The 56,928-nt window shown below is 68.6% G+C and carries 49 protein-coding genes and 9 pseudogenes (2 of these 58 running past the window's edge); 32 read left to right on the top strand and 26 right to left on the bottom strand.

Features of this window, described 5'->3' with window-relative positions:
• Window positions 1–410, bottom strand: the 5' portion of a protein-coding gene (locus tag Q3Y56_RS00435; protein ID WP_304460016.1) for a hypothetical protein. 181 nt of this gene lie to the left of the window's left edge; 410 of the gene's 591 nt are visible here — the first part of the coding sequence; the start codon lies at window positions 408–410; the stop codon falls past the left edge of the window.
• Between the two features lie 277 nt (window positions 411–687).
• On the opposite strand from Q3Y56_RS00435, the gene Q3Y56_RS00430 reads away from it, so the two are divergent.
• Both Q3Y56_RS00430 and Q3Y56_RS00425 read left to right on the top strand, forming a co-directional pair.
• On the top strand, window positions 688–1,023 hold the full coding sequence (locus Q3Y56_RS00430) for a helix-turn-helix transcriptional regulator (protein WP_304460015.1): 336 nt from the start codon (window positions 688–690) through the stop codon (window positions 1,021–1,023).
• Window positions 1,023–1,739 carry a cation transporter gene (locus Q3Y56_RS00425; RefSeq protein ID WP_304460014.1) on the top strand — a complete coding sequence of 239 codons (717 nt, stop codon included), beginning with the start codon at window positions 1,023–1,025 and terminating at the stop codon, window positions 1,737–1,739. The genes Q3Y56_RS00430 and Q3Y56_RS00425 overlap by 1 nt, the downstream gene beginning before the upstream one ends.
• A gap of 51 nt (window positions 1,740–1,790) precedes the next feature.
• On the opposite strand, the gene Q3Y56_RS00420 is transcribed toward Q3Y56_RS00425, so the two are convergent.
• Complete coding sequence (locus Q3Y56_RS00420; RefSeq protein ID WP_304460013.1) at window positions 1,791–2,162, bottom strand: putative quinol monooxygenase; 372 nt, start codon at window positions 2,160–2,162, stop codon at window positions 1,791–1,793.
• Window positions 2,163–2,262: 100 nt separating this feature from the next.
• On the opposite strand from Q3Y56_RS00420, the gene Q3Y56_RS00415 reads away from it, so the two are divergent.
• The gene (locus Q3Y56_RS00415; protein ID WP_304460012.1) at window positions 2,263–2,580 is read left to right on the top strand and encodes a helix-turn-helix transcriptional regulator; all 318 of its coding nucleotides are present in this window, start codon (window positions 2,263–2,265) and stop codon (window positions 2,578–2,580) included.
• A gap of 62 nt (window positions 2,581–2,642) precedes the next feature.
• Here Q3Y56_RS00415 and Q3Y56_RS00410 read toward each other — a convergent pair whose 3' ends face one another.
• Window positions 2,643–3,518, bottom strand: coding sequence for an aminoglycoside phosphotransferase family protein (locus Q3Y56_RS00410; RefSeq protein ID WP_304465420.1), 876 nt, complete (start codon window positions 3,516–3,518; stop codon window positions 2,643–2,645).
• A gap of 238 nt (window positions 3,519–3,756) precedes the next feature.
• Here Q3Y56_RS00410 and Q3Y56_RS00405 point away from each other — a divergent pair.
• Both Q3Y56_RS00405 and Q3Y56_RS00400 read left to right on the top strand, forming a co-directional pair.
• Window positions 3,757–3,956, top strand: a pseudogene (locus tag Q3Y56_RS00405) (RacP protein); the annotation flags it as partial.
• Window positions 3,957–4,018: 62 nt separating this feature from the next.
• Entirely contained in the window at window positions 4,019–4,855 is an 837-nt protein-coding gene (locus Q3Y56_RS00400) for an IS5 family transposase (RefSeq protein ID WP_369696692.1), read from the top strand.
• Here Q3Y56_RS00400 and Q3Y56_RS00395 read toward each other — a convergent pair.
• From Q3Y56_RS00395 to Q3Y56_RS00385, 3 genes are all read right to left on the bottom strand, one after another.
• Window positions 4,834–5,697, bottom strand: coding sequence for a hypothetical protein (locus tag Q3Y56_RS00395; RefSeq protein WP_304460011.1), 864 nt, complete (start codon window positions 5,695–5,697; stop codon window positions 4,834–4,836). The genes Q3Y56_RS00400 and Q3Y56_RS00395 overlap by 22 nt on opposite strands.
• A gap of 159 nt (window positions 5,698–5,856) precedes the next feature.
• Entirely contained in the window at window positions 5,857–5,985 is a 129-nt protein-coding gene (locus Q3Y56_RS00390; RefSeq protein ID WP_304460010.1) for a hypothetical protein, read from the bottom strand.
• A 134-nt stretch (window positions 5,986–6,119) separates the two neighbouring features.
• Complete coding sequence (locus Q3Y56_RS00385; RefSeq protein ID WP_304460009.1) at window positions 6,120–7,091, bottom strand: GlxA family transcriptional regulator; 972 nt, start codon at window positions 7,089–7,091, stop codon at window positions 6,120–6,122.
• Window positions 7,092–7,191: 100 nt separating this feature from the next.
• On the opposite strand from Q3Y56_RS00385, the gene Q3Y56_RS00380 reads away from it, so the two are divergent.
• The 5 genes and pseudogenes from Q3Y56_RS00380 (at window position 7,192) to Q3Y56_RS00360 (ending at window position 12,779) form a co-directional block, all read left to right on the top strand.
• On the top strand, window positions 7,192–8,016 hold the full coding sequence (locus tag Q3Y56_RS00380) for a dienelactone hydrolase family protein (protein WP_304460008.1): 825 nt from the start codon (window positions 7,192–7,194) through the stop codon (window positions 8,014–8,016).
• A gap of 265 nt (window positions 8,017–8,281) precedes the next feature.
• Window positions 8,282–9,091 carry a transposase family protein gene (locus Q3Y56_RS00375; protein ID WP_304460007.1) on the top strand — a complete coding sequence of 270 codons (810 nt, stop codon included), beginning with the start codon at window positions 8,282–8,284 and terminating at the stop codon, window positions 9,089–9,091.
• Window positions 9,092–9,196: 105 nt separating this feature from the next.
• Window positions 9,197–9,964 (top strand): annotated as a pseudogene (locus Q3Y56_RS00370) (transposase).
• Between the two features lie 486 nt (window positions 9,965–10,450).
• On the top strand, window positions 10,451–11,977 hold the full coding sequence (locus Q3Y56_RS00365; protein WP_304460006.1) for an alpha/beta hydrolase: 1,527 nt from the start codon (window positions 10,451–10,453) through the stop codon (window positions 11,975–11,977).
• A 412-nt stretch (window positions 11,978–12,389) separates the two neighbouring features.
• Complete coding sequence (locus Q3Y56_RS00360) at window positions 12,390–12,779, top strand: hypothetical protein (RefSeq protein ID WP_304460005.1); 390 nt, start codon at window positions 12,390–12,392, stop codon at window positions 12,777–12,779.
• A 64-nt stretch (window positions 12,780–12,843) separates the two neighbouring features.
• On the opposite strand, the pseudogene Q3Y56_RS00355 reads toward Q3Y56_RS00360, so the two are convergent.
• A pseudogene (locus tag Q3Y56_RS00355) lies at window positions 12,844–12,998 on the bottom strand (IS5/IS1182 family transposase); the annotation flags it as partial.
• 251 nt (window positions 12,999–13,249) lie between these two features.
• Between Q3Y56_RS00355 and Q3Y56_RS00350 the strand changes: the two are divergent.
• Window positions 13,250–13,879, top strand: a complete 630-nt coding sequence (locus Q3Y56_RS00350; protein WP_304460004.1) for a hypothetical protein — start codon at window positions 13,250–13,252, stop codon at window positions 13,877–13,879.
• Between the two features lie 573 nt (window positions 13,880–14,452).
• Here Q3Y56_RS00350 and Q3Y56_RS00345 read toward each other — a convergent pair.
• Window positions 14,453–15,126, bottom strand: a pseudogene (locus Q3Y56_RS00345) (transposase); the annotation flags it as partial.
• 20 nt (window positions 15,127–15,146) lie between these two features.
• Here Q3Y56_RS00345 and Q3Y56_RS00340 point away from each other — a divergent pair.
• Window positions 15,147–15,596 (top strand): annotated as a pseudogene (locus Q3Y56_RS00340) (condensation domain-containing protein); the annotation flags it as partial.
• Between the two features lie 87 nt (window positions 15,597–15,683).
• On the opposite strand, the gene Q3Y56_RS00335 reads toward Q3Y56_RS00340, so the two are convergent.
• The 6 genes and pseudogenes from Q3Y56_RS00335 to Q3Y56_RS00310 all read right to left on the bottom strand — a co-directional run bounded on the left by Q3Y56_RS00335 (window position 15,684) and on the right by Q3Y56_RS00310 (window position 21,269).
• Entirely contained in the window at window positions 15,684–17,030 is a 1,347-nt protein-coding gene (locus Q3Y56_RS00335; RefSeq protein WP_304460003.1) for an MATE family efflux transporter, read from the bottom strand.
• 1,005 nt (window positions 17,031–18,035) lie between these two features.
• A pseudogene (locus Q3Y56_RS00330) lies at window positions 18,036–18,422 on the bottom strand (LLM class flavin-dependent oxidoreductase); the annotation flags it as partial.
• A gap of 60 nt (window positions 18,423–18,482) precedes the next feature.
• On the bottom strand, window positions 18,483–18,605 hold the full coding sequence (locus tag Q3Y56_RS00325) for a hypothetical protein (RefSeq protein WP_304460002.1): 123 nt from the start codon (window positions 18,603–18,605) through the stop codon (window positions 18,483–18,485).
• Window positions 18,602–19,966, bottom strand: a complete 1,365-nt coding sequence (locus Q3Y56_RS00320; RefSeq protein WP_304465418.1) for a condensation domain-containing protein — start codon at window positions 19,964–19,966, stop codon at window positions 18,602–18,604. Before Q3Y56_RS00320 ends, Q3Y56_RS00325 begins: the two co-directional genes overlap by 4 nt.
• Window positions 19,967–20,014: 48 nt before the next feature.
• A pseudogene (locus Q3Y56_RS00315) lies at window positions 20,015–20,371 on the bottom strand (ATP cone domain-containing protein); the annotation flags it as partial.
• A gap of 364 nt (window positions 20,372–20,735) precedes the next feature.
• A complete protein-coding gene (locus Q3Y56_RS00310) occupies window positions 20,736–21,269 on the bottom strand; it encodes a hypothetical protein (protein ID WP_304460001.1) in 534 nt (177 codons plus the stop codon).
• Window positions 21,270–21,700: 431 nt separating this feature from the next.
• Between Q3Y56_RS00310 and Q3Y56_RS00305 the strand changes: the two genes are divergently transcribed.
• The 3 genes from Q3Y56_RS00305 to Q3Y56_RS00295 are packed head-to-tail and all read left to right on the top strand — an operon-like array spanning window position 21,701 to window position 26,440.
• A complete protein-coding gene (locus Q3Y56_RS00305) occupies window positions 21,701–22,456 on the top strand; it encodes a hypothetical protein (protein WP_304460000.1) in 756 nt (251 codons plus the stop codon).
• A gap of 46 nt (window positions 22,457–22,502) precedes the next feature.
• Window positions 22,503–23,642, top strand: a complete 1,140-nt coding sequence (locus Q3Y56_RS00300) for a hypothetical protein (protein ID WP_304459999.1) — start codon at window positions 22,503–22,505, stop codon at window positions 23,640–23,642.
• Window positions 23,639–26,440 carry an AAA family ATPase gene (locus tag Q3Y56_RS00295; RefSeq protein WP_304459998.1) on the top strand — a complete coding sequence of 934 codons (2,802 nt, stop codon included), beginning with the start codon at window positions 23,639–23,641 and terminating at the stop codon, window positions 26,438–26,440. The genes Q3Y56_RS00300 and Q3Y56_RS00295 overlap by 4 nt, the downstream gene beginning before the upstream one ends.
• Window positions 26,441–26,563: 123 nt before the next feature.
• On the opposite strand, the pseudogene Q3Y56_RS00290 reads toward Q3Y56_RS00295, so the two are convergent.
• Window positions 26,564–26,769: pseudogene (locus Q3Y56_RS00290) on the bottom strand (sensor histidine kinase); the annotation flags it as partial.
• Between the two features lie 127 nt (window positions 26,770–26,896).
• On the opposite strand from Q3Y56_RS00290, the gene Q3Y56_RS00285 reads away from it, so the two are divergent.
• On the top strand, window positions 26,897–27,709 hold the full coding sequence (locus Q3Y56_RS00285) for a hypothetical protein (RefSeq protein ID WP_304459997.1): 813 nt from the start codon (window positions 26,897–26,899) through the stop codon (window positions 27,707–27,709).
• 151 nt (window positions 27,710–27,860) lie between these two features.
• Here the strand turns inward: Q3Y56_RS00285 and Q3Y56_RS00280 are convergent, their stop codons facing one another.
• A complete protein-coding gene (locus Q3Y56_RS00280) occupies window positions 27,861–28,400 on the bottom strand; it encodes a hypothetical protein (RefSeq protein ID WP_304459996.1) in 540 nt (179 codons plus the stop codon).
• Window positions 28,401–28,582: 182 nt separating this feature from the next.
• Between Q3Y56_RS00280 and Q3Y56_RS00275 the strand changes: the two genes are divergently transcribed.
• The 5 genes and pseudogenes from Q3Y56_RS00275 to Q3Y56_RS00260 all read left to right on the top strand — a co-directional run bounded on the left by Q3Y56_RS00275 (window position 28,583) and on the right by Q3Y56_RS00260 (window position 34,021).
• Window positions 28,583–28,846 (top strand): helix-turn-helix transcriptional regulator, encoded by a 264-nt coding sequence (locus Q3Y56_RS00275; protein WP_304459995.1) that lies wholly within the window; start codon window positions 28,583–28,585, stop codon window positions 28,844–28,846.
• 177 nt (window positions 28,847–29,023) lie between these two features.
• Window positions 29,024–29,899, top strand: coding sequence for a DUF6083 domain-containing protein (locus Q3Y56_RS00270; RefSeq protein WP_304459994.1), 876 nt, complete (start codon window positions 29,024–29,026; stop codon window positions 29,897–29,899).
• Entirely contained in the window at window positions 29,896–30,555 is a 660-nt protein-coding gene (locus Q3Y56_RS33260) for an SLOG family protein (RefSeq protein WP_369696691.1), read from the top strand. The genes Q3Y56_RS00270 and Q3Y56_RS33260 overlap by 4 nt, the downstream gene beginning before the upstream one ends.
• Window positions 30,552–32,867, top strand: a complete 2,316-nt coding sequence (locus Q3Y56_RS00265) for an ATP-dependent RecD-like DNA helicase (RefSeq protein ID WP_304459993.1) — start codon at window positions 30,552–30,554, stop codon at window positions 32,865–32,867. Before Q3Y56_RS33260 ends, Q3Y56_RS00265 begins: the two co-directional genes overlap by 4 nt.
• Window positions 32,868–33,206: 339 nt before the next feature.
• Window positions 33,207–34,021: pseudogene (locus tag Q3Y56_RS00260) on the top strand (SDR family NAD(P)-dependent oxidoreductase).
• On the opposite strand, the gene Q3Y56_RS33255 reads toward Q3Y56_RS00260, so the two are convergent.
• The 4 genes from Q3Y56_RS33255 to Q3Y56_RS00245 form a co-directional block, all read right to left on the bottom strand.
• Window positions 33,969–34,610, bottom strand: coding sequence for an IS3 family transposase (locus Q3Y56_RS33255; protein ID WP_369696690.1), 642 nt, complete (start codon window positions 34,608–34,610; stop codon window positions 33,969–33,971). The pseudogene Q3Y56_RS00260 and the gene Q3Y56_RS33255 sit on opposite strands and share 53 nt — an antisense overlap.
• 408 nt (window positions 34,611–35,018) lie before the next feature.
• Window positions 35,019–36,191: an MAB_1171c family putative transporter gene (locus Q3Y56_RS00255; RefSeq protein WP_369696838.1), complete on the bottom strand. Its 1,173-nt coding sequence runs from the start codon at window positions 36,189–36,191 to the stop codon at window positions 35,019–35,021.
• Window positions 36,181–37,302, bottom strand: a complete 1,122-nt coding sequence (locus Q3Y56_RS00250; RefSeq protein WP_304459990.1) for a hypothetical protein — start codon at window positions 37,300–37,302, stop codon at window positions 36,181–36,183. Before Q3Y56_RS00250 ends, Q3Y56_RS00255 begins: the two co-directional genes overlap by 11 nt.
• 105 nt (window positions 37,303–37,407) lie before the next feature.
• Window positions 37,408–38,760 (bottom strand): MFS transporter, encoded by a 1,353-nt coding sequence (locus Q3Y56_RS00245; protein ID WP_304459989.1) that lies wholly within the window; start codon window positions 38,758–38,760, stop codon window positions 37,408–37,410.
• Between the two features lie 107 nt (window positions 38,761–38,867).
• On the opposite strand from Q3Y56_RS00245, the gene Q3Y56_RS00240 reads away from it, so the two are divergent.
• The 3 genes from Q3Y56_RS00240 to Q3Y56_RS00230 all read left to right on the top strand — a co-directional run bounded on the left by Q3Y56_RS00240 (window position 38,868) and on the right by Q3Y56_RS00230 (window position 41,559).
• Complete coding sequence (locus Q3Y56_RS00240; RefSeq protein ID WP_304459988.1) at window positions 38,868–39,170, top strand: transposase; 303 nt, start codon at window positions 38,868–38,870, stop codon at window positions 39,168–39,170.
• Window positions 39,171–39,290: 120 nt separating this feature from the next.
• Window positions 39,291–39,953: an IS3 family transposase gene (locus Q3Y56_RS00235; RefSeq protein WP_304459987.1), complete on the top strand. Its 663-nt coding sequence runs from the start codon at window positions 39,291–39,293 to the stop codon at window positions 39,951–39,953.
• An 808-nt stretch (window positions 39,954–40,761) separates the two neighbouring features.
• On the top strand, window positions 40,762–41,559 hold the full coding sequence (locus Q3Y56_RS00230) for a hypothetical protein (RefSeq protein ID WP_369696689.1): 798 nt from the start codon (window positions 40,762–40,764) through the stop codon (window positions 41,557–41,559).
• Between the two features lie 75 nt (window positions 41,560–41,634).
• Here Q3Y56_RS00230 and Q3Y56_RS00225 read toward each other — a convergent pair whose 3' ends face one another.
• Genes Q3Y56_RS00225 through vanY-N form a run of 5 tightly spaced genes read right to left on the bottom strand, consistent with a single transcriptional unit; the run spans window position 41,635 to window position 43,294 of the window.
• Entirely contained in the window at window positions 41,635–41,820 is a 186-nt protein-coding gene (locus Q3Y56_RS00225; protein WP_304459985.1) for a hypothetical protein, read from the bottom strand.
• A complete protein-coding gene (locus Q3Y56_RS33250; protein ID WP_369696688.1) occupies window positions 41,793–42,053 on the bottom strand; it encodes a glutamate ligase domain-containing protein in 261 nt (86 codons plus the stop codon). The genes Q3Y56_RS00225 and Q3Y56_RS33250 overlap by 28 nt, the downstream gene beginning before the upstream one ends.
• The gene (locus Q3Y56_RS00220; RefSeq protein WP_304459984.1) at window positions 42,037–42,294 is read right to left on the bottom strand and encodes a hypothetical protein; all 258 of its coding nucleotides are present in this window, start codon (window positions 42,292–42,294) and stop codon (window positions 42,037–42,039) included. The genes Q3Y56_RS33250 and Q3Y56_RS00220 overlap by 17 nt, the downstream gene beginning before the upstream one ends.
• 9 nt (window positions 42,295–42,303) lie before the next feature.
• A complete protein-coding gene (locus Q3Y56_RS00215; protein WP_304459983.1) occupies window positions 42,304–42,762 on the bottom strand; it encodes an AAA family ATPase in 459 nt (152 codons plus the stop codon).
• A complete protein-coding gene (gene vanY-N, locus Q3Y56_RS00210; RefSeq protein ID WP_304459982.1) occupies window positions 42,743–43,294 on the bottom strand; it encodes a D,D-peptidase/D,D-carboxypeptidase VanY-N in 552 nt (183 codons plus the stop codon). Before vanY-N ends, Q3Y56_RS00215 begins: the two co-directional genes overlap by 20 nt.
• 86 nt (window positions 43,295–43,380) lie before the next feature.
• On the opposite strand from vanY-N, the gene Q3Y56_RS00205 reads away from it, so the two are divergent.
• Complete coding sequence (locus Q3Y56_RS00205; RefSeq protein WP_304459981.1) at window positions 43,381–44,076, top strand: response regulator transcription factor; 696 nt, start codon at window positions 43,381–43,383, stop codon at window positions 44,074–44,076.
• Window positions 44,069–45,190, top strand: a complete 1,122-nt coding sequence (locus Q3Y56_RS00200; RefSeq protein WP_304459980.1) for a HAMP domain-containing sensor histidine kinase — start codon at window positions 44,069–44,071, stop codon at window positions 45,188–45,190. Before Q3Y56_RS00205 ends, Q3Y56_RS00200 begins: the two co-directional genes overlap by 8 nt.
• Before the next feature lie 175 nt (window positions 45,191–45,365).
• Here the strand turns inward: Q3Y56_RS00200 and murF are convergent, their stop codons facing one another.
• A complete protein-coding gene (gene murF / locus Q3Y56_RS00195) occupies window positions 45,366–46,721 on the bottom strand; it encodes a UDP-N-acetylmuramoyl-tripeptide--D-alanyl-D-alanine ligase (protein WP_304459979.1) in 1,356 nt (451 codons plus the stop codon).
• Window positions 46,722–47,229: 508 nt separating this feature from the next.
• On the opposite strand from murF, the gene vanH reads away from it, so the two are divergent.
• The 6 genes from vanH to Q3Y56_RS00165 form a co-directional block, all read left to right on the top strand.
• Window positions 47,230–48,210, top strand: coding sequence for a D-lactate dehydrogenase VanH (gene vanH, locus Q3Y56_RS00190; protein WP_304465417.1), 981 nt, complete (start codon window positions 47,230–47,232; stop codon window positions 48,208–48,210).
• Window positions 48,207–49,247, top strand: a complete 1,041-nt coding sequence (vanA, locus tag Q3Y56_RS00185; protein ID WP_304459978.1) for a D-alanine--(R)-lactate ligase — start codon at window positions 48,207–48,209, stop codon at window positions 49,245–49,247. Before vanH ends, vanA begins: the two co-directional genes overlap by 4 nt.
• Complete coding sequence (vanX, locus tag Q3Y56_RS00180; RefSeq protein WP_304459977.1) at window positions 49,244–49,852, top strand: D-Ala-D-Ala dipeptidase VanX; 609 nt, start codon at window positions 49,244–49,246, stop codon at window positions 49,850–49,852. Before vanA ends, vanX begins: the two co-directional genes overlap by 4 nt.
• A complete protein-coding gene (locus Q3Y56_RS00175; protein WP_304459976.1) occupies window positions 49,818–50,495 on the top strand; it encodes a hypothetical protein in 678 nt (225 codons plus the stop codon). Before vanX ends, Q3Y56_RS00175 begins: the two co-directional genes overlap by 35 nt.
• 789 nt (window positions 50,496–51,284) lie before the next feature.
• Window positions 51,285–53,222: an ABC transporter ATP-binding protein gene (locus Q3Y56_RS00170; RefSeq protein ID WP_304459975.1), complete on the top strand. Its 1,938-nt coding sequence runs from the start codon at window positions 51,285–51,287 to the stop codon at window positions 53,220–53,222.
• Window positions 53,219–56,928, top strand: the 5' end (the start) of a protein-coding gene (locus tag Q3Y56_RS00165; protein WP_304459974.1) for a non-ribosomal peptide synthetase. Its footprint extends 4,738 nt past the window's final position; the window shows 3,710 of its 8,448 coding nt (coding positions 1–3,710); it begins with the start codon at window positions 53,219–53,221; the stop codon falls past the right edge of the window. Before Q3Y56_RS00170 ends, Q3Y56_RS00165 begins: the two co-directional genes overlap by 4 nt.

The following is a 56,928-nucleotide window of genomic DNA, read 5'->3' as shown; positions in this document are numbered from 1 at the left end:
CCGCCTTCGGACCTGAGGTCGCGCTCTGGGGGACCGAGTCGCTGAGTGAATCCGGCGATAGCGGCGTCGATCTGCGCGTCGAACACCTCCCGTCCGGCGTTCTCGTGGCTGGACCAGCCGGGCAACGTGCCCCAGAAGTCCTCAGCCCAGTCCTCGCCGCCCACCCAGTAGAAGTGGGCGAACGACAGGGCGAGGTGGCTCCCGAGGTAGGCGAGATGGCCTTCGGCGGTGACGAGAGTGTCTTCCAACGGCAAGTCGTCGCCCTCACACCAGCCCAGGCGCTGCATTGCCGCCTCGGGGACCGCCCGGTCTTCCCACGGCAGTTCCGCCAGGCCGACGATCTGTTCCACCAAGAGGGGTGTGACGGGGCAGGTGGCGACGTGATCGGCGATCGGGTCCTCGTCTGTCATGGCAGAACGGTATCCAGGCCCTGTGACGACATCGACGCCCCCCTCGCGACCTCCAGCCGGTCCGAAGTGTCATCCCAACCGATGACTCAGCGTGCCCGCACCACAGAAGTTGAGCCAGAACCGCGGAGAAGCGATCGACGCCACCCATGGAGCTTATGGGCGTTCTGCAGCCAGTACGCGGCGATGCTGACTGCGCTGGTGCCCAGCCCGTAGCAGACCCCTCGCAGTCGATGATCCACAGATTTGTGAATTCAGGATTCCGTGTACTGTCGTGGGTGTGCTGACTCTCGCCTCCGACATCGACGTGCTGGCCCGGTTCGGCCGGGCGCTCGCCGACCCGATCCGCTGCCGGCTCCTCCTCGCCCTGCGCGAGGCGCCGGCCTACCCCTCCGACCTCGCCGACGCGCTCGGGATCTCCCGCACCCGGCTGTCGAACCACCTCGCCTGCCTGCGCGACTGCGGCCTGGTCGTCACCGCCCCAGACGGACGCCGCACCCGCTACGAGCTCGCCGACCCTCGCCTCGGTCACGCGCTCGACGACCTGCGCACCGCCGTCGTCGCCGTCGAGACCGACCGCAACTGCCCGGACGCCGAGGAGAAGGGCTGCTGCTGATGGGCGGGATACCGATAGGCATAGGCCCCGCCCCGGCCCGCCGGGACGCGCTTTCCCGCCGCATTCGGCTGCTGGTCGCGGCCACCATCTCCTACAACGTCATCGAGGCGATCGTCGCGATCACCGCCGGGACGCTCGCCTCCTCCACCGCCCTGATCGGCTTCGGCCTCGACTCCATCATCGAGGTCTCCTCCTCCGCCGCGGTCGCCTGGCAGTTCTCCGCCCACGACCACGCCGTCCGCGAGGCCCGAGAGCAACGCACCCTGCGGATCATCGCCGTCTCCTTCTTCGCGCTTGCCGCATACGTCGCGGTCGACGCCGCCCGGGCCCTGGCCGGCACGGGCGAAGCGGAGCGATCGATCCCCGGAATCGTCCTGGCCGCCCTGTCGCTGCTGGTGATGCCTTTCCTGTCCGCCGCCCAGCGCAAGGCCGGACGGGAACTCGGCTCCGCATCCGCAGTCGCCGACTCCAAGCAGACCCTGCTGTGCACCTACCTGTCCGCCGTGCTCCTGGCCGGCCTGGTCCTCAACGCCACCCTCGGCTGGTCCTGGGCCGACCCCATCGCCGCCCTCGTCATCGCCGCCATCGCCATCAAGGAAGGCCGCGACGCGTGGCAGGGCAAGGGCTGCTGCGCGACACCCGCCGCCGCGATCCCCGCCCAGCGACAGGAGACGGACGCCTGCGGCTGCCGCCCCGGATGCGACTGTTGCGGCTGAAACAAGCCCCGAACGTCACACTCGGCTACTTGTCACTTGGGGCGCCGTTCGTTAACGGCGCCCCAACGTTGAGCTGTCCCGTCGCATCCCAGTTGGCGGATTCTCGCGGGGTCCGGCCGACTTGTAGGGGCTGTGCATGGCGAGAAAGCGGACGTCGAGGTCAGTCTCCAGGTAGTCCATGCGCCGCTCCCAGAAGGCTTGCATGTGGGGGAGGGCGAGGTGGGCGTCGAGATCGGCCTGGGAGCGCCAGACCTCGTAGAAGACGAAGACGCCGGGGTCATTGCGATCTTCGTGGAAGTGGTATTCCAGGCAGCCGGACTCCTGCCGGGTCGGCTCGACGAACGAGAGCAGAAGCTGCTTCAACTCCTCGGCGCGTTCGGGTTTGGGGCAAGCGGTGCCGACGAGTGCGAATGGCTGAGTCATGCAGGGTTCTCCCCTGATAGGTACAATCAATCTCGTACCTGCCGGACGCTACCGAACTCGTAGGTACGATGCAATCCATACCTGAAGGGAGGTGTCCCGAATGCCCGACGGTGAAGGCCACCCGAGCGTCGAGGAGATCGAGCTCGGCCCGGTACTCTCCGCGCTGGCAGATCCGCTGCGCCGCCGAGTGGTGCGTGAGCTGGCAGCCGAACCCGACGGCGCGGCGCGGACGTGCAGCTCCTTCGGGCTTCCGGTCTCCAAGGCGACGGTCACGCACCACTTCCGTGCACTGCGCGAGGCCGGGTTGATCCGGCAGGTCGACCGGGGCAACAGCCGGATGGCCAGCCTGCGCCGGGCCGACATCGAGCAGCGGTTTCCTGGACTGCTGGGCATCGTGGCAGCCGAGCCGGCGGAGTGAGCTCAGGAGCGGGACAGTCCCCTTCATACCAGGGCCCTGACGATCGGGAGTACCGGGTGTGCTCACCGGGTCAACGCGAGCAGTTCATCGATCACCGGTTTCTCACCACCGTCACTGAGGTGGGCGATGGCCGCGAACGGCGCGATCACCCGGCTCCAGGCGTGGAGCCGGTCGCCATCGAGCCCGCACGCCGCCGCCACGCGCCCGCAGCGGGTCTCGACGCCCTCCAACCCGGCGCCGGCTACGACGTAGTCCACAGCGTCGAAGCACGGATCACCAATACAGGCTTTCGGATCGATGGCCATGAGACCGCGCTCCGCGCCGCCGTCGAGCACGTTGCCCAGGTGCAGGTCACCGTGGAGCAACACGGTTGTCGCTTCCGTGTCCAGCAGCCGCTCGCACCGCCGGATGGCCCTGTCCCACGCGGTGACGTCCATCCGTGCACTGATCGCAGGCTCGGACAGCCGCCTGCCGACCCGGGCGAAGGCCTCCTCGCACCGCCCACGCAGCACACGCGTCGGCAGCGGAGGCGGAGCGACCCCGTGCAAGGCGGCGAGCAGATCCGACCACTGTCCCGGAAGCGAAGCAGCAGGCATGTCCTCCGCTGGCGTTCCCGGCACGATCTCCTCCAACACCATTGCGCCCGCCTCCTCGTCGACGGCCAGCACAGAGGGCACCCGGCCCGAGGCAGCGAACCACCCCAGCATTCCGACCTGCTCGGCCAGAAGGGCCCGCTCCGGACTGATTTTCAGCACCGCAGGCGTGCCGTCGGGCCAACGGCACCGCAACGCGACCGACGAAGCACCGTCCGGGAGGGACTCACCGAGCGAAAGTCCCCACTGGGACGTCAGCCGCGCGATGAGATTCGGCGTGTCAGCGCACCATTCGGCAACCCGGGGACCGAATCGACGTACCAACCGCGTAGTGACGCTCTCCACATCCACCAGCAGTCGTTTCACACGGGTCAGTCTGACGCTCGCGCGATCTTTGTCCACCGCTTTTCCACCGCTCGCCGTGAACGCGAGCCGACGAGCGAATCGGACCAGATCATGTGAGACGGGGGCTGCTGTCGGTCTTCGTCGTCGGAGTCCTCTGCGGCGTCAGGGTCCCGGAGCGGACGTAGGCCCTGGCCGGGGCCGCTGGCCTTGATGTTGAACAGGTAGCGGCCCAGGAAGCTACCAGCTCGGAGCCCAGCGGGCCGCGTTGGAGGCATATGAGCGGGCGGTGGTCAGCGAGAAGCTCACCGAGTTTCGCCGCTTCATCACCGGCACGGTCGCCCCGCACGCCGCCGCCCGCCCGGGCGACAAGTGGGTACGCCACATCGTCGCCAGCTCAACTCCGTCGAATCCACCCTCGACCTCATCACCAGTCACTGACCAGCCGCGGGGGTCGCCAGCTGGCCGAGCGACCCCCGCGGCCACTGCCCGAAGGCACCGTCATGCGTCGTCGCCGCTACCCCTCGGACACCACCAACGCCGAGTGGTCCCTGATCGAACCCCTGCTGCCGACGCCGGCCTGCGAGAACCGCGCCGGCGGCCGGCCGGAGAAACACCCCCGGCGCGAGATCGTGGATGCGATCCGCTATGTCGTGGACACCGGCTGCAAGTGGCGTGCTCTGCCTGCCGACTTCCCGCCCTGGCGGACGGTTTGGGGCTTCATGGCCCGCTGGGCCGCCGCCGGAGTGGTCGGCCAGATTCGCGACCAGCTCAGCAGCCGGATCCGCCGCGAGATGGGGAAAGGCCCCAAAGCGGTGGCCACCGTGATCGACTCCCAGAGCGTGAAGGCCGCCGAGACGGTCGGCAAGGACTCCCGCGGCTACGACCCGGGCAAGAAGATCAACGGCCGCAAGCGGCATCTCGTGGTCGACACCCGCGGCCTGCCGCTGCTGGTCATAGTCACCCCCGCCTCGCTCAGCGACCGCGACGCGGCCAAGGAGGTCCTCTTCCGCCTCCGCCTGATGCACCCCGAGATCACCATCGTCTGGGCCGACTCCGCCTACGCCGGAAAGCTCGTCACCTGGGCGAAACGGCATCTGGACCTCACCATCAAGACCGTCAGCCGGCCCAAGGACACCTCCGGATTCATCGTGCTGCCCCGCAGGTGGGTCGTCGAGCGGAGTCTGGCCTGGATCATGCACGCCCGCCGACACGCGCGAGACTACGAACGGCTCGTCCAGCACTCCGAAACCCTGATCACTTGGGCGGCGATCACCCTGATGACCCGCCGTCTCGCCCGGGGCAGGAGGGGCCGTGCCTATCTGCCCGTCACCCCGTAGCCAGCGCCTGCCGTGTCCCTCTCACCCCTCGCTAGCAGGTGCCTTCGTCCAGCTACCGCTGAACGTCCAATCGTCAGTCCCGCCAGTTCGAAATCCGTAGACAACGAGCTTCTTTCCCGATGTGTCCTCGGTGATGCTCTTGTTCTCAGGCACTTATATGGAGTGACTGAGAGCAGGCCGGGTGTTTGCGTCTTACTCAGAGAGATCGCCTCTTTGAAAGGCACCCCTTCAGGTGTTTCGTATTCAGGAACATCCGGGGCTCGTTTCCAAGTCATCGCGGGAACCACAGAATTATCTGGATTGATCTCGAAGAATACTTCTTCCCAGGACTCGGTGCCTCCTGTCGCTACCGAAATCCGGGTCTTTACCTTGGGGTCCCAGCAGTCCGTGGCCTTGGCGCTGACCTCGGTGATGAGCACGTTCTGCTCGCGCTCACTGGTCAGCTGCAAGTCGTAGGTAGCGGCATACCCGCGCACGCGTCGGCCGCCCAGACGCTGGACGAACTTCCAGATGGCGGACTTGTCCTCCCCGTCAATGGAGCGAAGTTCGAGCTCCTCTGCTGACGTCAGCTTCCTGTCGATCTCCCATGACTCCCACGGTTCACTGGTGGGCAAATCCGGATTCATCCTCCAGGCGAACGGGTCTTTTGCTGCTTCGATAGCGTCACCTGCCTTGTCTTCTGCCTGTGCTCTCCCGAAGGCCGTGAGAAGCTCAAAGCGGTACCCCAAATAGGTGCCTACCGAGCCAACGATGACGAGTCCTGCGACTGAAATTCCGATCCTCTTCAGTCCCCACTTCCTGCCACGGCCCGGCTCGGTGGACTCCGGTACCGCGGTGCTCACCAGGTCGTCCAGGAAGGTCTGTCTGGGCTGAGGAGCGCTGCCAGCAGCAGGTGTTTGAGAGGGATCAGGCGTGGAGGGAATGGCTTGATTCCCTCCACTAAGGATTGTCCCGCAATGATCTCCAGATGAGTGGGAGTCGGTCGCTGTGTGACGGTTGGCCTATCTGGAGAGGTTGAGGTTGTGCAGGCGGGCGACGCCGAGCAGGGCGGCGTACACCTCCTTGGCCTTCGCCAGATCGGCGACGGGGTGCAGCACGGTCTTGATTCCCTGGGTGGACGATCTGGTCATGGTCACTCCTGAGGTCGTGAACGTCGAGGGTGTCGGGGGCATCGGGGTCGTCGTGCCCCTGAAAATCAGGCTAGGCACGGACCCGGCGGCCGCCGCTTCTCGATTCCTGACGGGTCGCTCCTGACCGGTCGCCGTCACCCGGCGCCGCGCCGGAAGGCGGCCCGGTAGTGACTCGGGCGGCGCCCGGTGTGCCGGGCGAAGAGCGCGGCGAAGGTCGCCGGGTCCCGGTAGCCGACCGCGGCAGAGACGCCGGCGACGGTCCGGTCCGTGGACTCCAGGAGGTGGCGGGCGCGACGGACGCGCGAGGACTGCAGGTACTCGAGCGGACTGAGGCCGGTCTCGTCCGCGAAGCGCCGCAGCAGCGTGCGGGTGCTGACATGGAAGGTGTCCGACAGCGCGGCGAGGTCGTAGCGGGCGGTGAGGTGCTGATCGAGGTGGCGCATCACCCGGTGGGAGAACTCGTGTCCGGGCCGCGGCAGCAGCCTCGCGTCGACGTACGGAGTCTGCGACGTGCGCGCGTCGTCGACGAGCGCCACCCGCGCGGTGGTCCGCGCCACGCCGGCACCGCTGTGCCGGCGGATCAGCTCCAGAGCGAAGTCGTACATCGCGCTGAAGGCCGCCGTCGTCGTCACCCCCTGATCGGTGACGACCAGCCGCTCGGGCCGCACTTCGGCGTCCGGACAGCGCCGGGCCAGTTCGTCCGCGAACAGCCAGGACGTGGTGGCCCGGCGACCGTCGAGCAGCCCGGCCTCTGCGAGCAGGAACGCGCCGACGCACAGGGAGACCACGGCCCGGCCCTCGGCGGCGTGCGCGCGGATCGCCGCGATCTCCGCGGCGAGCTGCGCGAGCCTCGCGTCCAGGTCCAGGCCCGGCAGCAGCTCGAAGCCCGGCACCACCAGGACGTCGGCCTCGCGCAGCGGCGAGACGGCCAGTGCCGCGCCGCCCGATGCGGCGACACGACGCCGGGGCGAGACCACCGTCACCTCGTAGCCGGCCCGGTCCGGCCCCGCCACGTGCGTGGCCATCGTCAGCAGATCGGGCACGCCGAACACCTCGGACGCGAAGCAGCCCGGATAGGCGAGGACCGCGATCCGCAGCGCGCTCACATCCGCCTCCTCAAGCCCGGTCGACTGATGGCGAGATTACCTTCACCCATGGCGATACGGCCTCTGCCCCGGCGTGCGGGCGGCAGTCCACGCTGTCTCCATGACTGCAGCCGACGGACGTCTCGACGACGCGCTCACGGACTTCTCCCGCCGACTCGTGGAGGTGGACGGGGTGGTGAAGACGGTGTACGTCGCGGGCTCCGGCCCCGCCGTCGTGCTGATGCCGGAGATGCCCGGCATCAGCCCCGACGTACTGCGCCTCGCACGGTGGATACGGGACGCGGGCTTCACCGTCCACGTCCCCTCGCTGTTCGGGACCGACGGCGCGTACCCCACGGCCGAGCGCGGCAGGGAAGTGGTCCGCCGCGCCTGCGTCAGCGCCGAGTTCCGTGCCTTCGCCGGCGGCGGCACCAGCCCCGTCACGGCCTGGCTGCGCGGTCTGGCCCGCCAGGCCCATGCCGCCTGCGGCGGTCCGGGAGTCGGCACGATCGGCCTGTGCTTCACCGGCAACTTCGCCCTCACCATGGCGATCGAACCGTCCGTCGTCGCACCCGTGGTCAACCACCCGTCGCTGCCGCTGGACGACCCCGCCGGACTCGAGCTCGGCGACGAGGACGCCCGCGCCGTACGGGACCGCGTCACGCGCGACGGTCTGAAGGTCCTCGCCTACCGCTTCGAGGGCGACCGCTGGTGCACCGGCCAACGCTTCGCCGCCTACCGGGCGCTCCTCGGCGACGCCTTCGACGGCCGTGTCCTGTCGGACAGTTCGGCCCGCACCGACCCGCCGCCCTTCTTCCGCGACATGGTCGAGACGCCCCACAGTGTGGTCACCGCCCACCTGGTCGACGAGGCCGGGCATCCCACGGTCGAGGCCAGGGACGACATCCTGGCGTTCCTCGGGGAGCGCTTGAAGCCAAATGATTGACCCCTGGTTCTGTCATGTATGACCGATTTGGTACTGCGGTCCGCATCCCCGAAGATGCAAGGGTGCGTACATGCCAAGCCACTTAGTTCGCCGACTGTCGGGGGTGGCGCACTGACGTTTTCTCAGTGAAGTGACCAACGGACCTGTGGAAAACATGAGTTGGGCGGGCGGGGTCGGGGAAGCCCCGGCTGCAGACAGGCGTTGGACCCCTGGTAGGACGGTTCTCCCCACAAGATCGTCCGCTGCGAAAAGCCAGAGGCCCACGTTGGTCACCTATGTTGCTACGCTCGACGTCCCCCGCTACGTCGTGGAATACCTCGCCCGTCTGCTGGCCGCCCATCGCCGCCGGATCGGGACTCCGAGGAACTCACGCGCCTTGGGCCCGTACCGCCAAGCAGTGCTGGTCCTGCGCTGGTTCCGCGAACGCAGCTGCGTGCACTGCCTCGCCCGCGACGCTGGCATCTCCCAGGCAACCGGCTACCGCTACCTCCACGAAGGCATCGACGTCCTCGCTGGCCAGGCGCCGGACCTGCACGAGGTTCTCGGCCGCTGCCGAGGCGAGGGCATGACCCACGTGATCCTCGATGGCACGCTGATCGTCTCCGACCGCGTCGCCGGTCTCCGCGAGAACGGCAATGACCTCTGGTTCAGCCAGAAGCACAAGGCGTTCGGCGGCAACGTACAGTTCCTGGCCGCCCCTGACGGCACCCCGCTGTGGGTCTCCGACGCCGAACCCGGCTCCACCCCCGACATCACCGCCGCCCGCCTCCACGCATTCCCCGCCCTCTACAAGGCGGCGGCCGACGGTCTGCCCACCCTCGCAGACAAGGGCTACATCGGCGCCGGCATCGGCATCCTCGTCCCAATCCGTCGTCCGAAAGGCCAGTCGGAACAAGCCCTGCACGCCGACACACGAACCACGAACAACCTGATCAGAGGCATCCGAGCACTCGGAGAACGCGCAGCCGCCGAACTCAAACAGCGCTGGCGAGCCCTGCAGCGCGTCACCATCAGACCCAGCCGTAACGGCGAGAGACCCCGCCCCGCTCTGGACCTCAACGCAATCTGGAAGTGATCACCATTGAGAAAACCTCACTGACCTCTGGTGGCACCGTCGTCTTGCCGGATGGCGTGAGCCTGGATGAAAGAAGCGGCGACGCGCTGGTGAAATGATCTCGGCGTGACTTGTGTGATCACGGCGTCCGAGCCGTCCTGGATAGGCCCGTTCACTGGGCTGAGCCCGCGCTGCTTCGGCAAGTTGGTCACCGCGGTCCGGCGTGAGAGTGCCATGACGTTGCGGCGGGGGCGGCCATGGGGGCTTCCGTTGGAAGATCGCGTCCTACTGGTCGTGGCGTACTGGCGCACGAACTTGACAATGCGCCAGCTGGCCCCGCTGTTCGGAATCTCCAAGTCGGCTGCGGATCGCATCATTGACCGCCTCGGGCCCCTGCTCGCGTTTCAGCCGAGGAGGCGGTTCCGCAAGGACGCCGTGCTCATCGTGGACGGGACTCTCGTGCCCACCCGCGACCACACGATTGCCGAGCAATCGAAGAACTACCGCTATTCAACGGCCCATCAGGTGGTCATCGACGCCGACACCCGCCTGGTCGTGGTGGTCGGCCGGCCCCTGCCAGGCAACCGGCACGACTCCCGTGGCTGGGAGGAGTCCGGCGCCAAGGCCGCCGTCGGCAAGACAATGACCATCGCCGATGGCGGCTATCAGGGCACCGGACTGGCCATTCCACACCGCCGCCGCAAGGGCTAAGAACTCCCGCTCTGGAAGGAAGAGCACAACCGGTCGCACAAGCAGGTCCGCGCCCGCGTTGAGCACACGTTCGCCCGCATGAAGGGCTGGAAGATCCTGCGCGACTGCCGTCTCAAGGGCGATGGCGTCCATCACGCGATGCTTGGCATCGCCCGACTGCACAACCTCGCCCTCGCCGGATAGGCCAACGGGCGGCACCGCAGCCGACCTTGCCATCACCAGGTCCAAGATCAGTTACGGGACAAGCCTTAGTCTGCGGTGGCACCGAGTTCGTGGGTGGGGCCCCCGGTGCCGATGGACTAGTCGCAGATAGTCCAGCCGCTGGAGGGCGAACTGGGCCTGTACCTGGAGACTCTGACACTCTGCACTCCCGTGCACTAGCTGCCAGTACGTGGTCGCCGTAACGTACAGCGCGCTGTGGTCGTCGCTGAACCGGTGTCCCCGTTGGCTGGCGGACTTCGGCGACATCAAGTCACATCGCGCACTGCCCGCGCCTCAGCAAGGCTGCCGATTTGCCCAGAGCCAGTTCAGAAGCAGGTACGTAGGTGCGGTACAGAGAGTGCCGCAACTACTTACACCCGTGTGGGCTGAGTTTTTGGGGGACAACCCCACCCGGTTTCGGGGATTTCCCGGAGTTGCGGGGGTGTCCGCCGACCCTAGCGTGCAGGCATGCCAACTTCCCGACACATCAAGGCCCTTGCTGCGTGCGTGGCGGTGTTCGCCGCCACTGCGACGACCGCCTCCGCCTCCGCCGACCCGGACCCGTTCGCCCGCTTCCACGGCCAGCGCGTCGACTGGCACGCCTGCACCCTCGGCGCCGGCGACGAGCTCGGCAAGGAACTGGATGCCGCCGGCGCCGACTGCGCCGACATCACCGTGCCGCTCGACTACGCCGACCCCGGCGGTCGCACCATCACCGTCGCCATCTCCCGCCTGAAGGCCACCGACACTGCCCACCGCGTCGGCCCACTCCTGCTCAACGACGGGGGACCGGCCGGCCCCAGCCTCCGCATGCCAGTGACCAAGTCAAAGGTGATGGGAGACGCCGCCGACCGCTACGACCTGATCGGCATGGACCCGCGCTTCGTCGGCCGGAGCACCCCGCTGGACTGCGGCTGGGACCTCGGCTCCGCCCCCCTCCGCTCCGCGGGCGCCGAACCGGCGGCGTACCGCGAGGAGGTCGCCGTCGCGCGCGAGCTGGCCGGGCGGTGCAAGCGCGCCCACGGTGACGTGCTGCTGTACGTCACCACCCGCAACACCGCCCGCGACATGGACGTCATCCGCGTCGCCCTCGGCGAGGACACCCTCTCCTACCTCGGCTACTCCTACGGCAGTTACCTCGGCGAGGTCTACACCCAGCTCTTCCCCGGCCGCACCGACCGCATGGTGCTCGACGGCGTCAGTCTCCCGGAGCGCTACAGCCACACCATGCTGCGCGGCGCCGAGGCGGCCAACGAGGCGGCCCTGCGCGCGTGGGCGTCGTGGGCCGCCGCACGGCACGGCACCTACGGTCTCGGCGCCACGCGCGGCGAGGTCCTGGCGACGGTGCAGCACATCCTCGGCGCCGCTGCGGACGAGCCGCTGCGGATCGGGGAGGCGTACCTGCTGGACGAGCACGTGCTCCCCTTCGTCTTCATCGGCGGCCTCGGCAGCGACCTCGACGAACGGCGCGCCGCGCTGGCCAAGACCGTACGTCTCCTGGCGCGCGCCGCGGACCGGAAGCCGGTCGAGCCGTCCGAAGAGCTCGCCGGGCAACTGGAATTCCTGCTGACCAAGGCGGGCTCGGCCCCCGCCAGCCAGATGACCGCGATCATCTGCGGCGACGTGGCCGAGCGGCGCGGCGTCGGCAGCTACTGGCGCGCGGTCGAGGAGTCCCGCGAGCGGTTCCCCCTCGCCGGGCCGCTGGCCAACAACATCACCCCCTGCGAGTTCTGGGACCGGCCCGCCGAGGCGCCGACCGTGCTCGACAACGACATCCCGGCCCTGCTCGTCAACGCCACCGGCGACCCCCGCACCCTCTACGCCGGCGCCGAGGCCATGCGCGAGCAGTGGCCAAGCTCCCGGCTGCTCACCGTGGAGGGCGCCCGCCAGCACGGCCTGTACGGCGAGTACGGCAACGCCTGCGTCGACGAGCGCGTCAACGCCTACCTGCGCACGGGACGGCTCCCCGCGCACGACCTGACCTGCGAGGCGTAGCCCTGGCAGCGGTACCCGGCGTCGCGGGCGGTGCTGGCGTCGCCGGGGCGCACACACCGAGACCGGCCTTGGGGAACATCGGTACAGCGGTACCGGCGAGAACGATCAACTTGCCGTCGAACTTCGGGTCGACCGGCCTGGACGGCGGATGAATCCAGGGTCAGGGCACACACCGCTCCGTGTTGTCCGAGACCACCGCCCCGGACAGAGCACACGAGCTCCGAGTTCAGGAACAGGTACTGAGAACAAGGACTTCGCGGTATGGGCATGGGCACCGTCCGGAGACCGGGGAGCTGTTCTCACGGCAGCGGGGGATATCGAGGTCTGGTCGCTGGGCGACAGCGAGCCACGACGACTGCACAAGCTCGCCGCCCCGGCCGGTACACAAGGCGTGCTGTGGGGCGCTGACGACGTGATCGTCGCGGTAGGCGAGAAGGTGCTGCGGTTCCTGCGGGCCGACAACGGCGAAACCGTGGGCGACTATACGTTTCTTCGGGATGCGGACGCTGAGTTGCCGCTCCACGGGGACTATGTCTACGACCACTTCGATGGCAGAATCCTCGCACTCGACGATCACACCTGGTGTCTACCCGTCGAACCGGACATGGCGATCGCACCACCCGAGCGCCGTGCCGACGTCGAAGCGCACTTGGCCTGGATCGTCGACCGGCGCTTCGCCTGGCCGCTCCACTGGGGCCGGTTCGACATCTGGCCGGACGCACAGACAGCGGTCGCCAACCTCCGGACGACGTCACCGGACACCGGGGAACTGCGGCAGGCCGTCAGGGAGACAGCCGGATAAGCGACTGTCGCCCGGTCAATCAGGCGGACACAACGGCCAAGCACCGGCACATCACCAGCTGTTGCAGGAGCTGCAGGAGCTTGTCGAGCATGATCCGAACGTTGGTACGCGGGCGGTGGCAGCGCAGGGGCGGTCTGGGTGGTAGACCGGCTGCACGGGCAGCAGTGCCGAGAATTGGTCCCACAGTGATTCGGTCAGCCATATCAACAGGGCAGGCACAGGTCTCCCCGGGGATCACAGAGCGTCGCGACTTTATGATCATCAAGACCTGAGCCTGCGCTGCTCGCGAGCGCCCCTCCCCGTACCTATCTGCGCGGCCTCTAAGTTGTCAGTTCCCAGATTCTTGCGATCTTCCGGAGCGGGTCGTACTCGGGCTTCCTACGCAGGTCGGTATGACATGGGGATAGTCGCTCGCACGTGGGTCGGACCGCTCGCAGGCTGGGAATGAAAGCGCACGGGACGCTTGGGCGGTGGGGGAGGTGGCGGTGAGCGGGAGACCGCGGTTGCGGGTGGCCGGTGCGCTGGTGGGGGTCACCGCTTCGGTGCTGACGTGGGGGCTGGCCGTGGTGACGGTGGTGCTCGTTCCCGCGTGGTGGCCTCACCCAGCGGTGGTCGTTGTTGCGGGGCTGCTGCTTCTCGGTGTGGGGTTCGCGCTGATCGCTGTGTGCTTCATCCGTCTTGGTCCTTGGCACTTCGGGGTGGCGGCAATCGTGGAGTGTCTGCTGGCCGTGGGGTTGCTGATGTTTCTCGACCAGGCCGTGCTCGACGTGTGGGGCGAGCGGCTGGAGACCGTTGTCACCAAGGCCGTTCGGCATGAGAGGACCGCGCCGACGGGGAAGGTCACCGGAGTCTGGTGGGAGTGTTCGCTGGAGCGGCTCGACGGTACGGAACTCGAACGGAACCTCAGGGAGTCGGACTTCGTCCCGCTGGGGAGGCGTGCCCCGCCGGCGCGGAGGCAGGAGACCGGCTCGTGGTGTACGCGGTGCCCGGAGGGTTCGCCGCGCCGCAGACGAACGCCCCTGTCGGGGGTGTCTGGCTGGTTGTCGCGTTCACCGCTACCGCAACAGCAGCGGCGGCGACGTTCACGGCTGTCGGAATGACGCGCGCGGGTGCGCCGAAAGCGGGGTGGATCCTGCGTCTCATACGGGGCCGGGCAGAAGAATCGCCGCCGGCCCGCACCTGACGCAGGCGGCGTGCAGCAGCCGCATCGCAGGACAGGGTGTGCGATGTCGACCGCGGCTCGTGCATCCCCCAGGAAGCCCGCCGTGCTGTCCACGCGGCTGTCGGCTCGGGCGCTCGAAGGGCTTCCTGGCGGCACGGCCGGTCAGTCCCCGTCGTCGACCCACCTCTCGCCGCATCGTCGGCACCTGCCGCCCCACCATGGGGTATCCCAGTCCTGCTCGGTGACGACGTCGCTGACCGCCTCGCCGCACCGCCGACAGATCTGTGCGTAGTCGCAGGGCGTGGCCGTTCGGTTCGGGGTGACATAGTCCGGCCGCTGCGCCACCGGGAGGCAGCCCACTGCGACGAGGCGGTTCACGTGCCGGACCCACCCGAATTGGTGTCCGCACCGGACGCAGGCCACAACCCTCCGGCACGGATGAACCGTCAGCTTCTCGCGCCCGTACTCGTGCAGCACACCGGAACGCCGGAGCCGATCGCAGATGGGCCGGGGTCCAGGCCGAGGCCGGAACCCTTAGGACGGCCTGGTGGATCTGCTCGGTGATGGTCATGCCGACTGAGTACGACAGCCACCTCCCGCGCCGGGCGAGCCAGGCCACGAACTCGTGCGTCCCACCACCGGAATCGGTACGGATGAGTGTCTGGCGTCCGCGCCGGTGGTTCTTCGCCAGCTGAGCCAGAGCGAGTTGGGCGGTTTCGATGTGGTCGGCTGCGGTGTTGCTGCCCGCGTTGCCCGGTCGCAGCAGGGCTGCGACCGGCTCCCCGCTCCCGCCGCTGCCGTGGTCGACGAACGCCATCAGTGGGTGATGGCCATAGGTCTTCTTCCAAGTCGCGGCGGCGTCCTGCTTGTCGGAGTGGGCCAGGACCAGCACGCCATCCAGATCCACGATCACCTGACCGTCCGTACCCGGCGCCGCCGAACCGGCCATTTTCCCGACCTGTTCCCGGACTTCGGCGCGCGGACCGGACTGCCGTCAGGGCCTCGGCCCGGCCGCCGCGAGAGCATCGATCAGGCTGAGACGGTCGGATCGGAGGCCACCGGCCCGAACACGGCCGGCTCCGCCCGCAGCGTCCCGACATCGGCCAGGCAGTCCCCGCCCAGCGCGACCGCAAGAGCCACATCCAGAAGGATCTTCCCCGGATCATGCGCCGCCCGTTGCTTCCGCCGGCAACCCGTCGACGGCCGAGCTGCTGGCGCGGGTCCGGGAGGCGGATCTGGAGTTCCTTGCTCGCCAGGAAACGCGGTTCGACCAGGTGGTGGAGGTCGTGACGCCGCCCAGGTCCAGGGCCTACCACCCGCTCTTCCAGGTCCTGCTCGCGTTCCAGGTCGAGCCACCGCGGCTTCCCGAGGCGCCGGGTCTGACCGTACGCCATCGCGAACTGGCAACGGACACCGTCAAGTTCGACCTGACGTTCACCTTGACTGAACACCCGGAGAGCGGCAGTGGCGGCCCGGGCGGGATCACGGGCGGGATCGAGTACGCGGCCGACCTCTTTGGGGAGACGACGGCCCGTTGGCTGTTGGACGGCCTGGTCGCTCTGTTGCGGGCCGCGGTGGAGCAGCCGGACAGGCCCGTCGGGGCGGTGGAGCTCGCCGACCGGCCCGCCCCTGACCGGTCGGCGCCCGCGCACTGAACGGGCGCACCCCACCGCGCGCAAGGCCGTCCGCCCCCGGACCGGCCCCCACTGGCGGGGCGGCCCGAGGGCGGACGGGCCGACGGGTCAGACCGGCACCGGGGCCGCGACCGCCAGGGCGCTGTAACGACGGAAGCACCAGCCCTGGGCCGCGATCAGGACCAGGTTGACCACCGCCAGCGTGCCCCACAGTGCGGTGAGGCCGCCGCCGGCCGCCGCCGGTCCGGCCAAGACGGCCAACACGCCGTAGCAGGCCGCGAAGCAGAGCATGCTCGGCAGGGTCCGCCGGACACCGATCAGCCCGAAGCCGAACAGGGCCTGGAAGGCGTCCGCCAGGGTCGCCGCCAGCACGAGCGGCAGCAGGTCCACCAAGCCGTCCCGCACTCCGGGGTCCGTGCTGAACACCGCCAGCACGGGCCCGCGCGCCACCGTGAGCAGTCCGCCGAGCAACAGCACCGCCCCGGCGGCGACGACCAGCCCTGACACCGCCCCGGCCCGCACACCCGCCAGGTCATGCTCCTTCAGCCGCTCCGCCACCACCGGCACGAGGGCCTGCCCGACCGCCACGGCCGCGGTGAACATCAGGTTCACCAGCGACACCGCGACGCTGTGCACGGCGGCTGCCTCCGTGTTGATTCGGGTGGCTGAGAAGGCCAGCGCGCCCAGGACCGCGAACTTGATCAGTACGGTGGCGGCCAGCGGAATGCCGACCCGGGCCAGCCCGATCACCTGTGCTGGCTGCGGGCGCCCCAACCTCAGGGAGTGACCTGCCAGTTGTGGTGACCGTCGGAGCGCGACCTGCGCGACCACGGCGCTGATCGCACTGGAGGCCAGCATCGCGATCCCGGCGCCCGCCAGACCGAGGGAGGGCAGCGGACCGGGGCCGCCGACCAGGAGCAGCGACAGCACCACGGCCGACCCCGTGCCGGCCAGTCCGGCGCGCATCACCAGGTGGCCCCGGCCCAGCCCGATCAGGGCGGAGCCCGCCGTGGTCGACACCGCGGTCAACAAGGTGGCCGCCGCCAGCAGGACCGGGAACAGGCCGAGCTGATCGAGGGTGGCGTCCGGCACGCCCCCGACCCGGCCGATCCACGGCACCGCCGCGACCGCGACGGCGCCCAGACCACCGGTGGCCACGGCCAGCCACATCCCGTTGCGCAGGACCGAGACGAGCTGCGCCGGTTCGTCCTGGTGCTCCGTCACGAAGGGCATCACACCGCGTTGCGCGCCGGCGATCGCCGCGGTGGCCGGGCCGAAGACGGCCATGGTCACGGCGAGACCCGCCAATGCCGCGGTCTTGTGGTGGCCCAGGACGGCGGTGTCCACCACAGCGCCCGCCGAGGCCGAGATCATCGACAAGTAGAGCGGCAGCGCGGCCGCGGCGATCTGCCTGATCAGTGCCGCGGTCACTGGCCGCCCGTTGTTCGTTGTCACTGAAAGTGCTCCTGTCCGATCTTCGTGGATGTCCAACCCGGGTGCGTGGGCAGGGCCTTGGGCAGCGGGCCCGGCTGCGTGGCCCATCACGCCGCCGGTCGGGCGGTCCCACCGCTGGCGAGCGGCGCACCGGCTCCGGTCCGCGCGGCCGGAGCCGGTCGAGCTCAGCGTCGATGCGATCCGCCACCTCCTCGACCCGGTCGACGAGGGAGAGATGGCCGCCCGCGAAGGCGTGGCCGGTCATCGGCTGCCGGAACGCCCCGCACCAGCCGTCCGGCGAGGCCACCGGGTCGGCCAGGCTGCGGAAGACCGCGCCGCGGGTCCGGCGCAGCTGCGCGCCCGCGGTGGCCCGGTGGCCGTCGGCCACGGCGAAGTCGGCCCGCAGGACCCCGAGCAGGTAGTCGCGCAGCGACAGCCTCCCGACCGCGGCCGCCGCCGAACGCATGGACGAGCCGCTGATACGGCCCTGCCGAGCCGCCTGCGTGGTGCAGGACCAGCAGCTGCCGCGGTCCCCTCGGTGCCGACCCGGATCCGGGGGCGCTGACAGCTCGGCGCATCGGCGGTTCAACTCGGCCAGGGTCTCAAGGCCGTGCAGGACCTCGTCGGTGCCGATGCCGAAGTCGATGAGACAGCCGATCTCGTCGCCCCCGATCTCGGCCAGCGCCTCGATCAGCGGTAGTGCGTCCGCCGGCGAGCCAAGCAGGCAGCGATCGCGGGAGAAGTCCTGGTAGGCGAGTTCCAGCAGCTCCTCAAGTGCCTTGTCGCCGGTACTGTCGTCGGCCGGAGCGGCAGACTTGAGGCCGAACAGGCTGAGTGAGGAGCGCATGTAGGCCATGAGCGGGCCCCTGGCGAGGTTTAGGGCCCGCTGGCGGTCGGGCCCGAGATGGGTGTGCACCATGACGCAGACGCGTTCCCGCTCCATGCCGTGGCTGTGCGTGGTCAGGGCGTCGGTGTATCCGGCCAGGTTCTCCTCCAGTTCGTCCAGTGACTGACCGAGCAGATGGGTCAGCACCCCGGCACCCAGCTCCCCGGCCAGTGCATAGGTCTGTGGCGAGCCCGCCGCCGTGATCCACAGCGGCAACCCGCCGTGCCGAGGCGTTGGGTAGGTCCGGACGGGATAGCGGCGCCCCCCCCGGGGCCGGTGCGCTCGACGGCGGCACCGGACCAGAGCCGGAGCACCTCGCCGATCCCCCGGCGCATCTCTTCCTTGGCCTCGGCGAAGCGCTGTGGTGCGAGGGCGAAGTCCTGCGGATTCCACCCGGAGGCGAACGCCACCTCGGCCCGGCCGCCGGAGAGGCGGTCCACCACGGCCCATTCCTCGGCGACCCGCAGCGGATCGTGCAGCGGCAGCACCACGCTGCCGGCCCGCACCGCGACCCGGCGGGTGACCGCGGCGACCGCCGCCCCCGTGACCGCCGGGTTGGGGAAGGGCGCGCCGAACGGATGGAAGTGTCACTCCGGTGTCCAGACGGCCGAGAAGCCCTCGGCGTCGGCGAACCTGGACGCCTCGATGAGCAGCCGATACTGCTCGTCGGGGTCGTCCCCGTTGGCGAAGAAGAACAGGCTGAACCTCATACGTCCTCACTCGTGCCGTCGGTGTCCGGGCAGCCGTCGGCCCGCGCCTGCGGATCGAACACCAGCGCGTAGAGAGCGGTCCGGTACGCCGAGAGCAGCACCGCCGCGCCGGGGCCGTCGGCCCGGGACCGGGCGTGCACCCGGAACCCGTCAGCGCCGTCCACGACCGAGAAGTGCACGCGCACACCCGGCTGGAGCGGCTCGGGCCCCACCCAACGCGCCCCCTTCCCGCCGAAGGTGACGTCCTCGCCGTTGTCCCAGGCATAGCCGAACACCACGTCCGGTTCACAGGCGAGAGATGGATCCGCGGCCGCCACGTCCGCGTACGGCACGGGGCGGACGCTCCCGATCCGGTCGAGGGTGGCGAGCACGGCCGACAGGACGGCGCCGACCGGCTGCCCGGGACGGATCGCGACGGGCAGCGGCACGATGTCGGCGAACGCGCCGACGGACGTCTCCAGTCCGGCTGCGGCCCGGCCGTCCCACGGCAGGGCGATCCGCAGCTCGCCCCCCTCGGCCACGGCCGCGGCGATGGCGAAGGCGGTGAGCTGGACGGCGTACGGCGCGATCCCGTCCCGGGCGCAGGCCGACCGGATCGCGGCGTGCAGCTCCGGCCTCGGGGCCCATGGGGACTCGGTGTCCCTGCCGATGACCTCGCCCCCGGCTTCGGCCGACGCCCCGCTCGAATCCGCGAAGCCGGCCGGGGACCGGTCCCGGCCGCCCAGCAGGCCGCGCCACACCTCGGCGGCGTGCTTCGCCGGCACGCTGCCGGGCAGCTCGTGACGCCAGGTCGGCTGCCCTAGGAATCCCCGGTCCTCCGGGCCCAGGGGGCCCGGGTCCTGATAGGCGGTGGACAGATCGTGGCACAGGCTCAGCAGTCCGAGGCCGTCCAGTGCCAGCGGGTGCACGGTCAGGGCCAGGAGCGTGGGCCCGTCCTGCGGCGCGGAGAGCATCAGCCGCAGCAGCGGATCCCTGCGAGGGTCGGGCACGCGGGCCTGCGCCGAGCGGTGCAGCCAGGCCGGGCGGTTCGCGGGCTCGACGGACCGCCCGGGCGTCACTTCTGCGAGAAAGAGGTCGAGATCGTCGAGTGGGCGCACCCGCAGTGCGCTGCCGTCGGGTTCGGCGCACAGGCGAAGGGCCGGGTGGCGCCGCAGGACCGCCTCCAGCGCGAGGCGCAGCCGCCGGGGCTCCGGCGGGGTGGCGAGTTCCAGGACGAAGGTCTTGCTCCCCGCTGCCGCCCCCGGGTGGGCGAGGCGGCGCTCCGGGCGGCAGGACGGGCGGCGGTCCGTCGGCCGGCAGCTCCTGGAGCCGTCCGCCGTCGTGGGGACCGCCGAAGTCGCGTCCGCGAGCAGCCGGGCCACCTCCCCGGCGGTGCGGCAGCGGTAGAACTCCGCGACGGTGAGCTGCACCGCGAAGCGCAGGTAGGCGACGAGGTCGAGGTCCTTGAGCGGGCCGAGTATGGCGAGCCCCATGTCATGGGTGGACAGCTCGGCGCTGCCGGTGGCGCGCACGGCCTCCTCGACCCGCTGACCGAGCTGCGCCAGTGCGTCCTCGGTGACCGGGCGGCCCTGGCACGCCTTGCGCACGCCGGAGATGACCTTGTTGCGACTGAAGGGCTCGGTGACCCCGTTCCGCTTGATCACCATCAGTGACGCGGTCTCGGCGGTTGTGAACCGCCGGGAGCAGTCCGGGCACTGGCGGCGTCTTCGGATCGAGCAGCCGTCATCAGTGGTCCGGCTGTCGACGACGCGCGACCGGCGGCCCATCGCTGATCAGCGTCTGAGTGAACCGCTGCGCATGTCAGTCAGGGGGCACGGTGAGGTGTGGGCCGCGCGTGCCGGGCGGCGAGAACGCGGTCCACGCCGAGGTCGCCGCCCTTGCGAGCTGCACGCCGACCGTCTCCACCGGGGATACAACAAGGTGCTCATCCCGCCCGGACGCGCTGGCGTCATGCTGCGCTGGGCGACGCCCCGGCCGGTCTCCGAGGCGATGTTGCTGCACCACGTGGTCGATGTTCCGAAGGCTGTCGTCCGGGCACTGCCCGGGGACCCACGGAGACGAGACAGTGCTCGCCCCGGCGTGCCCAGCCGGTGGTCATCGGCCCAACGCGCCCGTTAGGCGTTATAACTCTCATTCTCCAGAAATGGACTCAGAGAAGGCTTCGCGTAGATACTGCAAGAACCCCCACAAGTTCCGCGCCACGACTTCGAGGCCAGAATCTTCCACCTCGTAGACGGAGCCGATCAGAGTGCCACCGGTTAGGCGATAGATCAGACCTTCTGAAGCACCGAGCGCGAACAGGGATCCCCCGCCGTCTGAGCCGAAAACGATGATCGGCTCATCAGCGGAGCCCGCTACCCTGGTTGGCTGATCTCCGTTCATGCCGTCGATTACCGACTCGGCTGCGTGAACGAAGAATCCGGAGCCCACATCAGGAAGTGACACCTCCGCTACTCGCGAATAGAAGGCGACCAGGTCCCCGACCTCCGCTTCCTTCAACACTGCAAGGTGCGATTTAGTATCGCTATCACCGGTAGCCTCGACAACCCTGTTCTCGCCCGGCGGGTAGCCGTATTTGCCTTCGAAAGTCCGAGTGAAACTCGCGGACAGCTGCGACATCGCCGCGATCCAGCTATCGAGGCTCTCTCCAGTAATAGTCACCATATCCCCTGTCTATTTGCTCGGCAAAGTCTTCTATTTCCGCGCGCGTAGCATTTGGGTTCGTATCCCGGAACCACTTCCATTGATTGGTTATTTCCTGGTGAACGTTGGCGCCACGCGACTTCATCCTACTGCCAGGAACCCCACGCATGTTGGATGGGGCATCGAAGTCGAAGTTAATGAACCCCGGGTGGTTCCGGTACTCCTGCGGGATGGCGTGATGGGCGTCCCAGTCGTCCGGCAATCGCTTCATGCCGTTACGGTGCAAAGACGCTTGGAACCTTCCCCTGTAGTTGCCTACATCGATCGTTGGCGCTTCAGGGGCTTTACCGGTGATAGAGGGGTCACGGGGGTGCGCCGCTCCTGGGCCATAACGAGGCGCCCCTGCGGGAGCCTTGCTGAACAGCCCCTTGAGGCCGCGCCAGGCGGGTCCGATGAGGGGAGCGAGCGCTCCGCCGACGGCGCCGAAGAGGAGGTCGCCTGAACTCAAGCGCACCCAGAACGCCTACAACGCCCTGTTCGGCTCCGATGACGCGCCCGTGCCGGCCCCGCCGCAGATGCAGCCACAGCTCCAGTCCACGGCCGAGCCGGGGCTGCCCGCCCGGGAGCAGGTCCACCAGGTGCTGACGCTCCTCACTGTTCCCGCCGCGCCCAAGCTGGTCAGCCTGGTTCACGAGGCCTTCTTCTCCGGCCCGTTGAACACCGCGCGACTGGCCGCCGTGCGCCGGGATGAGGAACGCTCCTTCCGCTCCTCGCCCTATGCACGCGCCTACTACATCTGCTCGGCCCTGACATCCGACCTGCTCGCCCCGGTCCGCGCTCTCCTCGCCCTCAGCACCTGGCCGTTGGAGCAACGCGTGGTGGGCCCGCTCACCCACCGTGTCCACTTCCTCACCTCGGCCCTGCGACTCGCGGAAGCCTCCCAGGCCCGCGCCGACGACTCCCTGCAGCAGGAGCCCGTCCGCCGACTCCTGCTGCACTACAACCGCAACATTCCCGGCTGCCCCACCAAGGGGCCGCTCGACCTGGACGCGCTGCGCCGCGCCGCCGCAGCCGAACTGGCAATCCACGCCGACGACGAAGCCGACACCCGCACCGAGACCGCCCGCCGCGCACAGCAACTCGCCGACGTGGAGCAGCTCTTCGGCCACACCCTGCGCAACGTCACTCGCCTGCACCGCACGTCCTGACCGCGCGCCGCGACCGCACCACCGCACCTTGATCCAAGGAAGAACCGTGAATTTGCTCGCCGCGCGACTGGACGCCCTGAGAGGATCCAGCCCCCCTGTCCCGCACACCGCCAAAACCCTGGCCGCGCTGACCGTCAACCCCGAATGTGACCGGCGCGCCCTGCTCGATGCGGCCGGCGTCGACAAGGACGCCCTCGCCGCGCACCTGAACCTGCCACGGCCGCTGTGCACATCCGCGATCGCCCTCGACCATGGCGCCGCCTTCGAACGCCGGGTCACCACCCAAGCCGGCGCCGAACTGGTGCAATTACTCCGCGAGACCCTCGACCTCACCCTGCCCGAGGTGTCATACGAGGACGTGAACGCCGTGGGCGGCCGTGAGCCGTCATCGCTGCCGCTGCGCCACTCCCACACCCGTAATCTCATCCTCGGCGCGGCCCGTGACAAAACACGCGCCCGCACTCTGCTCGACCACCCCGTGCTGCGCCTGACCGTCGCCGGCCACCCCGTCTACCTGGAACCCGACATCGTCGCCTTCCAGCACCACGAGACCTTCCACATCGTGGAGATTGAATCCTTCCCGGTCATCGACGGCCAAGCCGATCCCGCCAAAGTCGCCGCGGCGCTGACCCAGGCCGCGGCCTACGTCCTGGCCCTGCGCGAGCTCCTGGCCGAGGGGGGCCTCCCACCCGAGCGCGTCTCCAACCGTGTGGTCCTGGTCAATCCCCGCGACTTCTCCCACCGCCCCACCGCGACCCTCGCCGACGCGGCCCAGAAGATCAAATCGCTCAGTTGGCATCTCGGCCGGCTCCGCCGCCTGCCTGACCTGCTCGACCAGCTGCCCCCCAGTACCACCTTCGACCTGGCCCCGGATCGCGAGGCGAACCCGACGCGGCCCCGCGAGGAACTCGCCGCAGCACTGTCTGCCCCCCGTGCGCACTACAGCCCCGGCTGCCTGCATCACTGCGAACTGGCCCACTTCTGCCGTAACGAAGCACGCCACCAAGGCCGGACCGAAGTCCTGGGCACCACGGTCCGCGACGACGTCGCAGGCATCGACGACATCGCCCTGGCACTGGCCCTTACCGACGGCCACCAGCACCCCTCACGGGACCGGTCCGACATCACCCAGGCGCTCCGCCACGCGCAACGTGTCCATGCCGACTTCCTGGCAGGCACGACATGAGCTTGCTCACCACCCTGCTGCGGATGCGCGCCGCTGCCACCGGCAACGCCCTGCCCACCAGTCGGCTTCGCCACCTGCATCTGAGCGACCGGCCCCTGATGCTGCTGCCCCTGAAGCAATCGGGCACAGCGGCCAGGCCCCTGGCCGTCATGCTCGGCACCGACCCCGCCCGCCCCGAACTCTTCCTCGCGCCGCCGACGGGCAGCACCACCCCCATGCTCACCTCCCTCGCCTCGAGGGTCACCGCCTACATCGAAGAACACCAGCGGCGTCATGAGCACCTGCCCGCCACCTCCACCAGGCCGGCACGGCAGCGCTTCCTCGACGCCCCGCAACTCCTGGTGCCCAACCCCCATGCCGTGGCCTACTTGAACACTCTCGGACGCGACCTGCGGCTGCGTCCTGTTGACGGCGGCTCCGTCGACTCCTGCTCGGTGCGGCGCCTGGGCCAGTGGCTGACCTTCTTCGCCGGCCGCGCCGAGCTCCCCGGCACATCCGCCCTCATCCCCCTGACCGGCTTTCTCGCCATGCACTGGGTCACTGGGCAAAGCCCCCTTGAAGACGAGGACGTGGCCACCCTGCTGGCGTGGATCGACCCATCCCGCCACACCGCCAGCGGCCATCACCCCGCACTGGCAGCGGAAGACCCCGCCACCCACCGCTCGGCCGGCCCGGCCACCGATCCGGCTTTCGACACCGACTACCTGGCTCCCCTTTTCCATGCCTATCGCGCCGGTCCGCGCGAGCAGGCCCGCTGCCTGAACGACCTCCGCATCCTCCTGGCTCACTACATGCAACCGACCTGGGAACGCATGTGGCAGGCCTACACCCTTCTGCAGGCTCTGCCCGAGGCTGACGGCACCCGGCGCCGATGGAAACGGGAACGCACCGAGTTCACCGACATGACCGCCTACCTCGCCCAAGACAGGCGCCCCCAGCGCGCCCGCGACGATGCCGTCGCCGCCGCCATCGGCCTGGCTCGCAGGGAGCACGCCGCCGCGGCCTTCGCCGCCGAACGAGCCCTCGATGACCCCTTCACCCGCGCCGAACTGCGCACCACCGGAGAAGCCTTCGGCGGCACCGTCACCACCGTCGATGCCGACCACCTCGTGTACGGAAGCAGTAAACGAGCCCAATGGCGCCCCCGCTTCACCGTCTCAACCACCGATCCGCTGCGCCTGGAACCCGGCCAGATCCTGGCCTGCCACACCCACCGCGACGCCCGCTACACGGTCCGGGCGATCACCCCCCGCGACAGCGACACCTTCGTCGACCTCGAAATCACCGCCGGCATGGGCACCCCGGCCCGCCCCCGCCACACCGTCCTCCCCGACACCGGCGCCTTCCTCGTGTGCACCCTCGCCCCCGACCACTACCACCGGATGCCGCAATTCCCGCTGCCCGATCAGATTCCATGGACCCACGCAGGCCCTCCGCACCCACCCCCAGAGCGACAACGAGCAAAAGCGGCACCCCACTCGCCCCCGCCATCGCCGCACCACCAGGAAGACCACGCGCAACGCGCGATCGTGGAGCAACTGCCCACGCTCACCCACCCCGGGCTGGTGGTCGACGCACCGCCTGGCGCCGGTAAAACCACCCTGGTCATCCACGCCGCGCAGACCCTCGCGCACCACGGCGCCCCCTGCATCGTCATCACCCAGACCAACACCCAGGCCGACGACCTCGTACGACGCTTGGCCCACTCCCGCCTGCCAACAGCTCGGCTCACCGCAGCGAACCACACAGTCCCACCCGACATGCTGGCACTGCCCGGCGTACGCGTCGGCCACCGCATCGAAAGCCTGAAAACGGCCCACGTCGTCGTGGGTACCGCCATGAAATGGGCCACCGTCCACGACCGCCGGTGGCCATGGGCCATCATCGACGAGGCCTACCAGATGCGCTCCGACGCACTCTTGCGTACCGGCCACCTCTTCGACCAAGCCCTCTTCGTGGGCGACCCCGGACAGCTCGACCCGTTCTCCACGATCAGGACTCACCGCTGGGTCGGCCTGCCCCACGACCCCATGAACAGTGCGGTCGCCGTCCTTCTCGCCCAAAACCGCGACCTGCCCGTACACACCCTGAGCACGTCCTGGCGCCTGCCGCCCACCGCCGTCCCCCTGATCCGCGACGCCTTCTACACCTTCACCCCCTTCGAAGCCGCGAGCCACCAGACGGAGCGGACCCTCACCTTCACAGCGATGGGCAGGCGCACTCCCGTCGACAAGGCCCTCGAGACTGCCGCCCGAACCGGATGGGCCCTGCTGGAACTGCCCGCCCGCATCACCCACCGCATCGACGCCGAAGCCTTCCACACCGCCCTGGAGACAGCCGCCGGGCTGCTTCACCGGCAAACCACGGCATCCTGCGACAACCACCCTCAAGGACGCGTCCTGGAACCCCGCGACCTGGCCATCGGCGTCGCCCACCGCAGCCAGGCCCACTACATCAACGAGCTCCTGGCACGCCACTACCCGCGACTGCACGGCGTCACCGTCGACACCGCCAACCGGCTCCAAGGCCGCGAATTCAGCGTCACCATCGTGCTGCACCCGCTCTCCGGCCGCTGGGACGCCTCCGCCTTCCACCTGGAAGCCGGCCGCCTGTGCGTCCTCGCATCCCGCCACCGTCACGCCTGCATCGTCATCACCCGCGCCGGTATCGCCCCACTTCTGGACGCCCACCCATCCAACGACCCCGTCCACCTCGGAGTCACCTCGAAGACCCCCGACGGCTGGGAAGCCCATCACGCGGTCCTCGCCCACCTCGCCCAGCACACCGTGCGGACCTAGAAACACAAAGAACCCCCATGCCCCCTGCGCGCCCGAGTTGTCCACCTCGGGCCCGCTCCCGAGGGACTGCGATGAGAAGCCCCAGATCACGTCGGTTCCCCCTCCCGCAGGTGCTGTAGCTCCCCTTGGGGCGCCGGGCCGGGACTCCAGGACGCCCGCGCGCAGGCTGAGCAGGGTCAGCACTTCGCTTATCTCACGGGCAATCTCTTCGTAGGCCAGCCGCTGGGCCTTCTCGGCGTGCAGGAACGCCTCCCAGTCTCCGCATGGTCGGCGCGGCTGCGGAGGCTGAGCAGCAGCCGGCGGCGGGAGCGCACGAACATGCCCCAGCCCCACCTGCCTCACCAGCAATTTGATTGCGCCTCCAGACTGGCTGGCCACCTTCGAGGTCATAGTTCATTTTTGACCTATGACCCTTGGAGTGATGTGCTTGTCGGTGTGAGGACTGCCGTAACCCGCATGACCCGCCCGACGGTTGAAGTACTGCGCTTGCTGTTGCTGGTGCCGGCGGATGATCCGCTGTGGGGAGCGAGGATCAGTGAGCTGGCTGATCTGGGGAAGAGCACGGTTTCGCAGATCCTGGCCCGGCTTACTGTGCTGGGCTGGGTCACGCTTCGCGAGGAGGAAGGGCCGCATCCGGGTCGCCCGGCGCGGGTGTTCCACACGATGTCGCCGGAAGGGCGTCGCCACGCCGAGGCGGCGCTGGCCGCGCGGGATGCACGCCGCCAGCGCCGGGCTGTCAATCCGGTCACGATCGAGGCGTCAATGCCCCCTTCGCAGCAGCCGGCTGGGCACATGCGGGATAGGGCCGGCGATCCAGGGGCGGTGATCGAGCAGGCCACACAGCACGCGCCCGGCGCGCAGCACCTCACTCCGGAGTCCGACACGTTTCCAGCGCAGCCCGCGCCCAAGATGGCTGGTCACTGGCCGATCCGCTTCCCGTCCCCCGACACACTGCGCCGCCCCGCGATGGCCCCTTTGCCAGAAGCCCCCACTGAAGACCGGGTGACAGTGCATGCCGGAGCCGATACACCCGCCCGGGAGGCCGACGACGTCCCCGAGCATCTGGCTGCGCTCACAGAAGCGCTCACCACACTGAACGTCGTCAACCGGAGCCTCACCAGGGACGTCTTCACCCGAGCCGCTGCCGAATCGGCCCACGCACTGCAGTACGAGAAGCTCGTGCGGTCCATCATCATGCAGAGCAGCGATCTCCGTCGCAGAACACAGCGCGCCCCCCACGCACGGCCAGGCAGTAAAGCCGGCGGCTGAACTTGTCGCGCTTCCTGGGCGTAATCCATTCCTGATCTACGGTTGAACTCGTTTTCGCACTGGCCGTTGATGACGAGCCAGAACTGACATGAGCGACGAATTCCCATGTCATCTCCGTGACGACCACCACGATTCGAGGGCTGATTCAGTCCTACGCGAGGTCGTCGGCCCACAACAGCCCTTCCAACGGGTCCCACCACTGGTGGCCGACGCGCTCACGGTCGCCGGGCACGGTGTGACCGGGCCTGGTGGTGATGAGTCCGCCCCTACGCCGCGGCAGTGAGGAAGGCCGGGAGTGCGGCGGAGCTGGCTGACTGGCGCAGAGGGGCTCCTGTACCTCGGCGGCGTGTTCGGTGACGGTGGCGCAAGCGCGGCAGACATCGGCCAGGCGCCACATCCGGCCTGCGTGCTCGCGTGCGAGGAGCAGGCGTACCTGCCCGTCGCAGCCGCGGTGCCGGGGATGCCACCGGCAGCCGTGTTTCCCGCACTGGCAGATCCGCCAGTACTGCGCGAGCGTCTCGACGCGGGCGTGCTGCGCGAGGTGGGCCACCACGGCTTTGCGCGCCGTCGTCGCGGTACCGGACGTGGTCTGGCCGCAGGCCGGGCAGACCACGACCGCTCCGCCCGGTCCGGGGCGGACCTCGACGGTCCAGATGCGCTGTGCCGGGGGTGTGGTCGTGCCGGACCTCATCGGTCGTCATCCTCCGCGGGATCTGTGATGGCCGGCCGCGTGCCGGGGTGCGGCGGGGTGGGGGAGTGGCGGGCGACGGGACACGGTAGTGCAGACCTCTGCCCTGCCCAGAAGGGCGTGTCGCGCAAATAGGGCAGAGGTCTGCACTGTCAGGGCAGGGGTCTGCACCGTGCGATGGGTGGGTGACGATCTTCCCGCCCGACCCCAATCTCGGCGCGCTCCGCCTGGAGCTGTCACGGCTGCGGGCGGAGCGCGGATGGAGCTATGACGAACTCGCTGCCCGCAGTGGCCTGTCCCGCCGTACGCTGATCGAACTCGAGCAGGGCCGTACGACCGGAAGCCTGGCTACCTGGCATGCCCTCGCCCACACCTTCGGGGTTCCCATCGACCGGCTCCTGGGCGCCCTCTGCGAGGGTCACACCCCGCCGCTGCCACCCACTCGCTGACATCCGGCAGTACCCCTTTCCGGCAGCCGCGGTGGCTGTGAAGCTTCACCCGAATCAGTACCCGTAATCAAACGGCTAATCGGGTACGGGAACTCCAGTGCGGCAAATGAGGCCGGGCGATGGACACCCACGGCGCTGACGCGTCCCTGACGGCATGTCGCCTGCCAGCTTCCGCCCATGCGCACCACACCAACCCCCGCGGTCGCCCGAGCCTGGGACGGCAGCTACAAGGACTACCGCACCCCCCGGACTCTGCGCGTCGCCCCCGACAGCGCGACCCGTCTCCTGCGTACAGCACAGGCCAGCCGCTGTACTGCGTGCGGCAACCGCATCGAGTGGTACTGCCGGCCGGGCGACCGCACCGTCCCCCTGCGCCCCCGTGAACTCCCCGCCGCAGCCGTGCCCGCCGGCCAGCACTGGCATGTCAGCAAGGGCCTCGCCCACCCCGCTGGCGACGGCTCACCCTGGTGCCGCGTACGCCACCACGCCATCTGCCCCGCCACCGTCTCCGAGGCCCCGCCCGGACTCCTGGGCCGACTCCACCGGGCCCTGGCCATCAACACCCGCCGCCTGACCGACACCGCAACCCTCCCCAACACCACCAACCCCGCGCCCCCACCGGCCCCGGAGCCCTCCGAGCCGAGCCGGCCGGTCGTGCAGTTCCTCTACATCCGCTACCTCGCCCCCGCACCCCTGCCACAGATCCTCTGCGTAGCCCAGACCCGGGCCCGGCACCGCTGCACCCACCCCGTCCTCGACCCCGACGCCCTTCCCGGAGTCTGGACACTCCAGCCCCTCTACCCCCACGCTGCCGACGCCCAGACAGCCCTGACTGACGACCTGAACGTGGCCGTCTACGACCTGACCCGGCTGCCGTACTCCGAGCAGCTGCGCTGGCGCGCCCAACGCTGCACCACCCATGCCGCCACACCAGCAGCAGCCGACATCGCCCTCGCCGGCTGGGAACCCTTCACCCCCCACACCCACAGCACCCACGTCCACCACGACCTGCCACCCGCCACCCGCGTAAAGGAAGGCAGGCCGCAGCAGTGAACACGAACGCAGCCTCACGCCTGCTGATCTGCGGCAGTCGCCAATGGCCCTGGCCCGACACGGTCACCGCACTCCTCGACCGCGCCGCCACCCGATATGGCGACGACCTTGTCATCATCGAAGGCGCCCCCACCGGAGCCACCCGCGCCGCACACCACTGGTGTCGGGACCACGACCTGCCCTGCTGGCGCCACCGCTGCCACCCCCTCACTCGCCCCACGACCGCACCCCGAGCCCGCCGTCACTGGAGGGAAGCCGAACACCACCAGCGCATCCTCCGCGACGAAGGCCCTCGCCTCGCCCTCGTCTTCCACCACCACCTCACCCCCGGCAGCGGCAGCACCGCAGACCTCTGCCACCAGGCCATGAACGCTGGCATCCCCATCTGGCTGATCCCCACCGCTGATCCCGACCAGGGCCGCTGGCTCGCACCCCCACAGCGTCCCCAAGGCAACGCCCCACACACCCTCACCAGCGATCCGCGGCCTCACCCCGAACCATCCGTTCCGCGAACCTTGCCTTGCCCTACTGAGCACAGCGACCTTCCCGAGCTGCTCAGCCGAGACCCGGAACCTGTCCCACCGGACACCTTGGAGGACGCCACCGCCACCTCTTCCCACGACCCCGCACTACGCGCCATGGAAGAGCCTCGATGACCACCACCCGCCAGCTCGCACCGCACACCGAACACATCGAGGGCGTCGTCGACCACCTCGTCCTGGTCACCTACGACCACCACACCGTGCTGCGCCTGACCACCACCGGCCCCGCCTCCAGCGAGCAGACCGTCACCGCAGTCGGCAAGGCACTCTTCGGCGCCCAGCCGGGGGAGAGCCTGCGCCTGACCGGCACCTGGACCAAACACCCCCGCTACGGCGCACAGTTCAAGACCCACGTGTGCGAGCGGACCTGGCCCGCCACCATCCACGCCATCCGCCGCTACCTCGCCTCCGGAATGATCCACGGCATCGGCGACATCCTGGCCACCTCCATCACCGACACCTTCGGCGAGCAGACCCTGCACCTCATCGACACCGACCCCCAGCGCCTGCTCGCCATCCACGGCATCGGCCCCACCCGCCTGGAACGCATCACCAAAGCCTGGAAAACCCAGAAGTCCATCGCCGACATCATGGTCTTCCTCCAGGGCCTGAACCTCTCCGCCCACCTCGCCGTGAAGATCTATCAGGCCTACGCCGGCACCGACCAGAACCCGATGCAAGCCGTACGCGACGCCCCCTACCAGCTGTGCCGGGACGTCCACGGCATCGGCTTCGAAACTGCCGACCGCATCGCCCTCGCCACCGGAATCCCCAAACACAGCGACCAGCGCCTGCAGGCCGCCCTCCTGCACACCCTCACCCAAGCCCGCACCCGAGGCGACTGCCACCTTCCCGAGCGCGTCCTGCTCGCCCGCACCCGCCACCTGCTGACCGACAACGACCCCGCCACCGCCGACATCCTCGACGACACCATCCTGCGCCAGGCCCTCGATACGCTCCGCTCCCGCAGCGAGACGATCGTGGAGGAACTGCCCGTTCCCGCCGCCGAGGACGGCGAGGCCTTCCACTCCGTCACCGCAGTCAGCCTCACCGCGATGCACCGGGCCGAAGCAGGCCTCGCCCGGGACATCCTCCGCCTGCACCACGCCCCATCCCGCCTGGCCGGCCGCACAGACAGGACCGCCGCGCTCACACGCGATGCGGCCAGCACGCTCACCTCATGCCAGAAACAGGCTGTCCTGACCGCTCTCACCCACACGCTGTCAGTGCTGACCGGCGGCCCGGGCTGCGGCAAGACCCACACCCTGCGCACCCTCGTCGACCTGGCCACCGCAGCCGGAGCCACGGTCGCACTAGCCGCACCCACCGGCAAAGCCGCCCACCGCCTGGAGGAAACCACCGGCCAGAGAGCCATGACCGTGCACCGCCTGATCCGCCCCCACACCAGCGACTCACTCTTCGACCACGACAGCCCGCTCGCCACCGCCGACCTCATCGTCATCGACGAAGCCTCCATGCTCGACGTCCAGCTCGCCGCCCAGCTCACCGCAGCCATCCCCAGCGGATGCCACCTGCTCCTCGTCGGCGACACCGACCAACTGCCCAGCGTCGGCCCCGGCCGCGTCCTGCACGACCTCCTGGCCGTCCCCGAGATCCCCCGCACCCGCCTCACCGAAGTCTTCCGCCAGGACGACGGCAGCAGCGCGATCGTCGACAACGCCCACCGCATCCTGCGCGGCCTCACACCCCAGCCCGCCCCCGGAGTCTTCGGTTGCCGCCCCCTCTACACACCCGGTGACATCGCCGACTACGTCGTGGATCTCGTCGCCTCGCACATCCCACGCCACTTCGCCACCACATGCGAAGGCATCCAGGTCCTGTGCCCCTCACGCCGCCACGCCGCCGGCACCCTCGACCTCAACATCCGCCTCCAGCAGCGCCTCAACCCGCCCGCCCCGGAAAAGCCCGAACACCGCCACGGAGGACACGTCTTCCGACTGGGCGACCGCGTTCTGCAGATCCGTAACCGGCCCGACCGCGGAAGCAACGGCGTCTTCAACGGCGCCACCGGCACCATCACCGCCCTCGACCCCGACAACCACCATCTCACCGTCACCCTCCACGACGGCGAACCTGTCCTCTACCCCTTCACCGACCTCGACGACCTCCTCCACGCCTATGCCCTGACCGTCCACCGCTCCCAAGGCAGCGAATACCCCTACGTCGTCATCCCCCTTACCACCTCGGCCACCCAGCTCCTCCAGCGCAACCTGCTCTACACCGCCGTCACCCGCGCCCGCCGCGGTGTCATGCTCATCGGCCAGCCCGAAGCCGTCCACCGCGCCCTGGCCAACACCCACACCAAACGCCGCCACACCGCCCTCGAACACCGCATCACCCGGCGCACCGTGGCCATGCCACACGCACGTCACAACACCCATGCCGGACAACTCGCCTGGGATTAGCGGAGGTTGCCGAGAGGCATGGGGCTGGGGAAGAAGCACCAGAAACAACACGAGCTGAGCTGACACGGTCGGCACGGACTGATCGGGCTGCCGCTCACCAGTACTGAGCGCCGGGTTCAGGAACAGGACCGTCTCGATATGGCGCGCTTCTGCCGCACGCCTTCGCTGCCACACCGTCCCACCGGTTAATCGCCGCTGCCCTTCGCCACGATCGTTCCTTGTCCCGCACCCGGCCGCGGTGCCGACGACCGCGGCACCCGCTCGGCCCGGTGATGCCGGCGCTTCGTATGATCGCAATGCGGGGAACCGGAAGCCGACCACCTTCGGAGGCAAACAACCATGTCAGAACAGCGTGTTGTCCTGGTGACGGGCGGGGGACGGGAATCGGGGCCGCCACCGCCCGGCTGTTGCGCACCGCCGGGCACCAGGTCGTGATTTCCGGGCGGCGGCCCGAGCCGCTGCACCGGGTGGCCGAGGAGACCGGAGCGCTGGCCCACCCTTCCGACGGAGCCGACCCCGAGGCCGTGCGCGAGCTCGTCGAAACGACGGTGGCGACCTACGGGAGACTCGACGGTGTGGTGCTCAACGCCGGAATCGGGCGGCCCGGCGCGGTCGGCGACATCGCGGTCGAGGACTGGGAAGAGCTGATACGGACCAACCTCACCGGCCCGTTCCTGCTGCTGCGTGCCGCGCTGCCGCATCTGCTGGCGGCCCGCGGGGCGGTGGTCGCGGTCGCCTCGGTCGCCGCGCTCCGCAACAGCGTCGGCAACGCCGGCTACGCGACGTCCAAGGCGGGTCTGCTCCACCTCTGCCGTTCCCTCGCCGTCGACTACGGGCCGCAGGGGCTGCGGGCCAACGCGGTGTGCCCGGGTTGGGTGCGTACGGAGATGGCCGACCGGCGGATGGCGCGGTTCGCGGCGGAGGCGGGGCTGGCGGGCGGCGCCGAGGCGGGGTACGAGGAGGCGACCCGGCTGTCTCCCGCAGGGCGGCCGGGTGAGCCGGAGGAGGTCGCCGAGGCGATCGACTGGCTGCTGTCGCCCGCCGCGTCCTACGTCAACGGGGCCGTCCTCACCGTCGACGGCGGGGTGACCACATCCAGCGTCAGCGGTGTCGCCTTCGACTACCGGATCGAGGCGCGCACCCCGCGCCTGTAACGGATTCCGGACAGGCCCGTTCCACAGGGCCGGCGGGGCGTGGCCCCAGGACAGGGCCAGGGCCCCAAGAGGCTGGGCCGGGACGGAGCCCCAGCGGCAGCCGTGCTCGCCGCCGGGGATTTCGATGCCGGCGGCATGGCCTCCCATGGTCAACGGCTTCTTGGGGCGCCCCGCTTGTGAGACCGGGGGAGATGCTCCGGTGATGACCTGCGTCATGCCGCCCCACCACGACATGTCGGGCGCGACGGCGTCGAAACGTACGCCGCACCAGGGCAGGAGCCGCTTTCCGCTTGCCCGGACGGGCCATGGAACGGCGTCGGCGAGGCGGCGTGCGGCCCTGCAGGCCGAGTTCGGCCACGATGTCGGCGACGGTGTTCGGCGACACCTGCCAGCCCTCCTCGCACAAGTCCAGCGTGATCCTCGGTGAGCCGTACGTCCGGCCCGAGTAGTCGAAGAAACAGCGGACCCTCTCGGCCCAGGCCGAACCGCCTGATCTCGCGTTGCGTCGGCTGGAGCGGGCGGCGCCGCCACGTGTAGAACCAGGCTTCCCACACCCCGAACGCCCGGCAGTAGGTGCGGTACGGAACACGGTGCACGGTCTTCTGGTCGCTGATCACCCCGACGAGAGCCGCCGGGTCCGCCCCAGCTACTCCACCCAGTGGATCAGGCGACGTTTGGGTACGTCACGCTCCATGGCCAGCTCTTTGTTGTCCTTTCAGCTGGGCGTTCTTCCGTCGCAACCGCGCGAGCTCCCCGCTTTCGCTGGCCGCCTCCGCCCCCGCTGGCCCTGTGGGCGCGGGACACGAAGCTGGCCAGCGTTCTGCCGTTGATCCCCAGGTCCTTCGCGACCTGCGCGGTAGGCTTGCCGGTCTTGGCTGAGAATCCGCACGGCCCCCTCACGGAACTCCGCGTCAAACTTCCGACGGGCCGGGCGCCCCCCCTTGCCCGCCATGATTCCCGTAGTCGCTCCAGTGATCAAGATAGTGGTCACGAATATTCACTTCCTGTCGGAAGTGTTCGGATGGATCGCGAAGTTCCTGGCTGGGGCCGAAGCGTAAGCTCGCGCCATGTCCAGGAGGAATGCCTTCTCGTTATCGAGGTCGCCTTTACCGAAGTTGACGAGACTGCCGACGGACTGCTGCTGAGGCAGGCCGGCGAGCTTGGCGCTGCGTGCCCCTGTCATTACACACGCGAGCACTGTCGCATCGGCTTTGGCCTGAGCGACACCCGCAGCGGCCACATGGCGGCGCGCGCGAGCCCACGTACCAGCGGTCGCATAGTCGTTGAGGACGAGAATGGCATCCCGGGTCTCGATGATTTTGCGGTAGGCCAGCAGCTGCCACGATGCCTGCGGCCACACGATCTCGAGTAGTCGGTGGCGGGGTTTGAGAAACGCGATGTGCGGCACGGCCTGTACCAGGTCGCGCCACAGCGGCCACAGGTGCCAGATGGTGCAGATCTCCGTTGCGGCGCCCCGCATGGCCCAGAGCGAGGGCAACAGGAGGGCGACCGCGCGTAGCAGACCGTACAAGTCCATGACGTACGGGAGGTACGGCAGCAGCCGATCGGTGTGGAATAGCAGGCTGATGAGCTGGCAGGACCAGAATAGGAAGGTGAGCGCGTTGCCGATTCCAAACGTCCGTAAGCTTGCTCTGAGGATGGGGTTGGCCGTGCGTCTGCTGTACTGGTGGCACAGGGTAACGCATGAGATGTCTGCGGTGAGATGGACCAGAACTAAGACGAGCCAATAGGCAGTGGAAGGAGTCGGCGCACCGTGGCCCGTTACGGCGTGTTCCTGGTGTGGTGGGGCCAAGAAATCCAGGACCAGCAGGGAGGCCATAGCCAGGCCCGTCACGTAGCACACGCTCAGACGTAAGCGGCTGCCGACGACCGCCGAGACGAAGTACAGCACTGCACCCGACGCGAGCACTCCGATCAGGTTCCGTGGCAGGGCAATGGTATGGACCCCTCCAGTGGCCTGGAGAGCGAGCTGGGTCGCGGCGGGGAGCGTGAGCATCATGGCCACCGCAGCGGTAGCCACGGCCAACCACAGTCCGCGCTGCTCAGGGGTGCGTAGTGCGATGGAGGCGCGTAGGGCCAGAACGAGCCATAGGCAGCCCACACAGATGTAGTTGAACCAGTTTAGTAAGCTGGATATTTCAGCGTTCATCTGCGGCACGCGCCCCCAACGCAGCTTCCAGTCGGCCCAGCACGCTGTGCTGCGTTCTGGCGGCGGTCGGTGAAGCGCGGATGCGCAGCAGACTGGCAAGCAGCTCCGCTTCCTGTTCCTGGCGGTTGGTGTAACTGGTGCGGCCGAGCAGCCGTTGTACCAACTGCGGGCTCAGGTCGGGGAGAAGGGCCTGAGCAGCCTCGCCGCGGCTCAGGTCCGCGCCGCGGTGGTCAAACAGCATGTGCCCGATCTCGTGCAGCAGGATGTGCTCCTGGTGCACGCGGCTGGTGCGCTGCTCGAAAAAGATGTGGTCGTCGGTCTCGGTGGCGAGCCACATGCCGCAGATGTTGTTCCGGGCGGCCTGTCGCGGCAGCGGATGCAGATGCAACGGACGTCTCCGCTGGGCGGACAGTTCCTGGCACAAAGCGTCGATGGCAAAGGGGCGTGGCACACTGAGTTTGTCCAGAACCGACTGACAACGCTGATGTAATCGAGCGTACTTTTTCGGCATGCGTCTCCAATAGCCTGCTGCAGAGAAGATTAGTTGCTTTCGGGCCGCGTGCGAGGCGGTATGCCAGTGGCGCAACAATGGAACCGGCCCACCCGGGTATTCCGATGAGAAAGCTTCCTCAGTCATGGGATCCGGCTGCGGGGGATTCGGGTGGTTCATCGCCGAGAGGTTTTGCAGTTTGCGAGCCTCGTCGACCATAGTGAGTAGGGCGTCCAGGCTGGCAGGTGAGAGTCCTTCGGCGCGCAGCGCCAGACTGCGGATCTTGGTGTCGCGCAGTGCGGTGGCCAGCATTAGCTGGGCATTGACCCGTTCCGATACCTCCTCGTTGAGGAAATATTCGGGTGGTACACCGAAGAACTGCGCTAGAAGGTCCAGCTGTTCCAGCGTGAGGTTGCGTTTCTTTCCGGTGGCCAGTTCCCAGAGGTAGGTGGCGGAGATGGTGCCTCCGGTCGTCTCGCTGATTTCCTTGGCGAGCCGTGCGTAACCGGGACGTGTGCGTTTGTCGGGATAGAGTGTCTCGATCAGCTTGTTGAGGCGCTGCTCGAGTTGCAGGAGCAGCGGACGGTCTTCCTTGCTGCGTGCCGATTCGTTACTGCGCATCTCTTGCCCTTCCCAGCAGAGGTCTCCCAACGGAGGCAGGAGCCAACCCGGCGTCTGTCAGGAGGGAGAAAGTCTAGTCAGTCCAATGACGTTGCCCCAAGGGAACTACTCTGGCGCATTGGTCACCTCCCGGCGGGGGTGTGCGGCCGCCGTGGTAGTGGTGTGGGCAGACGTCAGAGCCAGCAGGCAGGAGGCTGACAGGACGGCCAGAAACGCTTGGTAGAGCGCCACCAGCCATAGCGAGCCGTGCCCCGCCGCGACCAGGGCCTGGGCCAGGGCCGGCGCCGTGCCCCCGAACACCACACCGGCCAACTGCTGGGCTAAGGAGATCGCGGTGTAGCGCACCTGGGCCGGGAAGGCATCGACGAGCAGGGCGGCGACCACTGCGTAGACCACGGCGCTGGCGGACTCCAGCGCACACACCCCCAGCGCGATCCGAACCAGCGAACCGCTCCCCAAGGCTAGGACGGTGAGCGGAACCGCGAGCAAGTACAGAGCCAGCCCCAGGGCACAGATCCGTGCAACCCCCAAGCGTTGCGCGGCTATCGCAGCGACGGGCTGGACCAGGAATCGGGCGACAGCCGCGCATAGCACCACGCCCAGCACCATCTCCCGGGGAAAGCCGATGTGCAGGGTCGCCCAGGAGAGCGCGAAGGTGCCGGCCAGATACGTTCCGGCAACCGGGACGGCGCAAGCCCCGACGCACATTGCTATCTTCGGGAAATGCCGCTGCAAGGTGTCGCGCACCGGGGCGGCCGCCACCCGCTCCTGCGCCGACAATCTCTCGAACTCCGGGGATTCGGGCACCTTCAGCCGTATGACCAGGCCGACGGCCATGAGGACGATGGAGAGCAGGAAGGGGACCCGCCAACCCCAGGCCAGGAACTCGCCATCGCCCAGTCGCGAGAACGGGAGGAAGACCGCGCTGGTCAGAATTGAGGCCAGCGGGGTCCCTTGCTGCACCATGGCCGTCAGGATCACCCGGCGTCCCTGCGGCGCATGCTCACCGGCCAGCAGCACCGCACCGCCCCATTCGCCGCCCACTGCAATCCCTTGGACAAGCCGCAGGATGCACAGCAGCACTGGAGCGGTGATCCCGGCCTCCTCGTAACGAGGCAGCAGTCCGATGCCTGTGGTAGCCACCCCCATCAGGACAAGTGTCGCCACCAGACTGCGTTTTCGTCCAAGCCGGTCCCCGAAATGGCCGAATAGTGCTGCACCAACAGGGCGGCCCAGAAAGCCAACCCAGAACGTCGCGAACGATGCCAGCAGACCGGTGGCCTGCTCCGCTCCTGGAAAGAACAACTTTGGGAAGACCAGGCTGGATGCGGTGGAGAAGACGAAGAAGTCGTACCACTCGACCGTGGTTCCCACCAGACCGGCGAGTCCCGCCTTGTAGGCAGGGGACAGCCAGGGTCGTCCAGTAGGCGTGCGGGAGGCCAAAATATCACGCTCCAAGAGGTCACTGTAAGGGACGGGTCGTTCATAAAGGGAGCAAACTAATCAGCAGCATTGCCCTTCCCCTCGTAGCGTGGAGTCCATGACCAGAGGGGTAGTTGAGGATCATGGCGGAGAAGCGGCGGAAGTTCGAACCCGAGTTCCGTGAGGGCGCGCTCCGGATCGTGGCAGAGACCGGGAGACCGGTCGCCGAGGTAGCAAAGGACCTGGGGATCAACGAGACGACGCTGGCCAGCTGGATCTCGCGGTCGAAGAGGACGGGGGCAGCCCTGCAGGGTCAGGCCGACTCAGCGGTTCGGAGCGCGAGGAGCTGGAGCGGCTGCGGCGGCAGGATGCGCACAAGACCAAGCGCATCCGGGAGCTGGAGATGGAGCGTGATGTGCTCAAACGCTGCATGGTCCTGTGGGTGAAGCAGCTGTGGCGGACCCGGCCGCGGTGGTCGGGGTGATCGGCGGCAACAGGACCAGGTACGGCATCCCGCACATCGTCTCCTGCCGCGCACTGGGCGTGAGTGAGTCATGGTTCTACAAGTGGCGCGACAGGTCCCCGACCGTTCGGGAAACCCGCCGTCGTCGGCTGAGGAGGAGATCCGGCGGATCTTCGAGACGTCAGGTGGCACCTACGGGTCGCCGAGGGTCTTCGTCGAGCTGGTCCGGGCGGAGTGGAGGGTGTCGGTCAACACGGTCGCGCAGGTGATGGCGGAACTGGGCCTGGTGGCCCGGGTGGTGCGGCGGCGCCGCGGCCTGACTCGCCCGGGGAAACGGGCAGCGGCACCCGACCGTGTGCGGCGGGACTTCACCGCCCCGGCACCCGATCTCGTCTGGGCCGGTGATATGACCGAGATCGCTACGGACGAGGGCCGGCTCTACCTGGCCACGGTCATCGACCTGTACTCCCGACGCCTGCTCGGATACGCCATAGGCGCGCATCATGACGCGGACCTGGTGGTCGCCGCACTGCGGGTCGGATCCTGCTTCGACAACGCGGTCAGCGAGGCGTTCAACAGCGTGCTCAGGGTCGAGTACGTCCACCGCCACCATTTCAGCACCCGGGCCGAGGCCCGCATCCAGATCGCCTCCTGGATCGTCGGCTTCTACAACTCCCGGCGGCTGCACAGCATGTGCGGATTCAAGAGTCCGATCGACTACGAGCACGAGTACTTGGCCAACCCCACGATGGGGCTGGCTGCATAGGAAGGACTCCAAATCAAGGGGATTGACAGCATGCGGACGTGGCCACCGCTGCAACAGAGCGGCCATAGCACCTGACACGATACGAGCTGTCTTTTTCAGCGGATGACTTGACGGTGTGTCGTCCGCTCTGTAGCGTCCGGGGGTGTCTCGGGCTGCACAACCTGTGTATTGCACTCGTTGCCACACCGTGCGCAGGATGCGGGAGCCCCGACGTGTCGGAACACGGTGCACCAGACATTACGATGCACTGTCGATTGCTTGTCTGGCTGAGGGGGCTGGGGTGGCCAAACTGCGCTGCGGCTCATCGAGCACCTCGCAGTGAACGCATCGATGGTGCGAATTACCTTGGCGCCAAGACGTGCGGACGGCTGCACGGCGGCGCTGCCATACAAGGTTCGCCGACACGGCCCTGCCTCCCATGCCATCACGCGCCGCCGCGCCCCTCTCCATCAGGAGGCTGAGATGACGTAAGTCTCGTGGGCGGCGCCCCTTCATGGGCCTTCGATGCCGCCCCGGTTTTCCTTCGCGGAGAAAATTTTGAGCCTGCACCTTCAACACCGATCAGGTAAGTAGTGGCAACGATGAGTTCTGTACCACACCGCAACGTTGAAGAAGAAGAGATTCGAATGGGAGAGTTTAGGTGGATCCGACGAGCGTTAACATAGTCGCTCTCCCTGTCGTCGAAATCGAGTTGTCCCGGCTGTCTTCCGTATCCTCGCCTCGAACCTCAGGTGAGGATCCGGAGCACGTCGAGACACTGTTAGCGGTAGAGGGAAAGCTTCCGCCTATTCTCGTTCACCGACCAACGATGCGGGTGGTTGATGGCCTGCACCGGTTGAAGGCGGCGCGACTCAGAGGCGATACAAAAATCGTGGCAAGGTTCGTCGATGGCACTGAATCGGACGCCTTCGTCCTAGCCGTCGAGGCGAACATACGGCATGGTTTGCCGCTCTCGCTCGCTGATCGCAAGCGTGCGGCCGTCCACATCATCGGGACGCATCCGCAGTGGTCCGATCGGCGGGTGGCCTCGGCGACCGGCCTCTCTGCCGGCACGGTGGCCGACCTGCGCAGGCGCAGCGGAGACAGCGGAACCGAGGCAAGGATCGGGCGGGATGGGCGCATCCGTCCAGCCGACGGTTCGGGGCGGAGGAGACTCGCTGCCGAGCTCATCCGCAGTGATCCATGCCTGTCGCTCCGGCAGGTCGCCAAGCAGGTCGGCATCTCCCCGGAGACGGTCCGGGATGTGCGAGGTCGGCTGGAGCGTGGTGAGAGCCCGGTCCGGGACAGGAGCATGAGGTTACGGGCCGAGCCGCATCCACTGCATCGCACGGAGCCGGACTTCGGCCGCACTGTGGGTCGAGATCGTCTCGCGATGCTGGAGCGCCTCAAGGCCGATCCGGCGTTGCGGCTGAGCGAGACTGGCCGAATCCTGTTGCGAATGCTCATCATGCACTCTATCGACGGGCAGCAGTGGGAAAGGATCTTGCATCGCATCCCGCCGCATTTGTACAGCGTGGTCGCCGAGTTCGCCAGAGAGCACGCTCGGGTCTGGACTGGATTCGCGGATTGCCTGGAGAACCGGGTGACCAGTTTGGCCGCAGAATGATCGCGTTCGGCGGCGTTCTGCCGCAGGCGGCACCTCTCAACATGCGGCCAGCTCAGGCGCGCAGGCGCCCAGCCCCTACTCGCTGGAAGCCTTGACGAACACCGCGTCTCCCGGCGCGATCAGCTCGGTGGCCACCCTGACAGCCCCGGCCACGTCCTCGACCGTGTGTACCGCGACCTCCGCGTTGGACGCCTCCTGTGCCATGGCCCGTGGATCGCCTTCGCCGACTGCGATCAGCACGTTGATGCCGAGTTCGGCCACCAGTCGACCCACTTGCTCGTGCAGGGACCGCGACGTCGGCCTGCTGCCCGTACCGCGATAGTGCGGCGGGAGCTGGCCAGTGCCCTGAACGCGTGCAGCCCAGCTCGCATGGATTCGGGGTTCGCGTTGTAGATGGTGACGCAGTCGGGCCGATCGATGGTCTCGAAGCGGCCTGATGAGCGGCGCTGAGCCGCGTTCAGCCCGGCGGCGATCTCGTCAATGGACAGCTCCAACGTTGGCCACCTGGTGCTCCCCGATGAGATCGAGCGCGACTCGGGCCCGGCCAACCGACCGCCGCCGCGGTCCTGATGGCGCCACCCTCGCCGGCAGGTGCCGCGGCACCGAGCGACTGGCAAGCGGGCGCCCGCCGGCGAAGGCGAGCAGCGGCTCATGCAGCGCACCGGCCACACCGCGGGAGTCCAGCAGGGCGGCGGCGTCCATGCGCCCCAGCTCGCCCAGCTCGGTGATCTGCACCAGGCCGGCCTAGCCCGGGTCTGCCTGCCACATCATGTCCGAAGGTATGCGACCGGCTATCACCACCAGCGCGCCAGTCGGCAGCACCGGCAGGAACTGCTCGCGCAGCCAGCTCTCCAGGCCCCGCACCTGCTCGAAGGTGTCGATCAGCAGCACGGCGCGCTCGTCGGCGAGCACCGCCCCGGCCTCGGCTACGAAGGCTGCGGGAGACTCCTGGAGAACCCGCCCGTCCAGCATCAGTACGTTGCGATCCGCTTCCGCGGCCCGCTGGGCGAAGCGTTCCAGCAGCGCCGACTTGCCGACACCGCCGGGGCCATGGACGAACAGCACCCGGGCCCCGGTGCCCAGCGCCTCCTCGAAGACGGCCAGCTCTTCCTTTCGTCCGACGAAGGTACGTCGCCTCGCGGCCTGGAGACGCGCTTCCAGGCGCCCGGCATGCTGCCCCTCGTCAACGAACTTGCAGAGCATCGCGGATCTCCTGGGTCCTCGGTGGCAGGTCGGCCTCCGGCCGGTACTCGAAGTGCCACCACTCGTTGTCGTAGATGCGGTAGAGGTCGTAGCGGGCACCGTGTTCCTCGAGCCAGCGCGCGCCTTCGAACGGGCGCACATCCAGCGCGGTGCCCCTGACGTGCCGGGATTCCGCCGGTGGCAGCACGAACATCCGGGCCGCGGCCGGTGAGCCGACGCGGCGCACCTCCTCGTCGAACAGCCGCTGCTGGACGAGGGGGTCGCGGTACCCCGACGTCAGGCCGAGGAGCTGCCCGTGACGCCAGAGCGCCTCAGCGCGTGCGGCGGTGAACGCCGCCCTGGCACCGTCGGTGAGCCCGCTGAGATCCTCGGCGGGAAAGCGGATCCCCAGAGCCCAGCCACAGGCCAGTTCACGGGCGCGGCCGGGGTCGCGGACGAACGCCACGGGGAGCAGGAGTACGGCGAGCACCACCGCAAGTACGGCGAACAGCCGATCACGGGGCCGAGGTGGGATAACGTGTGGCTCGTTCATGCCTCCAGTCAAGGGGGCACGATGTTGCCAGCCCGTATCCGGTTTTCCATATACCGACGATATGCACCGGCTCGTAACATCAGGCTATGCGTGTATTAGTCGTCGAAGACGAGCCCTACATGGCAGAGGCCATCCGCGATGGGCTGCGCCTGGAAGCGATCGCGGCTGACATCGCCGGGGACGGTGATACCGCTCTGGAGATGCTGAGTACCAATGCTTACGACATCGCCGTCCTCGACCGGGACATCCCAGGACCCACCGGTGACGAAATCACCAAACACATCGTCGCCTCCGGCAGCGGCATGCCGATTCTCATGCTGACCGCCGCCGACCGGCTCGACGACAAGGCCTCCGGGTTCGAGATCGGTGCGGATGACTACCTCACCAAGCCCTTCGAACTTCGGGAACTCGTACTCAGGCTCCGAGCACTCAACCGCAGGCGGGCCCACAGCAGGCCGCCTGTGCGGGAGATCGCGGGCTTGCGTGTGGATCCGTTCCGCCGCGAGGTCTACCGCGAGGGCCGCTACATTGCGCTGACCAGGAAGCAGTTCGCCGTCCTTGAGGTCCTCGTCGCCGCTGAGGGCGGTGCCGTCAGCGCGGAGGAGCTGCTTGAGCGAGCGTGGGATGAGAACGCCGATCCGTTCACCAACGCCGTGCGCATCACGGTATCGGCCCTGCGCAAACGCCTCGGTGAGCCCTGGCTGATCGCCACCGTGCCCGGGGTCGGCTACCGCATCGACGCAGGACCTGACGACGATGACCGGGGGGCGGTGCGTGGATAGGCGTCAAGGGTTGAGCGTCCGCCTCAAGTTCACCCTCAGCTACGCCGGGTTCCTCGTGATCGCGGGCACCTTGCTGCTCGCCGCCGCGTGGGTGTTCCTTCTGCGGGGCAGGTCGAACAGCCTGGACGTCCCCGATCGCTCCGACTTCCTGCGCGTCTTCGACCCGAGCAATTTCGGCCCGGTCGTCTTCGTCCCGGCGGGAATCCTGGCACTGGCGTTCCTGCTGGTGTTCGGTCTCGTGGGCGGGTGGATCCTGGCCGGCCGGATGCTCGCCCCGCTGATACGCATCACCGACGCCACGCGCAGGGTGGCGAACGGACCGCTCTCCTACCGGATCCGCCTGTCGGGCCGCCGGGACGAGTTCCGCGAACTCGCCGACTCCTTCGACGCCATGCTCGCGCAGCTCGAAGCCCACGTCGCCGAACAGCAGCGATTCGCGGCCAATGCCTCGCACGAACTGCGTACCCCGCTGGCGGTCACGCAGGCGCTTCTCGAGGTGGCCCGCAACGATCCTGACTACGAGATGTGCGAGCTTGTCGAGCGCCTCCGCGTGGTCAACGCCCGGGCCATCGACCTCACTGAAGCACTGCTCCTGCTCAGCCGCGCCAACCAGCAGTCATTCGCCAGGGAACCCGTCGACCTGTCCCTCCTGGCGGAAGAAGCCACGGAAACGCTCCTCCCCTTGGCGGAGAAGCAGGGCGTCACCATCGAAACCTCCGGCGACGTGGGCACCACCATCGGCTCACCCGCGCTGCTGCTACAGATGACCACGAACCTTCTGCACAACGCGATCGGCCACAACCTGCCCGAAAAGGGCGTCGTATGGGTGAATACCAGCGTCCGCCCCCACACGGTCGTGCTCACGGTCGAGAACACCGGCGAGAAGCTCACCCCACAGCTGGTCGCGACCCTCACCGAGCCGTTCCAGCGCGGCACCGAACGCATCCACAGCAGCCACGCGGGTGTCGGCCTCGGCCTGGCGATCGTCAAGACCATCACCCAGGCACACGACGGAACCCTCACCCTCACCCCGCGCCCCGCCGGCGGGCTCCGCGTCACGGTGCAGCTGCCCGCCGCGCCAGGGCACACACGGACAGAGGGCGATCGGGCCTGACGAACCTCCCTGCCGGCCGCGGCGGAGGCGCCGTAGCGGTACCAGGCGTGTCCTGCGACCCGGCCCGGACGGTGGCGGCAAGACCCGGTCCGGACGGTGGCGGCAACGATATGCACGCCCCCGCCGTCGACCCCCCCTCACTGTGCACCGTCGCCCAGGCCGGGATCGCGGGGAACTACCGCGGCTGGTGCCCGGACGTGAGCGCGGCGGCGACCTCGTCGAGGCGCGCCCCGCGGGAGGCCTTGAGGAGCACCACATCGCCGGCGGTGATCCGGCCGCGCAGCCACTCGACGGCCTCGGCGTTGTCGGCCAGCGCCACCGCCCGCTCTCCGGCGCCGTCGGCGAGCGGCCGGGCGCCGACCGCGAGCACCACGTCGGCGCGGAAGGCGGCGTACTCCCCGATGGCGTGGTGCTGGGCCTCGCTGTCGTCGCCGAGTTCGAGCATCTCGCCGAGGACGGCGATGCGGCGCTTGCCCTCGATCGCCGCCAGCGTGTCCAGGGCGGCACGGGTCGAGTCGGGGTCGGCGTTGAAGGAGTCGTCGAGCAGCGTTGCGCCGCCGGCGAGGTCGCGTAGCTCCAAGCGCCACTTCGACAGCGCGACCGTGGGCAGCGCCGTCGCGGCCACATCGAGGGGCACTCCGGCCGCCAGGCCCGCGGCCGCGGCCGCCGACGCGTTGAGCGCCTGGTGAGTGCCCACGAGCGGCAGTGTGACCGGAGCCCAGGCGGTGGCGGTCCGCAGGGTGAAGGACGGCCGGGCGAGCCGGTCGAGGACCACGTCGAGCACGCGGACGTCGGCGCGTTCCGTCTGGCCGAACGTCAGCACCGGGCAGTCGGTGAGCGAGCGCATCGCGGCCACCCGGGGATCGTCGGCGTTCAGGACCGCGGTGCCGCCGGGTGCCAGACCCTGCACCAGCTCACCCTTGGCCTGGGCGATCGCCTCGCGCGACCCGAGATGGCTGAGGTGGGCCTGGCCGACGTTGAGGACGACACCGACGTCGGGTGCGACCAGGCCGGTGAGTTTGGTGATGTCACCGATGCGGCGGACACCCATCTCAAGGACGAGGAAACGGGTGTCCTCGGTGGCACGCAGCATGGTGAGCGGCATGCCGAGTTCGTTGTTGAGCGAGCCGGTCGTGGCGATCGTCGGCGCGGAGCTGGACAGGACGGCCGCCAGCAGGTCCTTGGTGCTGGTCTTGCCGCGGGATCCGGTCACCCCGATCACGGTCAGCCGGTCGCGCAGCTGTGCCACGACGTGGGCGGCGAGTGCCTGCAACGCGGCCGTGGCGTCCTCGACGACGACGGTCGGCAGCGCCGTGGGCCGGGAGCCGAGCACGGCCACCGCGCCGGCCCGGCCGGCCTGGTCGGCGTAGTCGTGGCCGTCGGCGTGTTCTCCGGCGAAGGCGACGAAGAGGCCGCCCGGCTCGGCCTGCCGGCTGTCGAGCACGGCCGGGGCGGTCACTGTCACGGCGTCGTCACCCGCGACCGTCCCACCGACTACTGTGGCGATCTCACCGAGGCTGAGCGGGATCATGCCTGGACCGCGCAAGGATCGGTGAAACGCGTCGACAACCGTCCGGTCGCTGTGACGGCGATCGGGGGCGGGCCGACGAGGTAGCGGACGGCAGAGGCTGGTTCGCTGGAATTCATGCCTTCCAGTCAAGGAAGCGTGGTGTTGTCAGCGCGTATGCAGTTTTCGATACGCGGACGATATGTTGCCGACCGACACCCGCGAGAGCACGGCCGTGTCCGGACGGCCGCGATGGCTCGCCCGTGGGGTCGACCGGACTCGCCGACGGTACGAGCACCAGGGCCGACAGCAGCGCCGCTGGCCTGCGGATTCGCCTCGCCGGCACCCGCTACGGGCGGGGCACTCGCCCTTGCAGCGCAAGTCGAGCATCGGCCTGCGCTGCAAGGGGTCGGCAACATATCGTCGGCGTATCAAAAAACGCATACGCGCTGGCAACACCAGGTCCTCTTGACTGGTAGGCATGAGTTCCAGCGGACCGACACGAGCGACGACGTGCCGCACCCGAGCGCCGGTGGCGACCTCACGGACTGTCTCGACAACGGGAATCACCGTTTATGGGTGCGATAAGGACGAGGCCCTTCTCTTCCGAGAAATAGCGCCTCGCTTTGGCGTGGAGCCGACCATCACGAAGGCGGCGGTATCCGAAGCCAATATCGACCTGGCAGTCGGGAACCGATGCATCAGCATCGGCCACAAGACGCGAGTCACGCGTGCCACGCTCAGCGCACTGAGCCGCGTCGGTGTGGAGTATCTCTCCACACGAAGCGTCGGATACAACCACATCGACGTGGGTCACGCGGAACGTGTCGGTATCTCCGTCGGGAACGTGGCGTACTCTCCCGACAGCGTGGCCGACTACACGCTCATGCTGATGCTCATGGCCGTGCGTCACGCGAAGGCCACCATCCGTCGCACCGATGCTCATGACTACCGACTGAGTGAGATACGCGGCAAAGAGCTGCGCGACCTGACTGTCGGAGTGGTCGGCACGGGGCGTATCGGCACAGCGGTCATCGACCGGCTGCGCGGCTTCGGCTGCCACGTGCTGGCGTACGACAACCGCCCCAAGACCGCGGCCGATTACGTGCCGATCGACGAGCTGCTGCGGCACAGCGACATCGTGACGCTGCACACCCCGCTCACCGCGGAAACCCGCCATCTCATCGATCGCCGGCGTATCGGGCAGATGAAACCCGGCGCGTTCATCGTCAACACGGGACGCGGGCCGCTCATCGATACCGAAGCTCTTCTTTGGGCGTTGGAGAGCGGCAGACTCGGCGGCGCGGCCTTGGACGTCCTCGACGGTGAGGAAGGAATCTTCTACACCGACTGCCGGAACAAGCCCATCGGGAACCGCTCGCTGTTGCGACTTCAGGAGCTGCCGAATGTGCTCATCAGCCCGCACACGGCGTATTACACCGACCACGCACTGAGCGACACCATCAGGAACAGTCTCATCAACTGCCTCGACTTCGAAAGCGGGAAAGCATGAACAAGCTGAGGATCGGCATCATCTTCGGGGGCTCTTCCGAGGAACACCCCGTCTCCGTCAAGTCCGCCCGAGAGGTCGCGAAGAACCTCGACGCCGACAAGTACGAGCCGTACTGGATCGGCATAACGCAGTCCGGTGCCTGGCAGCTCTGTGACTCCCCCGGCGCGGACTGGGAGAACGAAGACGCTCGTCCGGTCATGCTGTCGCCCGACCCGAGCGTCCACGGGCTGCTCGTCCTGGAGCAGGAACGATTCGAAGTGGTCCGTCTGGACCTCGTGCTGCCCGTGCTGCACGGCACGCTCGGCGAGGACGGTGCGATCCAGGGCCTGTTGGAGCTTTCCGGAATTCCCTATGTCGGCTGCGACATCCAGAGTTCTGCCATTTGCATGGACAAGTCCCTGACCTACACCGTCGCCAAGAGCGCGGGCATCGCCACGCCGAACTTCTGGGTGGTCACGGAGAACGAGAAGGTCGACGCCGACCAGCTTCCTTACCCGGTGTTCGTGAAGCCGGCCCGTTCGGGCTCGTCCTTCGGTGTCAACAAGGTCGCCGGTGCGGAGGACCTGCCGGGCGCACTGGACGCAGCACGACAGTACGACTCGAAGGTCCTGATCGAAGAGGCCGTGACCGGCAGCGAGATCGGCTGCGCGATCCTGGGGGACCCCTCCGCCCTGATCGCGGGCGAGGTGGACCGCGTAGCGCTCTCGCACGGGTTCTTCAGGATCCACCAGGAGTCCTCACCCGAGACCGGTTCGGACAACTCGACGTTCATCGTTCCCGCCGACATCTCCGAAGAAGCGCGTCAGCTCGTCCAGGAGAGTGCCAAGAACATCTACCGCGCACTGGGCTGCCGGGGGCTCGCCCGTGTGGACCTGTTCCTCCAGGACGACGGCCAGGTGGTACTCAACGAAGTCAACACCTTTCCCGGCATGACCTCCTACAGCCGCTACCCCCGGATGATGGCCGCCGCAGGGATGCCCCTTACCGACGTCCTCGATCGGCTCGTGTCCATCACACTGGACCGGGAAAAGCGATGAACGGTGACTTCGGGTACCTGGACGAGCTGGTGCCCGGCATCCGCTGGGACGCCAAGTACGCCACCCGGGACAACTTCACCGGGCAGCCGGTGGACGGCTACCTGGTGAACCGGATAGTCGGCACCAGAGCCTTGTGCGCAGCCCTGGGGCGGGCACAGGAAAAAGCCGCGACCCATGGCTTCGGCTTGCTCGTCTGGGACGGATACCGTCCGCAACGCGCCGTCGACTGCTTCCGGCGCTGGTCACAACAGCCGGAAGACGGTCGGACAAAGCAGCGCCACTACCCCAACATCGAGAGGTCCGAGCTTTTCGACAAGGGATATGTGGCCGCCAAGTCGGGCCACAGTCGCGGCAGTTCAGTCGACTTGACGCTCTACCACCTTGCCACCGGAGAAAATGCCCGCATGGGTGGTGGCCACGACCTCATGGACTCGATCTCGCATCATGGAGCAGAGGGCATAGAGCCCATCGAAGCGGAGAACCGCGCGTACCTCTGCTCCATCATGGAGGACTGCGGATTTGCTCGCTACGACAGCGAGTGGTGGCACTACACGCTGGAAAGCGAGCCGTATGCAGATGTCTATTTCGACTTTCCCATCACATGACAGAAGCCTCCCTTATGTCTCTCAGTGGGGAAGCCTGGACCGGAACGACGAGGTCGTCATCCAGCGTGCCGCGCCATCGGGTGTCGACGTCTTTCTGAGGCGCACCGATCCGTCGCAACTGCACGACTGGGCCTCCGACGGATACCACTCGCGCGAGGAGTACCTGTTCTGGTCCCGCAAAATCTGCGGCTTGGCCTGCCTGCAATCCCTGCTCCATGGCTGGACGGATGTCCGGCTGCCGATGCGCGAACTCCTCGCGCAGGCCCTCGACTGGGGTTGCTACGTGGTGGAACCCGAGGGCAAGGTCCACGGGCTGATATACCGGCCGTTCATGGCCTGGGTCAGCTCGCAGTTCGGCCTCACATGCCAACTGGTCGAGCGGACACCGCTTCAAGCGTCCGCCCGAGCGGTGCACCCCGGGCAGGTCCTGATCGCTTCGGTGTCTCCTGAGATTCGCGACCCGAGAACCCACGAACCGCGACGGGGAGGGCACCTCGTGCTGATTCACGCGGTCCGCGGCGGGATCGTACGGTTCCATAACCCGTCGGGCTACTCGCACAACGCAGAATCCGCGTCGCTGCCCATCCGCGTCTTCGAGCGGTTCTACGCGGGACGAGGAATCCTGGTCAGCGCGGGAGCGTGAGACCAGGCGAACCGGCCCCGCGCGCGTCGCCACCGGCGGCCACTCGGCGGGGCGCACACAGCCCACGATGAACCTTCCCGACGCGTCGCGTCGGGAAGGAACCCTCGACGCAGACCACCGCCTTCTCCGCCGTCCGCGGCCTGGACCACATGCTCAGTCCAGCCCGCGGCTTCGGCGTGAACCCATCCCGTCACCGCGTCACGGCCGTCGCCGACGCGTGCGATCACGATCACCGAGCAGCGAGCAGTCGCCGCGTACCGGGCGGCAGGCAGTCGCCGCATGACGTAGAGCCCGCCCACAGCCCCCCGGGCTGAGGGCGAGAGTTCCGTCGCGTGCCCGGTGACGCTCTTGACGATCGCTCGGCCAAGGCCCACCCTCACCTGGGCGGGTCGTAGACGCGCGGCGCCCGGCTGAAACGGCTCGGTGAGCCGAAGGCGAGTGCCCGCGGGCCCTTCCCATCCGGATGTGGACCTTCCCGCCCGGATTCCGGTGTACCTCGCGCCGCCCGCGCCCCCAGAGACGATCGAGCAAGAATTCCGGGGCTGCTCCTTTCCCCCTGCGCCATGCGGCGGCAAGCCGACGAGGCCCAGGTCGGGAGGGTGACCGTGGTGGTCAGCCGTGCCGCGGCAGCCGCGCGGCACAGACACCGGCAGATGCGTCCAAGTGCCAGAAGTGTTCAGTTGGACTCACTCGTGGACATCGACGTGATTCAGCACGATTGGGCTCCGCTGGCTTCGTGAGTCGTGTGAGAGGGGCACCTGCGTGGAAATGGTGTTGCGCTACCAGGGGGTGAGGAAGAGCGATGACGATCCCGATCCCTGGCAGACCACGATCCACCCGGGGACGGTGCGCCGCGTGCTCGCCTACTTCCGCCCGCACATCCGCACCGTGGCGCTCTTCGGTGTGGTCGCCACGATGGAGGCGCTTACCGTCGCCGCAACTCCCTTGCTGCTGAGGGAGCTGGTCGACAACGGCATCGTCAAGAACGACCGCGGGGTCGTGATCTCGATGGCGTGCCTCGCCGCCGGCCTCGCCGTGCTCGGCGCGGGGCTGTCGCTGGTGTCCGCCTACATCTCCGGGCGGATCGGACAGGTGATCACCTATGACCTCCGGGTCGAGGCGCTCGACCACGTCCGGCGGCTGCCGCTCGCGTTCTTCACGCGCACCCAGACGGGGGTGCTGGTCGGTCGGCTGCACACCGAACTGATCATGGCTCAGCAGCAGTTCAGCGGCCTGCTGATGGCGGCCACCAGTGCGGTCATGGTCGTGGTGGTGCTGGCCGAGCTGTTCTACCTGTCGTGGCTCGTCGGGCTCATCACGCTGGCGCTGGTTCCGATATTCATCGTGCCCTGGGTCCACGTGGGGCGGGTGATCCAGCGGCGCACCGGACAGCAGATGGACGAGAACACCGGCCTCGGCGGACGGCTCCAGGAGCGGTTCAACGTGCAGGGGGCGATGCTCTCCAAGCTCTTCGGCCGTCCGGACGAGGAGATGGCCGAACTCACGGATCGTGCCGACAGGATCCGCAAGATCGGTGTGAAACTGTCCGTCTGGGGCCGGATGGCCTTCGTGATGATGACGCTGATGGCCTCGCTCGCCACGGCGATCGTCTACGGGATCGGTGGCGGACTCGTACTCGACGGGGCCTTCCAGCTCGGCACGCTGATCGCCATCGCCACCCTGCTCCAGCGGCTGTTCGGGCCGATCACCCAGCTGTCCGGGATGCAGCAGGTCGCGCAGACCGTCGTGGTGAGCTTCTCCCGGGTCTTCGAACTGCTCGATCTGAAGCCGCTGATCCAGGAACGCCCCGACGCGGTCGCGCTCGCGACGAACGTGGCGCCGGACGTCGAGTTCGAGAACGTGTCGTTCCGCTATCCCACCGCGGACGAGGTCTCACTGGCGTCTCTGGAGCATCTGCGGTCCGATCGCGAACGTGGGAAGGTGACGCCGGACGTCCTGCGCGACGTGAGCTTCCACGTGCGGGCCGGCACCCTCACCGCGCTCGTCGGCCCGTCCGGCGCGGGGAAGAGCACCATCACCCACCTGGTGTCCCGGCTGTACGACGCGAACTCGGGGACGGTCCGCGTCGGCGGACACGACCTGCGGGACCTCACCTTCGACTCGCTCCGCGAAACGGTAGGGGTGGTCAGCCAGGACACCTACCTCTTCCACGACACGATCCGGGAGAACCTTCTCTACGCTCGCCCGGACGCCACCGAGGACGAGCTGATCGAGGCGTGCAAAGGGGCCCAGATCTGGGATCTGATCGAGTCCCTCCCCAGTGGGCTCGACACCGTCTCGGGCGACCGCGGCTACCGCATGTCGGGCGGGGAGAAGCAACGACTGGCCATCGCCCGGCTGCTGCTGAAGGCGCCCTCGGTCGTCGTCCTCGACGAAGCCACCGCGCATCTGGACTCCGAGTCGGAGGCTGCCGTCCAGCGGGCACTCAAGACCGCCCTGCGCAGCCGTACCTCGCTGGTGATCGCCCACCGGCTGTCCACGATCCGCGAGGCCGACCAGATTCTCGTGATCGACGGCGGACAGGTCCGCGAGCGCGGGACGCACGAGGAGTTGCTGGCCGAGGGCGGCCTCTACGCCGAGCTTTATCACACGCAGTTCGTCAAGCCGGGAGACAACGGCACCGAGCCCGCCGACATCGGCACCGGGCTCGGGCCGGACATGGCACTCCGGTCGGTGCATCAGGTGGTCCGTGAAGGAGAACGATGAATTCCACAGCGCAAGCCACACCGACGGTGTTGGAGCTGTTCGCCTCGCATGTCGACCGGACGCCCGACGCGGTGGCCGTCGTAGCCGGTGATCAGGTTCTGACGTATCGGCAACTCGATGAGCGGGCGGGCCGGCTGGCCGGGCGCCTGATCAATGGGGGCATCCGCCGCGGCGACCGCGTCGCGGTCATGATGGACCGCTCGCCCGACCTGCTCGTGGCGACGCTCGCCGTATGGAAGGCGGGGGCCGTGTACGTCCCGGTGGACGCCGCCTACCCAGCGAGGCGAGTGGCGTTCATGGTGGCGGACGCCGAAGTGTCCCTGATGGTGTGTTCGGCCGCGGCGCGCGGCGGCGTACCGGACGGGGTCGAGTCGATCGAGGTGGACGCCGCCACGGACGAAGACGCGTGCGACGCGGCGGCCGTCACGGTGCACCCGGGCGATCTGGCCTACGTGATGTACACCTCCGGCTCGACGGGCGCCCCGAAGGGGGTGGCCATCCCGCACCGGAGCCTGGTGGAGCTGGTGGAGAGCCCCGGCTGGGCGATGGAGCCCGGCGACGCGGTCCTCATGCACGCGCCCTACGCGTTCGACGCGTCCATGTTCGAGATCTGGGTGCCGCTGGCGTGGGGCGCCCGCGTGATGATCGCGGAGCCGGGGCCGGTGGACGCCCAGCGCCTGCGGGAGTTGGTCGCGGCCGGGTTGACGCGGGCGTATCTGACCGCCGGGAACTTCCGCGCTGTGGCGGAGGAGTCGCCGGAGTCCTTCGCGGGGCTCCATGAGGTGCAGACCGGTGGTGACCTGGTGCCCGCGCACGCGGTGCGCAGGGTGCGGGAGGCCTGCCCCCGAGCGCGGATCCGGCACCTGTACGGCCCGACCGAAGCGACCGTGTGGGCGACGTGGCACGTGCTCGAGCCAGGTGACGAGATGGGCCCGACGCTGCCGATCGGGCGGTCCCTGCCGGGCCGCCGGGCTCATGTGCTCGACGAGTCGCTGCGGCCCGTGGGCCCGGGTGTGGTCGGTGAGCTGTACCTCTCCGGTGCCGGTCTGGCGGACGGCTATCTGAACCGGCCGGGTCTGACCGCGGAGCGGTTCGTGGCGGATCCGTTCGCACCCGATAGCGCCTCCGAGGGCGGTGGCGGTCAGGTGACGGGCGGACGGATGTACCGGACCGGGGACCTCGCCCAGTGGACCGCGGACGGTGAGCTGCTGTTCGCGGGCCGGGTCGACCACCAGGTGAAGATCCGCGGGTACCGGATCGAGCCCGGCGAGATCGAGGCCGCGCTGACGGCCCAGCCGGGCATCGACGACGCCGTACTGGTGGCGATCGACGGGCGCCCGATCGGTTACGTGGTGGCGGACAGGGACGCGGATCCCGATCTCATCCGCGAGCGTCTCGGGGCCGAACTGCCGGAGTACATGATTCCGGCCGCTGTCATCGTGCTGGACGCACTCCCCCTGACCGCCAACGGCAAGGTGGACCGAGCGGCTCTGCCCGCGCCCGAGTTCGCGGCGAACGCAACCGGCCGCGAACCGGTGACCGAGCCGGAGCGTGTGCTGTGCGATCTCTTCGCCGAGCTGCTCGGCCTGGAGCGAGTCGGGGTCGACGACGGCTTGATCCAGTTGGGCGGAGACTCGATCATCGCGATGCGCATGGCGGCACGCGCGGTCAAGGCGGGCCTGCTGCTGACACCCGCCCAGATCCTGGAGGAGCAGACGCCCGCACGCCTGGCGGCCGTCGCGCGTGCCGTACCCGCTGATCGCCCCGCCGACCAGCCGCTGATCGCCCTGACCGCGCAGGACGAGGCGGACCTGGCGACCGCCCACGCGGAGGCGGAGGAGATCTGGCCGCTGGCACCGCTCCAGGAGGGGTTGCTCTTCCAGTCGACCCTCGACGATCAGGGCCCCGGTGACCAGGGCCGCGACATCTACCAGGTGCACTGGCTCGTGGAGCTGAGCGGACCGCTGGACGTCCCCCGGCTGCGGGCCACGTGGGAAGCGATTTTCGCTCGGCACCCCCAGCTTCGGCCCAGCTTCCATCGGCTCCCGTCGGGCAAGGCGGTGCAGGTCGTCCACCGGCACGTCACCTTGCCGTGGCAGGAGGTGGATCTGACGGGTGCCGACGATGTCGACGCGGCCGTCGACGCCCTGGTCGTACGGGAACAGAAGAACCGGTTCGATCTCGCCGAGCCCCCCCTGGCCCGGCTGGTGCTGATGCGCGTCGCCGAGGACCGGCACCGCCTGCTGGTCGTCATTCACCACACGCTCATCGACGGCTGGTCGGTGGCGGTCATCCTCAACGAGGCGGCCGAGGCGTACGCGGCAGGCGGGCAGCTCCCGGAACGGGCGGGCTCAGCCTCCTACCGGGACTACCTGGCCTGGCTCGACCGGCAGGACAAGGACGCGGCACGCGCGGCCTGGCGGGCGGAGCTGTCCGGTCTGGGCGAGCCGGCGCTGGTCGCGACAGCGGCCCCCGTGGCGGACTACGACCACCACGTCGTCCACCTGCCCACGGATCTCCACACCCGGCTGACGCGGCTGGCCCGCGACCACGGCCTGACGCTGAACACGGTGGTACAGGGCGCCTGGGCGATGGTTCTGGCGCGGCTTCTGCGCCGGACCGACGTGGTCTTCGGCGCCACGGTCGCCTGCCGTCCCGCGCAGCTCCCGGGTGTGGAGTCGATGCCGGGCCTCATGATGAACACGGTGCCGGTCCGGGTGCCCCTGGACGGCGGCCAATCAGTCATCGACATGCTCACCGAGGTGCAGCGCCGGCAGGCGGCCCTGATCCCGCACCAGCACCTGGGGCTGCCGGAGATCCAGAAGGCGGCCGGCGCCGGCGCGACCTTCGACACGTTGCTGGTGTTCGAGAACTATCCGCGCGAGTTCGCGGGCCAGTTCACGTATCTGGGCACGGTCGAGGGGACCCACTATCCGCTGACCCTCGGCATCATCCCGGGAGATCACTTCCGGATCCAGCTCAGCTACTGGCGCGGGCAGATCCGGGAGAGCGTCGCGGAGTCGGCGCTCCAGTGGTTCGTCGACGCGCTCGCCACGCTGGTCGCCGACCCGTCCGGATCGGTGGGGCGGATCGGCATGGCCGAGGGCCACGCGCATGAGCCGGCCCCGGCGTTGGCGGCGGGGGAGACCTTGCCGGCCCTGGTGAGGCGGGTGGTGAGGGAGCGCCCGCATAACGTGGCGGTGGTGGACGCCGAAGGTGAGCTGTCGTTCGGGCAGCTGTGGGACCGGGCGGTGGAATTGGCCGCTGTGCTGCGGAACCGCGGGGTCGGGCCGGAGCACCGGGTGGGCGTGGTGGTGGACCGGTCATCGTGGTGGCTGGTCGGGATACTGGGCGTGTCCTTGGCGGGCGGCGCGTTCGTTCCGGTGGACCCGGCCTATCCCGCCGAACGCGTCAAGTGGATTCTGGACGATGCCGATCCGGTGTCGGTGGTATGCGTCGGAACCACCCGGCCGGCCGTGCCCGAGGAGTTCGCGGATCGCCTGGTGGTGATCGGCGAGACCGATCCGGCGGAGGGCTCGGACGCGGAATTGCCGCAGGCGGGCCCGGGTGACGCGGCGTACGTGATGTACACGTCGGGGTCGACGGGCGCTCCGAAGGGGGTCGTCGTCTCCCACACGGGGCTCGGCAACCTCGCGGCGGCGCAGATCGACCGCTTCGGCGTGACGCCGTCCTCACGGGTCCTGCA

The organism is Streptomyces sp. XD-27 (assembly GCF_030553055.1).
In the GTDB taxonomy this organism is placed as follows: domain Bacteria; phylum Actinomycetota; class Actinomycetes; order Streptomycetales; family Streptomycetaceae; genus Streptomyces.
Note: the sequence above shows the minus strand (reverse complement) of the source record. Positions and strands in the feature narration are given on the sequence as shown.

Bases quoted from the DNA above. Each gene is read 5' to 3' on its own strand.
- Q3Y56_RS00425 (WP_304460014.1), top strand. From the start codon at position 1,023: ATGGGCGGGATACCGATAGGCATAGGCCCCGCCCCGGCCCGCCGGGAC.
- Q3Y56_RS00420 (WP_304460013.1), bottom strand. From the start codon at position 2,162: ATGACTCAGCCATTCGCACTCGTCGGCACCGCTTGCCCCAAACCCGAA.
- Q3Y56_RS00415 (WP_304460012.1), top strand. From the start codon at position 2,263: ATGCCCGACGGTGAAGGCCACCCGAGCGTCGAGGAGATCGAGCTCGGC.
- Q3Y56_RS00400 (WP_369696692.1), top strand. From the start codon at position 4,019: ATGCGTCGTCGCCGCTACCCCTCGGACACCACCAACGCCGAGTGGTCC.
- Q3Y56_RS00390 (WP_304460010.1), bottom strand. From the start codon at position 5,985: ATGACCAGATCGTCCACCCAGGGAATCAAGACCGTGCTGCACCCCGTC.
- Q3Y56_RS00380 (WP_304460008.1), top strand. From the start codon at position 7,192: ATGACTGCAGCCGACGGACGTCTCGACGACGCGCTCACGGACTTCTCC.
- Q3Y56_RS00365 (WP_304460006.1), top strand. From the start codon at position 10,451: ATGCCAACTTCCCGACACATCAAGGCCCTTGCTGCGTGCGTGGCGGTG.
- Q3Y56_RS00325 (WP_304460002.1), bottom strand. From the start codon at position 18,605: ATGAGGTTCAGCCTGTTCTTCTTCGCCAACGGGGACGACCCCGACGAG.
- Q3Y56_RS00310 (WP_304460001.1), bottom strand. From the start codon at position 21,269: ATGGTGACTATTACTGGAGAGAGCCTCGATAGCTGGATCGCGGCGATG.
- Q3Y56_RS00305 (WP_304460000.1), top strand. From the start codon at position 21,701: ATGAGGGGAGCGAGCGCTCCGCCGACGGCGCCGAAGAGGAGGTCGCCT.
- Q3Y56_RS00295 (WP_304459998.1), top strand. From the start codon at position 23,639: ATGAGCTTGCTCACCACCCTGCTGCGGATGCGCGCCGCTGCCACCGGC.
- Q3Y56_RS00285 (WP_304459997.1), top strand. From the start codon at position 26,897: ATGACCCGCCCGACGGTTGAAGTACTGCGCTTGCTGTTGCTGGTGCCG.
- Q3Y56_RS00280 (WP_304459996.1), bottom strand. From the start codon at position 28,400: ATGAGGTCCGGCACGACCACACCCCCGGCACAGCGCATCTGGACCGTC.
- Q3Y56_RS00270 (WP_304459994.1), top strand. From the start codon at position 29,024: ATGCGCACCACACCAACCCCCGCGGTCGCCCGAGCCTGGGACGGCAGC.
- Q3Y56_RS00265 (WP_304459993.1), top strand. From the start codon at position 30,552: ATGACCACCACCCGCCAGCTCGCACCGCACACCGAACACATCGAGGGC.
- Q3Y56_RS00255 (WP_369696838.1), bottom strand. From the start codon at position 36,191: ATGAACGCTGAAATATCCAGCTTACTAAACTGGTTCAACTACATCTGT.
- Q3Y56_RS00250 (WP_304459990.1), bottom strand. From the start codon at position 37,302: ATGCGCAGTAACGAATCGGCACGCAGCAAGGAAGACCGTCCGCTGCTC.
- Q3Y56_RS00240 (WP_304459988.1), top strand. From the start codon at position 38,868: ATGGCGGAGAAGCGGCGGAAGTTCGAACCCGAGTTCCGTGAGGGCGCG.
- Q3Y56_RS00230 (WP_369696689.1), top strand. From the start codon at position 40,762: ATGCGGGTGGTTGATGGCCTGCACCGGTTGAAGGCGGCGCGACTCAGA.
- Q3Y56_RS00215 (WP_304459983.1), bottom strand. From the start codon at position 42,762: ATGCTCTGCAAGTTCGTTGACGAGGGGCAGCATGCCGGGCGCCTGGAA.
- vanY-N (WP_304459982.1), bottom strand. From the start codon at position 43,294: ATGAACGAGCCACACGTTATCCCACCTCGGCCCCGTGATCGGCTGTTC.
- Q3Y56_RS00205 (WP_304459981.1), top strand. From the start codon at position 43,381: ATGCGTGTATTAGTCGTCGAAGACGAGCCCTACATGGCAGAGGCCATC.
- murF (WP_304459979.1), bottom strand. From the start codon at position 46,721: ATGATCCCGCTCAGCCTCGGTGAGATCGCCACAGTAGTCGGTGGGACG.
- vanA (WP_304459978.1), top strand. From the start codon at position 48,207: ATGAACAAGCTGAGGATCGGCATCATCTTCGGGGGCTCTTCCGAGGAA.
- vanX (WP_304459977.1), top strand. From the start codon at position 49,244: ATGAACGGTGACTTCGGGTACCTGGACGAGCTGGTGCCCGGCATCCGC.
- Q3Y56_RS00175 (WP_304459976.1), top strand. From the start codon at position 49,818: ATGCAGATGTCTATTTCGACTTTCCCATCACATGACAGAAGCCTCCCT.